The following is a 57,671-nucleotide window of genomic DNA, read 5'->3' as shown; positions in this document are numbered from 1 at the left end:
ATGCCGAGCAAAGCGCCATCAATCATGCCTGGCTGCGCGGTGAAAAACGCCTGCGCGGCATCAGCGTCAACTACACCCCATGCGGTCATTGCCGGCAGTTTATGAACGAGCTGAACAGCGGCACCGACCTGATGATTTTCCTGCCCGACCGTTCGCCCGCCACGCTGGGTCATTATCTGCCCGACGCGTTCGGCCCGCGCGATCTGGCCATTCATACCCTGCTGATGGACGGCGTGGATCATCAGTACGGCATGATGGCGCCCAACGGGCGCGGCGCCAGGGCGGGGAAATCGCCGGGCGCGCGCGCGGATAGACTTTACGCCGCGGCGCAGGGCGCGGACCCGGTCCAGGCGGCGTCCGGACGGCCCGCAGCCGGCAGCCCGGGGAAAGGCGCCGAGGGCGTCAACGATCCCCTGGCACAGCAGGCGTTGCAGGCCGCCAACCAGAGCCACGCGCCTTATAGTCAGGCGCATAGCGCGGTGGCGCTGCAAACGGCGGATGGGCGCATTTTTGCCGGCCGCTATGCGGAAAACGCAGCGTTTAATCCCAGCCTGCCGCCGCTGCAGTCGGCGCTGATATTACTGAATATGGCCGGCGCCGACTGCGCGACCCTGCAGCGCGCGGTACTGCTGGAACGTGAAGGCGCGCCTTTTTCGCAGTGGGACGCGACGCGATCGACGCTGACGGCGCTGGGCTGCGGCGAGATCTCCAGGTATTGGCTGACATAAGCCCCTTTCCCGCCGATAACGTCTTCGACGGCGGCGCTGCGTTGCCGCCGGGCGGCGCCGATCGGGGCCGGCTGGAGTATCCAATTATTTATAAGTTAATCATTAAATAACAAATTACCAATGAAAACATGCATCCTTCGCCACAATCTTTTATCCTTTTGGAATCTTTTGCGAAGCGATGGGAAAAGTCATGGAATTGGAACACGAAAGCAAGCGTCCCCTCTATATCCCCCATGCGGGTCCGGTACTGCTGGAATTTCCGCTACTGAATAAAGGCAGCGCGTTTACCATTGAGGAGCGCGATAACTTTAACCTGCATGGCCTGCTGCCGGAAGCGGTGGAGAGCATTGAGGAGCAAACCGAACGCGCCTGGCGGCAGTATCAGGACTTTACCAGCGATATCGATAAGCATATCTACCTGCGCAATATTCAGGATACCAATGAAACGCTGTTCTACCGTCTGCTGGACGGTCATCTGAGCGAGATGCTGCCGATTATCTACACGCCGACCGTGGGCGAGGCCTGCGAGCATTTTTCCGATATCTACCGTCGCGCCCGGGGGTTGTTCATCTCCTACGGTAACCGCGACAAAATCGATGATATGCTGCAAAACGCCACCAAACAGAATGTAAAAGTGATTGTGGTCACCGACGGCGAACGCATCCTGGGCCTGGGCGATCAGGGTATCGGCGGCATGGGCATTCCCATCGGCAAGCTGTCGCTGTACACCGCCTGCGGCGGCATCAGCCCGGCCTATACCCTGCCGGTGGTGCTGGATGCCGGCACCAACAATCCCCAGCGTCTTAACGATCCCCTATATATGGGCTGGCGCCATCCGCGCATTACCGGCGAGGAGTATGATCAGTTCGTCGACGCCTTTATCCAGGCGGTGAAGCGCCGCTGGCCCGATGTGCTGTTGCAGTTCGAGGATTTTGCCCAGAAAAACGCCACCCCCCTGCTTAACCGCTATCGCGACGAACTGTGCTGCTTTAACGATGATATCCAGGGCACCGCCGCGGTAACCCTGGGCTGCCTGCTGGCCGCCAGCCACGCCGCCGGCAGCCGTCTGCGCGATCAGACCGTGGTGTTCCTGGGCGCCGGCTCCGCCGGCTGCGGTATCGCCGAACAGATCGTCGCGGAGATGCGCACCGAGGGCCTGAGCGAGGACCAGGCGCGCGCGCGGGTGCTGATGGTCGACCGTTTCGGCTTGTTAACCGATAAGCTGGCCAACCTGCTGGATTTCCAGAGCCGCCTGGTGCAGCACAGCGACCAGATTGCCGATTGGCGGCTGGACAGCGACACGATTTCGCTGATGGATGTGGTGCGCAACGCCAGGCCGACGGTGCTGATCGGCGTTTCCGGCCAGCCTGGCCTGTTCAGCGAGGAGATTATCCGCGAGATGCACGCTCACTGCCCGCGTCCCATCGTCATGCCGTTGTCCAATCCCACCTCCCGGGTAGAGGCCACGCCGGAAGACGTGATTCGCTGGACCGACGGCGCGGCGCTGGTGGCCACCGGCAGTCCGTTTGCGCCGGTGCGCTATAAAGACCGGGTGTATACTATCGCCCAGTGCAACAACGCCTATATTTTTCCGGGCATCGGCCTGGGCGTCCTGGCCTCGGGCGCGACGCGGGTGACGGAAGCCATGCTTATCGCCGCCAGCCGCGCCCTGGCCGACTGTTCGCCGCTGGTTAACGGCGCCGATGGGGCGCTGTTGCCGGATATCAACGATATCCAGGGCGTGTCGAGAGTGATCGCCATGGAAGTCGGCAAGGCGGCGCAGGTGCACGGCGTGGCGATGGTGACGCCGGAGGAGGTGCTGTCCATCGCCATCGAGCACAATTTCTGGCATCCGCAGTATCGCCACTACCGGCGCACGCCGTTCTGACGCGCCTCAACAAATTGTCACATTGGGCGTATTCAGCCGCCACGCTCCTTGCTTCGGCCGGGCAGGTAAAGTAGCCTTGGGCAATGACTTTGCGGCAGGATAGGTTAAGGCTTACGGCATGTGGAAGCGCCTGATATATTCCCTGATTATTATCGCGGGCGTTTTGCTGTTAACGGCATTCGGACTGGATCGCTGGATCAGTTGGAAAACCGCGCCTTATATCTATGAAGATCTGCAACTGCTGCCCCACCGCCAGGTGGGCGTGGTGCTGGGTACCGCCAAATACTACCGCGCCGGCGTCATTAACCAGTATTATCTCTATCGCATCCAGGGCGCGCTTAACGTCTACAATAGCGGCAAGGCCAACTATCTGCTGCTAAGCGGCGACAACGCGCTGCAAAGCTATAACGAGCCGGTCACCATGCGCCGCGACCTGATTGCCCACGGCATGCCCGCCGGCGACATCGTGCTCGACTACGCCGGCTTTCGTACCCTTGATTCGATCATCCGCACGCGCAAGGTCTTCGACACCAACGATTTCACCATTATCACCCAGCGCTTTCATTGCGAAAGGGCGCTGTTTATCGCCATGCGCATGGGTATCCAGGCCCAGTGTTTCGCCGTGCCCTCGCCCAAGAATATGTTCTCGGTCCGGCTGCGGGAAATCGGCGCCCGCCTTGGCGCCCTGTCGGACTTGTACCTTATGAAACGCGAACCCCGCTTCCTGGGGCCGCAAATCCCCATTCCCGCGCCGCACGAAATTCCCGAGGGCACCCAAGGCTACCCGGCGGTATCACCGGAGCAACTGCTTGAAACCCAGCCCAAACCCGAACCGAACAACGATATCAGCGATCGCCTGCCGGATATGCGCTAACCGCACCAGACCCTACCTCTTAGTGCGAAACGCACCTGACTGAGGGGTTGCCGCCCCGATAACGACCCGGTCCCTTGTCCTACCGCCGTAAGTTCCCGCCGGTAGGCCGATGGGTGGTTTAGCATTGAAAATGAACAAATAATCGCCAATATTCCTAAAATAAAGACCAATGGCACGGATACCTCATCAACCGGCTCGTAAACAGTCAACTCTCTGCTAGATTTTAAGATGAAAAATTCACAATCTAATTAACGTTCATCAGAGGAGATTATAATGATTAAAAATATAGTGGTTTCAGTGGTTTTCAGCTGCGCTTCGCTGTTTTTACTGACCGCCTGCTCATCCAATCAGGCGATAAAAACCACCGACGGCAGGACCATCGTCACCGATGGTAAACCACAGATTGATGATGATACCGGCCTCGTTTCTTACAAAAACGCCGAGACCGGCAAAACCGAGCAGATTAATCGCGATCAGGTTAAATCCATGGGCGAATTGGATAACTAATAGCGGAGCCGGGGTTTATATCGCTTGGGGAGGGTTTCGCGCTCGCCAGCGAAACTCTCACCGAGGGCCACAACAGCCCTTTTTGACAGCAAGCCCGGGCCGCCTTTGCCTTTTTATCATAAAATTCTGGTATTTCAGAACGACAATTCAACCGTAAATGAACATTTCGGCAGGAATGTGAAAGCGCTCGGAGAGTGCTTTTATATGATGTACAGTCAATGCACGCCGTCCGTTCAGTATGTTGCTTACGTTGGATTTAGAACCTAATTCACTCTCAAGATCCGCCGCTTTGAGTCCAAGCTGATCCATAATCGTGCGCAAAACTGCAATTCCACCTGGTATCCCGTCAAGCGCTTTGTTTAATTCAGCGAACTCCGGCGCACTGCTCTCATATTCGGCGATTTTTGCCGCTAGCGGTTCAAACAACGGATTATCAAGCTCGTCGTGGTCGATCAGGTACTCAATCAACTCCAGCGCCTGGTGGTATTCCGTTTCACTTTTGTTGCCCGTCATCAGGGGGATAATTTTCACGACGTTCCCAAATGCGGAAATTATGCCTTCGGCACTGGCGGCATTGAGGTGATTTTTACCATAGAGCGTAGTCATTCTTTATGCTCCCGATAATATTTTGTCAATTTGTCATAGTCGGCATGACTGGCGATATGCTTGATGAAAACCTTTTGCAATTGAAAATCGATAAACGCGATGATCCGTAGCGTATTTCCTGATACATCAATCACCCACCACTTCTCCCGATACTTAAAATTGTCTAGAGAAGATATCGCCTTTTTCATCGACTCCGGGCTGCTGAAACTGCCTTTTTCCAATGTCATTAGCAGATCAACAAGTGCAGTAGCGCTATTGGGGAATTCCGCCCGCGCCTCGTTGAACGGCAGCCTGCTGATAACGTGCAATCGTTTTGCCTCCCAGCATGACGTTTTCAACTTGAAAACATTCTAGTCTCTTCTCTGTACGTTTTCAAGATGAAAATACGTAAGCGCGGGGCCATTGACAACCCCGCACCTACGCCTGAGGCTGCTATTTCTTCTTCGCGTATTTCAGTGAATCCAGCGCCACCGCAAAGATAATAATCGCCCCTTTAATAATGTACTGCCAATAAGGATTTACGCCGATATAGGTCAGCCCATAGTTGATAACCGTAAAGATAATTACCCCCGTCACCACCCCCGCCACCGTGCCGACCCCGCCGGCGAACGATACCCCGCCCACCACGCAGGCCGCAATGGCGTCCAGCTCGTACATAAAGCCCAGGTTATTGGTGGCGCTGCCGATACGCCCGGCTTCCAGCATACCGCCGAAGGCATAGAACACCCCGGACAGGGCATAAATCATAATCAGGTTCAGCGGCACATTGACGCCGGAAACCTTGGCCGCTTCCGGATTGCCGCCGATGGCGAAGATATTTTTACCGAAGCGGGTCTTGGTCCAGATCACCCAGACAAACAGAATGGCAAACACCGCGTAAAACGTAATATAGGAAAGCTTAAAATCGCCGAAGCGCAGGAACCCTTGGGTAAAGGTGGAAAAATGGGAATCAAAGCCGGCGATGGGCGAGGCGCCGACAATATCGTAATACAGCGAGTTGACGCCATACACGATGATCATAGTACCCAGAGTGGTAATAAAAGGCGTCACATTAAGATAAGCAATCACCACGCCGTTAATCAGGCCGATAAAAGCGCCGATCACGCATACCGTCAGGATAACCACCGGGATCGGCAGGGTTTGCATATCCGGAAAGACTTTATTGACGTTTTCCATTGATTGCAGCAGGGTCGCCGAGACCACCGCCGCCAGCCCCACCTGGCGCCCGGCCGACAGGTCGGTGCCCTGGGTAACAATCAGCCCCGCCACGCCGAGCGCGATAATAATACGCACCGATGATTGGGTCAGGATATTACTTAAGTTTATCAGGCTTAAAAAAGTCGGATCCTGAAAAATGATAATAGCCAGCAGTACCAATAACACCACATAAATGCCGCCCTCTTTTAAATAAGTGAGCATGCTTTTCTTATTCAACACATTCATAATAAGAACCCTATAAAATTAAAGATGCACGGAAGCAAGACGTAAAATTTCGTTTTGCGAAGTTTGTTTCGTTTCCACAATCCCCGCCATCAGACCGTTACTCATTACCAGTATCCGGTCGGTGATCCCCAGGAGTTCCGGCATCTCGGACGAAATAATAATAATGCCCTTACCGCGTTTCGCCAGCTCGGTAATTAATTGATAAATTTCAAATTTAGCCCCGACATCAATCCCGCGCGTCGGTTCGTCCAGCAGCAGGATTTCCGGTTGGGTCAATAACCAGCGGCCGATAATCACTTTTTGCTGGTTGCCGCCCGACAACGAACCGATATTGGTCTGATGGCCCGGCGTTTTTACCCGCATGGAATCGATAACCCATTGGATATCGCTTTTCATGCGCGAATTATCCAGCAGCCCGATTTTGTTTTTATAATTGCGGATATTGGAAATCAGCGAATTAAAGCCGACATCCAGATAGGCGTAGATACCGGTGGCCCGCCGCTCCTCGGTCACCAGGGCAAAACCGTTGTTGATCGCCTCGTTGGCGCTGTTGTTTTTGATGGTCTTGCCATGCAGGATGATGGTGCCGGTCACTTTTTCGCGAATGCCGAACAGGGTTTCGACAATATCGGTGCGCCGGGCGCCCACCAGGCCCGCGATGCCGAGAATCTCCCCTTTGCGCAAGTCGAAGGAGATATTGCGGATCGACGGCTGGCGCAGCGAGGTCAGGTTTTTCACCTCCAGGATCACCTCGCCCGGTTCGCCTTCGCGCGTGGGGAAGCGCTGGCTGAGCGAACGCCCCACCATCATGGAGATAATCTTGTCCATGGTCAGGCCTTCCACCTGTTGGGTGGCAATCCACTGGCCGTCGCGCAGGATGGTGATTTCATCGCACAGCTGGAAAATTTCCTCCAGCTTATGGGAAATATAAACAATGCCGCACCCGCGCGCCTTGAGCTTGCGGATAATACTGAACAGATGATTGACCTCGCGTTCGGTCAACGACGAGGTCGGTTCATCCATGATGACGATTTTGGCATTATAGGAAAACGCCTTGGCAATCTCGATCATCTGCATTTGCGACACTGACAGGGTGGCCACTTTATCATAGGGATCGATATTAATGTCCAACTCGTCAAATATGGCCTTGGTGTCGGCGTACATCTTTTTGTGATCGACAAACAGGCCTTTGCGCGGATAACGCCCAAGCCACATATTGTCCATGACGGTACGCTGTAATACCAGGTTCAGTTCCTGATGCACCATGGAAACGCCATGTTCCAGCGCCTCTTTGGAACTTTTGAAATCGATTTCCTTTCCCTGGAAAATAATACTACCGGAATCTTTTTTATAAATGCCGAACAGGCACTTCAATAACGTGGATTTACCCGCGCCGTTTTCGCCCATCAAGGCATGGACGGAGTGGGAGTGCACCTTGAGGTTCACATTATCCAATGCTTTGACGCCAGGAAATGATTTACTGATGTTGTTCATTTCCAGCAGCCATTCGCCTGGCTGTTCGGTCGTAATATCGGCCATAGTTATACCCGGCTAGGATAAGACAGAAAAATCCCCCCTCGGGCGTCAGGCCCAATGGGGGGAGTGGGGATTATTTCTTAATAAACTGCGTTAAATTATCTTTATCGACGCCGACATAGGGGATGCGGACGACTTTATTATCCAGTTTCCAGTTGGTGCCTTCCGCCGCCGGTTTGCCGTCGGCCAGGTTTTTCGCCAGGTCGAAGGTGGCCTTGGCCTGGTTGTCGGCATCGTTCAGCACGGTGCCGGCCATAGCGCCGGATTTAACCATCGCCAGCGCTTCAGGCAGGGCATCGACGCCGAATACCGGAATGGCCGATTTATTGTGGGCTTTCAGCGCTTCCACCGCGCCCATGGCCATGGCGTCGTTATTGGCGATCACCACTTCAATCTTGTTGGCGTTCGGACCCGACATCCAGGCATCGGTTTTATCCTTGGCCTGGGCGGTATCCCACATGGCGGTATCCAGCTGCAGCTGCTGTACCTTGATCTTTTCCTGGTCGGTCAGGGTCTTGACCACATAGGCGGTGCGCGCTTCGGCATCGGGATGTCCCGGCTCGCCTTTAAGCAGTACATATTGGATCACGCCGTCTTTATTCAAATCCCATTCCGGATGCGCCTTCCAGTGCTTGGCGATAAGCTCGCCCTGGATAATGCCCGACTGCTTGGATTCGGTACCGACGTAATAGGCCTTGTCATAGCTGTCCAGGTCTTTACGGCTGGGTTCTTTGTTGTAAAACACCACGGGAATATTGGCGCCGCGCGCTTTTTCGATAATCACCGGCGCGGCGGCGGGGTCGACCAGGTTAATCGCCAGGGCCTTGACGCCCTTGGCAATCAATACGTCCACCTGGTCGTTTTGTTTTGACTGGTCATTTTGCGAGTCATTCATCAGCAGTTGCACGCCTTTGGCTTCTTTGGCGTCTTTTTCTATTGCCTTGCGCACCACCGACATGAAGTTATCGTCATATTTATAAATAGTTACCCCAATGCGGGTATCGGCGGCATGAGCGGCGACGGACAGCAACAGGCCGGTTGCCAGAGCGGTAAGGGTTAATGCCTTCTTATTCATTAGTTTCTCCGGAAATAGGTAGGTTTACTCAAAGGCAGACAAATTCCTTCCGTGGTTTTACCGACATCCCTGTACGAAAAGCCCTCGCGATGTTGACCTGATAGCATCGTGAGGGAATAACACCATTAGCATAGAGGGATCAATGTTAAGAAACTGTGAATATTCTCACAGTTTGGAAGCGGTTACATCTCATCTTCTGATGACGACGCGATCGCCGCCACGTTTTTCCAGGGCGCCACGGAATGGCGGCGCACCAGCGTCGGCATAAACAGGTGCGTTTGCTTCTCGTCGATGCGCCCCGCCGTGCCCAGCAGCGCCAGCTCGGTGGCGGCGACCGCCATGGCGAAGATGGGGTAGCGCACCGTGGTAAGATTGGGGCTGGTATAGCGGGAGATGGGAATATCGTCGAACCCCACCACCGAAAATTGCGTCGGCACCGCGATACCGTTTTCTTTCAGCGTCGCCAGGGCCCCCACCGCCATGCCGTCGTTATAGACAAACACCGCCGTCAGCTGCTGGTTGCGCCCCAGCAGCTCCACCATCGCCTCCTCGCCGCCCTGCAGGTCCGGCGAGCTGAACGCCTGCCAGCTTTGCGGCGGCGCGATCCCCTCCTCCGCCATGGCCTGCAGGTAGCCCTGGCGCCGCTGCCGCTCATCCTCGATGGGATGGTTGGAACCGATATAGCCAATCTGCCGGTGCCCCTGCTTGAGCAGGGTACGGGTGGCCATCAAGGCGCCGCTGACGTTGTCCAGCCCCACGCAGCGGTGCTCGAAGCCCGGCAGGATGCGGTTAATCAACACCATGCCCGGCTCGCGCACCATAAAGGGGATCATCTCTTCGTCGGACAGGATCTTGGCGTGGACCACCAGCGCGCTGCAGCGCTGGCGGATCAGGACTTCAATGGCATGGCGCTCTTTATCCGCCTGGTGGTAGCTGTTGTTGATCAGGACGTTTTTTTTATGCCGCTGCGCCACGGTGTCCACCGCTTTCACCAGCGCGCCGAAAAACGGATCGGATACGTCCATAACCACCACGCCGATGGTGTCGCTGATTTGCGTGGCCAGCGCCTGCGCATTGGCGTTAGGCCGGTAACCCAGTTCCTTGACCGCTTTCATCACCTTGTCGCGCGCTTCCTTGCTGGCGATAGCGCTATCGTTTAATACCCGTGACACCGTTGCCACCGATACCCCGGCCAACCGCGCCACATCACGAATAGTGATCATCTCATCCCCTGTTAATGGTGCTTTTCGCCCAGGTATTCTCGGCCAAACCGGCGGACATTGATGGTTTATGCCCTCCTGACGCTCCTGATTGTCATAACACTTATGAAACATAAAGCGCTATCCTAACCGGTTTAATCGCAACACAGCGTGAATCAGGTCACAGGACCGGAACCGTTTACATACATTATTGGCATTTTATCTGCCAGGCGCTTTCGCACGCATTGGCCGGAGGGGAAGGTTCGGTGGGGGCATACTTGATGGATGTTGTAACTATCGAGGGGCTTTTTTTTGTTATTTCACCCTATCCTATCACGAAATACTTAATCATCGCGGCGGCGGCGGTGTTTTTTCGCCCGGGAGTAAAATGACAGCGACCAGGCGCTGACCACCGAAACCAGCACAAAGGAGGCATTGATAAGCAGCACTATGTAGCAGGCGGCGGCCGGGCTGGATGCGTCGATGCGGCTGAAAACCGTCGCCGCGGCGGCAAGCGTGCCCGCCAGGCTGAGGATGATATACAAAAACGCCTTATTCCACGCCAGGTGCGCGTAACCGCTGGCCAGCAACGCCAGGATAAACAGGTTATACAGCCAGGGGGCGGACGCGTCGGATAGCATGGCGGTCTCCTAGGCCGGTTCGGTTAGGAACAGGCGGGCGATGGTGCCGGAGTGGTCGTCGCGGTTGACCAGCTCGAAGCGGCCGTTGTGCAGCTGCGCAATGCGGGTGACAATACTTAATCCCAGGCCGATGCCGTTATAGCGCTGATCCATGCGCACGAATTCCTTCGTCAGTTCCACCGCTTTCGCCGGGTCGACGCCCGGCCCTTCGTCAATCACCTGAAGCTGGATGCCGTCAGCGCCGTCATGCGTGAGCCGCACGACGATAATACTGTCCGCCGGGCTGTAGCGGTGGGCGTTTTCCACCAGGTTGCGCAGCAGCAGCCGCATCAGGATGGCATTGCCCTGGAAAATGATTTCCGTTTCCGGCAGCAGCCAGCGTATCCGCTGTCCGCGCTGTTCCACCATCTCGTCCAGTTCGCTTTGCTGCGGGATGATAACGTCGTCCCTGAACCTGACCGTTTGGTAATGGCCGGAGGAAAAATCGTGGCGAATGCGCGCCAGCAGCAGCAGCTGTTCCACGGTATAGGACATATTGTCCACCCGCTCGATAAGCGGCTGGCAGTCGATACCGTACTGCTTTTCCTGTACCTCCAGGTGCAGCCGGATGCCGGAAAGCGGCGTGCGTAATTCATGGGCCACGTCGGAGGTAAACTGCCGGTCCTGCTGCAAGGTGGTATTCAGCCGGAACAACAGCTGGTTAAGGCTGCGGGTGACGGCGATCACCTCGCGGATATTGCCGAGCTCCGGCAGCGGCTCAAAGTTTTCCGCGCCGCGCGATCCCAGCGCGTCCTGCAGGCGCGAGAGCGGCTGGGTTATCCAGTTCACCGCCTGGAAGCAGAAGAACAGCGTGAACATAATCATCATCAGCGACGGCACGCTGAGCGCGGCGATGGCCTCGCGTATTTCCTGGTTAACGTGCTCGTTACGCACGCTCTCCGCCAGGGTACGGTTGACCAGCAGGTCGATTTGTTCTTTGCTTTCGTGCCATAACCAGATAACGGTAATCAGCTGGCAACACAGCAGGATAATGCCCAGCACCACGATAAGCCGCCAGCGCATGCTGGTCATCGGACCGTCGGCGGCTTTCATGACGGCTCCCCTGCCGCGGTTTTGGTCAGCAGGTAACCGAATCCGCGCAGGGTGCGGATACGATCCTTGCCGATTTTCGCCCGCAGATTATGAATATGGACCTCGAGCGAGTTGGACGAGGGGTCGTCATCCCAGTTATACAGATCCTGATGGAGGATTTCGCGGTGGATGCGATGCCCCGCCCGCAGCATCAGCCGGGAAAGAATGGCGAATTCCTTCGGCGTCAGTTCGATAATCTTGCCGTCCAGGGTCACTTCGTGGCTGTTCAGGTCGAGTGAAATATTATCCACCCACAGCTGATTGTTACTTTTGCCCTGATGGCGGCGGATAATGGCGCGCACCCGGGCCAGCAGCTCGCTGAGGGCAAAAGGCTTGACCAGGTAATCGTCCGCCCCCAGGTTTAGACCGTGCACCCGTTCATCGATGCCATCGCGCGCGGTCAGGATCAGCACCGGCACGTCGTTTCCCGCCTTGCGCCACAGATTCAGCAGCGACATGCCGTCACCGTCCGGCAGGCCCAGGTCGAGTATTGCCAGGCTGTAGGCGGTGCTGTCCATCAGATGTTCCGCGTCGCGCAGATTACCCGCGCAGTCGCTGGCGTAGCCTTCCTGCTGCAGGGCCATTCGCAGGCCGTCCTGCAATAACTTATCGTCTTCGATGATCAGAATTTTCATTGCTGCGCATCCCGGCAAGGTTGTAAAACATCAAGATCCGGCTGATAGAGTTGCGTTTTGACATCGGTCAGTCCAAGCAACGTAGAGAAGAGATTATCGTGTGAGTAGGCCTGTCGTTTTGCCCGGTCTCGCAGGCAGTCTTCCCGGACGGCATGCGCCTGGACATAGTCGGGCGACAGCCAAATCAGCATCGGGATATGGGTTTGCTGGGCCGGCGCCACGGCGTAAGGCATGCCGTGCAGATAGATACCGTTCTCGCCCAGGGATTCGCCGTGATCTGACAGATAGACCAGGGCGGTATTGAACCTATCGCCATGAGCTTGCAGCAATTTTATGGTCTTATCAAGCATGTCGTCTATATAGACAATAGTATTGTCATAAGTGTTAACCAGCGCCTGGTTCGAACAGGTTTGAATCTCGTTGGTGTCGCAGGTGGGGGCAAAGGCGGCGGCGGTTTTCGGGTAGCGCTGGTAATAAGTCGGGCCGTGGCTGCCCATGGTATGCAGCACGATAACCGTATCCTTGGTGCGCGCGTTGATGTAGCCGTCCAGGTTGCGCAGCAGGGCTTCGTCCAGGCAGACGCCTTCGGCGCAGAGTTCGGGTAGATGCCAGGTGCTGAGCTGTTCGGTGGGCACCCGCAGGCAGACATCCTTGCAGCCGCCGTCGTTTTCCCGCCACAGCACATCCACCTGCGCCCGCTGGATGATATCCAGCGCGTTGCTTTGGCTGTCGGCTTTTTCGCCGTCATACTGCCTGCGCGTCATGCCGGAAAACATGCAGGGTACCGATACCGCCGTGGCGGTGCCGCAGGACGAGGTGTCTGGAAAATAGATGACGTTGTCCGCCGCCAGCTTGGGGTTGGTCAGCTGGCCGTAGCCGCCCAGCGAAAAATCCTGCGCGCGGGAGGTCTCGCCCACCACCACGATGATCAGGTTCTTTTTATGATTGTCATGAATCGCGGGGACAATATGCGCGTCCTGGCCGCGCTCGGTGAAGGGCATTTTCTTGACGTAATCATGCTTGTAATAGGAATAGCCGCCGAGCGCCATATCGCTGGGGACCAGGTTTTTCACCAGCTGCTGGTTATTGCGCATCAGCGAAGCGTAGTCTTTATAAAAGAAAGAGGCCACCAGCGCGATAACACAGAGCGATACCAGGACATTCAGGAAATGCAGACCGATATTCGACCAGGAAAACGCCACCGGCCTGACCTTGATCCACAACACCAGCAGCGAGGGCAAAATACCGAAGACGATAAGATACAGCGCCAGGCGCGGCGTCAGCAGGGCGACGCTTTCCACAAGCGTAGTGTCAAGGGTGTTCTGGACCATGCCCCGGTCGATAATAATGCCGTACGCCTGCATAAAATACTGCGCCAGGGCGTCGCTGAAAAACAATAGGATGACGATGGGCTTGCGGATATAAGGCAGCAGGATCACGCTGAATAATACATTGAGCGCGAACAACAGGGTAACGGGCATGCTGATAAAAAACAGTAAGTTGTAGCCTACTGATATATCGACGAGCTGCAGGACTTTTCTAAAATAAACGATATTCTGGAAAAAAGTAATGACCAGCGCCACGATAATATTAAAAAACCACGGGCTGACCGTGGGGCGCGGCGCCGCTTTCGCAATATTAAACCACATATTCAGGTTAGCTCAGGGAAATATTAGCGCCAGTTAACCATGAAAAAATTAACCTAACCTTAAGCGGGCACATGCTTTGATGAATGATTAAAGTAATGGCGCACTCTCCCGGCAATCCCGCCTCCGCCAGGGATAATGGATGGCGATGCCCTGCCCCGGGGAAGGACCTTAGTCCGCCGCGCGCGCCGGGGCGCCGGCGGTCAGCCGGGTGAGGCGGCGCCATGCCCATTCCATCGGCCCCTGGGGGAAAAACCGCAGCCACAGGGTGGAAAACAGGATATTGGCCAGCCAGACGGGGGGCACCAGCAGCAGCAGGCCGGTGCGGCCGAGGGACATAAACAGGCCGAACTGGTTAAACACCAGGGTGCACAGCAGTGTTTGCAGCAGGTAGTTGCTCAACGCCATGCGTCCGACGTTACTCACCCAGCGCACGACGCGCAGGCCGCCGATGGCCGGCCAGAAGCCGTAGCACAGCGCCACGTAGCCGAGCGCCTGGAACGGGGCGCCCAGCTCGCGGGGAATTTGCAGCAGGAACGCGCACCAGTGATAAGCCCAGCCCGATTGCCACTGCGCCACCACCGACGGCAGGTTTATCGCCAGCCCCAGGGGAATAAGCCAGGACGCCATGGCGCGGTAGTGGGCGGGACTTCTGTTGCCCGCCAGCCAGCCGCTGCGCATCAGCCCGGCGCCAATCAGCATGGCGCCGGCCAGCAGCCAGCCGTACTGGGCCGCCAGCGACATCAGGCTCGATTGCAATAACGCCAGGCGCACGCTCCAGGCTTCGGGACCGCCGGTGGTTTGCCAGTAGTATTCGTAAATGCGATCGGCCACGCCGGGCAGCCAGAACCGCCCCGGCGCGGCGCCGGCCAGCATCGCCTGCATCAGAACCAGGATGCCGAGGCCGATGGCGTACAGGGCGATGCCGGCGCCGATCAGGCGTCCGGACGATATATCGTGGCGAATGGCGCCCAGGCACAGCAGCCCCACCAGGCCGTAATCCAGCAGGATATCGCCGTCCCAGAAAAAGATGGCGTGGATCAGGCCAAAGGCCATTAGCCAAAACAGCCGCGAGCGTATCCAGCGGCCGCCGCGCGGCAGCAGCATTTGCAGGCCGGCGCCGAACAGCAGGGCGAACAGGGTCAGGAACTTGACCTGCGCCACCATGTCCATCACGGCCCAGGTCCAGGCATCGGCCAGGGAAGGCGCGCCCATAAACGCCGGATTGAGATAGGCCGCCTTCGGCAGGCCGAAGGCGGTAATATTCATCAGCAGGATGCCGAGAATCGCCATCCCCCGCGCGCAGTCCAGCATGGCGATGCGCTCGCGCATGGGCAACCTCTTTTATCAGGCGGCGCGCACCGCGCCGTAACACATATCAGCGCCGCATCAGCCGTTGTGGTGGCGTACGGCCCGTAAAAATTCCTGGCGCGTATTCTGGCTGGATTTAAACAATCCGCCCAGGGACGTGGTGGTGGTGGCGCTGGTGGCGTCGCGGATGCCGCGCGCTTTCACGCAGTAATGCACCGCGTCGATGGACACCGCCACGTTCAGGGTGCCGAGCAGGGTTTGCAGCGCCACCAGGATTTGCTGCGTCAGACGCTCCTGCACCTGCGGGCGCTGGGCGAAAAACTGCACGATGCGGTTGATTTTGGATAAGCCAATCACGCTGTCCTTCGGGATATAGGCCACGGTGGCCTTGCCGTCGATAATCACGAAGTGGTGTTCGCAGGTGCTGGTCAGGGTGATATCCCGTACCGTGACCATTTCATCCACCTTCATCTTGTTTTGAATCAGGGTGATTTTGGGGAAATTGGCGTAATCCAGGCCGGAAAAAATTTCATCAACGTACATCTTGGCAATCCGGTGCGGCGTTTCCGCCAGGCTGTCGTCGGATAAATCCAGGTTAAGCAGGTTCATTATGGCGGTCATGTGCTCGGCAATCTGCCGTTTGCGGGTTTCCCCGTCCAGCACTTCCCCGCGCAGGGGCGTTTCGAGGCCGCGCGTCATTAAGGCTTCATGCACCAATGCGGCTTCTGTTGTCAGCGATAGCATACTTTTTCTTCTCCGGCAGGCCTGGCTGCTCTTGATCTCATCACGTCAAGATGCGCCCCCACTCTAGTAGAGAGCGCCGCGTTTATCCAGTGAATGTGTTGCATGCGCCATGAAATTTTTACCGGCTTTACCGCATCGCCGCCTGTGACTAACCGTTCAGGGCTGACGCCATGCCAGCGCGCCCGCGAGCGCCAGGGCGGCCACCGCCGTCATCAGCGCCGGCTCCAGCCGGCCGGTCAGGCTGCTGGCCAGCGCGGAGAGCATGGGGCCGATAAGCTGCCCGACCGCGTAGCCGCAGGTGAGCAGGCCGGTCATGAAGCGCATATGATCCGGCGCCTGGCGGCGGGAGCAGACCAGCGTCAATTGCACCACGCTCAAAAAGCCGCCGCCGGTGAGCACCGCGCCCGCCATCAGGCCGGCGACGCCGGGCATGGCGATCATCAGGCCGACGCCGAGCGTTTGCGCCCAGAGGGTCAGCGCCAGCCGCTGGCCGGCGCGCAGGCGATGGCGCGTCAGAATGCCGACCCCAATGCCCGCCATGCTGGCGGCGCCGAACACCGGCCAGATCCAGTGGCCGGTCTCGCTGCCGGGAAACCGCGCGGCCGCCATCTGCGCCAGAAAGGTGGCCGGCAGGATATAACCGAAACCCGCCAGGGAGTAGCTCCAGACCAGGCTTTTCAGCCGTGGCGTCAGCGCCGGCCTGGCGGCGTCCGGGCCCTGGCGCGTCAGCGCGCCGCCTCTGGGCAGATGCGCGCTGATAAGCGCCACCAGCAGCAGCGCCGTAACGCCATAGACCAGCCAGGCGCCCGCGGCGTGGATATCCAGGCGATGCATGACCAGCGCCAGCAGGCCGCTGACCATGATGCCGGCGCCGGGACCGGCGAACACCGCGGCACTGAGCGCCGGGCGACGTAGTTGTACCAGCCGGTCGCCGGTCCAGGCCGCCACCAGCACCATTGCCCATCCGCTGGCCGCGCCCGCCAGCAAACGCAGCAGGCAGTGCGCAAGCAGGCTGTGGGTAACGGCGCAGAGCAGCGTGATGGCCACCGTCCCCCACAGCCCAAGCCACAGCCGTATTTCCAGCCCCCTGCCCGCGCGCATGGCGTCATAAGCGCCCACCAGGTAGCCCAGGTAATTACAGGCCGCCACCACCCCCGCCCCGGTAAGGGTTAACTGCCCCGCGCTTATCATCAGCGGTACCTGCGGCGTAAAGGCGAAACGGCCGATACCCATCGCCACCAACAGTGCCAGAAAGCCGCTCAGGGCCACTTTTATCGCCATACCTTCTCCACAAGAAATATTCATCTTGCCAATAGCATGCACGATCACTAAACTCACGAAAAATGAATAATCAAGACCAACTTACTGACAAATAGAGAACACATGGATCTGACCCAGCTGAAAATGTTCTGCGCCGCCGCCGATACCGGTTCGCTGGCGCGCGCCGCCGAGCAGTTGCATCGCGTGCCGTCCAACCTGACTACCCGGCTGCGGCAGCTGGAGCGGGAATTGGGAACCGATCTGTTTATCCGCGAAAAACAGCGCCTGCGGCTCTCGCCCATGGGGCATAATTTCCTGGGCTACGCCACGCGGATCCTGGCGCTGAGCGAAGAGGCCATCAGCATGACCCACGCCGGGGAACCGACGGGCAATTTTGCCCTCGGCTCCATGGAAAGCACGGCAGCCATCCGCCTGCCCGCGCTGTTGGCCACCTATCATCAGCGTTTTCCCCGGGTGTCGTTGTCGCTGGCGACCGGATCCTCGGGGGAGCTGGTGGACGGCGTGCGCGCCGGCACCCTGGCCGCCGCCCTGGTGGACGGTCCGGTGAACTATGCTGAAATAGAAGGTTGCTACAGCTTCGCCGAGACGCTGGTATTGATTGCCGCGCTCGATCAGCCGCCGATCGACAGCCCGGCGGAGATTGCCGGCAAGACGTTGTTCGCCTTTCGCCCCAGCTGTTCTTACCGCCGGCGCTTTGAAGCGTGGTTTGCACAGCAGGGCGTGGCGCCCGGTCCGATCCTGGAAATTCAGTCGTATCATACCATGCTGGCCTGCGTCGCCAGCGGCGCCGGCGTGGCCATGCTGCCGCTGACGGTGCTGCGTCAATTACCGGATCGGCGGCGGGTGTCGGTGCATGAATTGCCGGCGCCCACCGCCGATGTGGCGACGTGGCTTATCTGGCGCGCCGATGCGTTCAGCCCCAACGTGGCGGCGCTGAAAAAACTGATTATCGAGCAATACCCGCCCGCGCCCGGGAACGGGTGTGCGGTTAACGATATGGTCCTGGAGAATATGTGATGGATGCGATGCCTGAGTGTATTGATGAGCACCGGCTGTTCGGCGGCCGGCAATGCCGTTTTCGCCATCGTGCGGCGAGTACCGGCGGCCTGATGACCTATAGCCTGTTCGTGCCGCCCGCCGATCGGCACGCGGCGCCGCCGCATATGGTGTTCTGGCTGTCGGGACTGACCTGCAGCGATGAGAATTTTTCGCAGAAAAGCGGCGCCCAGCGGGTGGCCGCCGAGCTGAACCTGTTGCTGGTGATGCCGGATACCAGCCCCCGAGGCGCGGATGTGCCGGATGACGAGGCGTATGATCTGGGCCAGGGCGCGGGGTTTTACGTTAACGCCACGCGGCAACCCTGGGCCGGGCAATTCCGGATGTTTGATTATGTGGCCGAAGAGTTGCCGGCGCTGGTGCGACGGCAGTTTGCGGTGAGCGGCCGGCAGGCGATCATGGGGCATTCCATGGGCGGCCACGGCGCGCTGATGCTGGCGTTGCGTTTCCCGGGGCGGTTTAGTTCAGTATCGGCGTTTGCGCCTATTGTCAATCCGGCGGAGGTGCCCTGGGGGCGTAAGGCGTTTAGCCACTACCTGGGGGATAACGCGCAGGCGTGGCGGGAATACGATAGCTGTGTCCTGCTGGCGGGGGATGCGGCCAGGCCATTGCCGATACTGATAGATCAGGGCGATGCCGATCAGTTTCTGGCGACGCAGCTGCAGCCCGAGAAGTTTGCGGATCTGGCGCGGCGGCGGGACTGGCCGTTAACGTTGCGCATCCAGCCGGGTTATGATCACAGCTATTTTTTCATCGCCAGCTTTATCGAGGATCATCTGCGCTTTCACGCGCTGCATCTTAACCGTTAACGCCCGTCCACTGTGAATCCGCCGACAGCGAGCCTGGCGAAACGGGGGCGTCCGGTGCCCCGAAACGCCGTGGCTGCTTCGGCCTCATAGGCACGCTTTCCCTTTTATCCGCCATGCTTACGCTGCCGCACCGGCGGCGACAGCCTCGACGTCGCGCAGCGCCTGCAGCACAATAGCCTCGTTTAAAGCGATCGGCACCAGATGGATGGATTCTCCCGGCTGGAGCGTGCGGGCAATGAGCTGGCCGACGGCGTCGCGGTCGTTGATATCCACACGCATGGCCGCCAGCGACGTCGGCAGGCCGAAGCGGCTCCAGGCGGCGCTGAGCGCGCGCAGGACGTCATGTTGTCCCAGCAGGGCGCACTGGACCAGGATGCCGTAGGCGACTTTGGTGCCATGCAAAAAGGACGCGGTGGCGGGCAGCGCCGTTAAGCCGTTATGGACCGCGTGCGCGGCCGCCACCCGCGTGTAGCGTTCGCCCAGGCCGCCCACCATGCCGCCGGCGGCGATAATGGCGTCCACCACATCAAGAAAATCCTGGCTTAGCTCGCCCCGGTCCAGCGCCGTCAGCGCCGCGGCGCTTTGGTTGAGCAGCACATCGCGCGCCGCCAGCGCGGTCTGGAGCCCCAGGCGTACGGTAAGCGGCAGTTTTTCCGGTTCGGGACTGAGCACCACCGCCTCATACCATTTCGCCAGCGTATCGCCGATGCCCGCCAGCAGGTAAGCTTTCGGCGCCGCCAGGATAATGCGCGGCTCCACCAGTACCAGGTGGTTGGCATCGGCGAAGATTTCAAAGCGCAGGGCTTGCCCGGCGTCGTCGTACCAGACCGAGAGCGGCGTCCAGGCGGCGCAGGTGGCGGCGATGGTGGGGATAGCCACCAGCGGGATGCCCAGGCGACGGGCCACCACCTTGGCGGTATCCAGCACCGCCCCGCCGCCGACGCCTATCACCACGCGGCGGTCGCCGCCGGCCCGGCGCGCCAGATCCGCAACGTCGCGCTCGCTGCAATGGCCGGCAAAACCGATGCGCACCGCGCCGGGGGCGTCAAAGGACGCCGGCAGGTAGGCGCGCGCCGCCGCCAGCGCCCGTTCGCCGTAAATCCAGACCGCGTTCGCCAGCACGTCCGCAGGATAGAAATGGACCAGCTGTTCGATGGCGCCGGAGTAGGAATAGTAATTATCGGGAGATACCTGTACACGGATTGCGTATGACATGCCTTGGCCTGTATAAAACCGCGCGCCGTGCGAACTGACCTAGCCGACCCGGCCCGCGCTGGAATGGGAAGAATATCTTATTGGGTATCCGGGCAATGGGTAAGCATTTTTTCGGCATATAAAAAGCCAATCGCGCTATAAACCCGGGCCGGCGCGCCGCCCGGGATCACCCGAGGGGACGGCGCGCGCGACGGGCCGGGCGGACGGCGGGCGCATCATCCGCCGTCCCGCGGTTCAGCTCTCCGAGCGCAGGGGCGCGGGCGGCGCGGCGACGGCGCGGGGTTCAGCGGCATCGGGCCGGGCGGGGAAAATCATCTCCCGATAAGGCACCAGGCGCGAGCCGTGGCTCCATTTGTAACCCAGCCAGATAACCAGGAACAGCGGGATGCCGATATAGGTGGCGGTGACGCTGTACCAGTCGATGCGATCCTGTAAAAACGCCTGGTAGTTTTGCCCGAGCGTGATAAGCAGGCACAGCACAAAGGCGAAAATCGGCCCGAGGGGAAAAAAGCCCGAGATATACGGCAGGTCGCTGAGCCGGCGGCCCTGGATGATATACCCTTTACGAAAGCGGTAATGGCTGATGGCGATGCCCAGCCAGGCGATAAAGCCGGTCATGCCGGAGGTATTAAGCAGCCACAGGTAGACCGTCTGGTTGCCGTACATCGAGGTCAGAAAGCACAGGCCGGCCATGATGGTGGTCAGGTAGAGCGCGTTGCGCGGCACCCCGCCCCGGGATAACTTGGCGAAGATTTTCGGCGCCTTGCCTTCGCAGGCCAGCATATACAGCATGCGGGTGGAGGCATACATGCCGGAGTTGCCGGCCGAAAGCACGGCGGTCAGGATCACCGCGTTCATTACGGCGGCGGCGGAGAGCAAACCGGCGTTGCGGAACACCAGCGTAAACGGACTGACGGTAATATCCTTGACGTCGTTGCGCAGCAGGTTCGGGTCGGTATAGGGGATGATCAGGCTGATGATCAGGATGGCCAGCACGTAGAACAGCAGGATACGCCAGAACACCTGGCGCACCGCGCGCGGAATATTCTTGCCCGGATCGGCGGACTCGCCGGCGGCGACGCCGATAAGCTCGGTGCCCTGGAAAGAGAAACCGACAATCATCGCCACCCCGATCATCGCCGGGAACCCGCCGGCGAAAGGCGCGTCCCCCACCTGCCAGTTATGCCAGCCCGCACCCTCGCCGCCGCGCAGGATACCGGCAATCATCAGTACGCCCACGGCGATAAATATCACCACCGTGACCACTTTGATCAGTGAAAACCAGTATTCCGCCTCGCCGAAGCCCTTGACCGAAATGGCGTTAAGCAAAAACATAATGGCAAGGAATATGGCGCTCCAGATCCAGCCGGGCACCGTGGGGAACCAGTAGTTCATTACCAACTGCGAGGCCACCAGATCGACGGCGATGGTCACCGCCCAGTTGTACCAGTAGTTCCAGCCCAGCGCAAAACCGAACCCTTCCTCGACGTAGCGCGCGCCGTAGGTGGCGAACGAGCCGGATACCGGCATGTAGGCCGCCAGTTCGCCCAGGCTGGTCATCAGGAAATAAACCATCAGGCCTATCAGGATATAGGAGAGCAGCGCGCCGCCGGGACCCGCCTGGGAGATGGTCGCCCCGGAGGCGACAAACAGCCCGGTGCCGATGGAGCCGCCGATGGCGATCATGGTCAGGTGGCGTGCCTTAAGTTCACGCCGCAGGCCCGGCGCGGCCTGGGGTTCGATGCGGTTTTGCAACATGGTTGTTCAGTCTGTCCGTACAAAAATCGAGGGCGGATTGTAACAAATCAGGCGGCGGGGGATAGCGCAACGCGCCGGTTATAAGAGACCTTCATGATCGGCAGGGAATTATAAGCAATACGGCGGAAGATTGCCGCTTTTTGCCGCGGCCGCCGGTCCGGGACGGTGGCGCGACATCGCCGGACGCTCAGCGCGGGAGTATGTCGAACTGGCGGCAGTAGTCCTGGAAACGGGCCAGCGCCTGGGAAAGGTGTTTTTGCCGATGATGCACCAGGTAAAGCGTGCGCATCAGCGGCGGCAGCGGCAGATCCAGCGTGACCAGGGTGCCGAGCGCCAGCGCCTCCGCCACCACCCGCCGCGACAGGCAACTGATGCCCAGGCCGTGGCGCACCGCGTGCTTGATGGCTTCCGAATTGCCGAGTTCCATGACCGGCAGAAAGCTTGGCAGCCGGGCCAGCAGCAGGTAATCGACGATTTCCCGGGTGCCCGATCCCTGCTCGCGCAGGATCCAGGGCGCACCGGCCAGTTCGGCCAGCGCCAGCCGGCGTCCCGCCAGCGGATTATCCGGCGCGGCAAACGCCACCAGCTCATCCTGCAGCCAGGGCTGGGTAACCAGATCCGGATTGTGGCTCGGCCCTTCAATCAAGCCCAGGTCGACGCGAAAATCAATGACGGCATTTACCACGTCCTGGCTGTTGCCCACCTGCAGCTCCAGCGAGGTGTCGGGATAATCGCGGCGATAGCCGGCAATCAATTCCGGCAGGATATAGTTGCCGATGGTGCTGCTGGCGAACAGGCGCAGCGCGCCGTTGCCGCCATGGAACAATTGCTCGATTTCCATCACCCGCTCCAGCAGCGCCATCGCCTTGGGATACAGCAGGCGGCCGTGCTCGTTAATCGCCAGCCGTTTGCCCACCCGATCGAACAGCTGCAGGTTCAGCTGGCTTTCCAGCTCGGTCAGCGCCGCGCTGACGGCGGACTGGGACAACGCCAGCGCCAGAGCGGCCTGGATGGTGGAGCCGCTTTTAACCACTTCGGTAAAGACTTCAAGCTGGCGCAGGGTGATATGCATCAGATACGGGTTCCTTGGCGTGACGCTTAACCACTAATAACGATAGGTTATAAACATATAATCAATTTCTCTTTTATGCCAGCGCCCATTACCCTGTTTTTATCCGGGAATAGAGGAGCGAAACGATGTTATCCCTGCGCCATGAAAAGTTATTACCCCCGATCCGCCTGGCCGGGCGCCGCCTGTCCGGGCTGTTGCTGGCGGCGGCCATTACCCTGGCGGCCGTACGCGCCGGCGACCTGCCCGCCGTTGCCGGCCTGGGGCTTGGCGCACTGACGCTGGCGATACTGGCGGGCATGGTGCTGGGCAATATCATCACGCCGGCCTGGCTTCATCAGTGTGACCCCGGCGTGCAGTTCGCCCGGCAGCGGCTGCTGCGCCTGGGCATTATCCTGTATGGTTTTCGCCTGACTTTCCAGCAAATCGGCGCTGTCGGCGCCACCGGGGTGGTGATTGATGTGCTGATGCTGTCCTCGACCTTTTTGCTGGCCTGCCGGCTGGGATGCCGGGGGCTGGGGCTGGACCGGCAGACCGCCATGCTTATCGGCGCCGGCAGCAGCATCTGCGGCGCGGCGGCGGTGCTGGCCACCGCGCCGGTGCTGAAAGCGGATGCGGATAAAACCGCCGTGGCGGTGGCGACGGTGGTGCTGTTCGGCACCGCCGCCCTCTTTCTCTATCCGGCGCTGTTTGCGCTGAATGCGCATTATCACTGGCTGAGCGTCAGCGCCACCGCCTTCGGTATTTATACCGGTTCCACCCTGCACGAGGTGGCGCAGGTGGTGGCGGCGGGCCATGCCGTCGGTCCGGAGGCGGAAAACGCGGCGGTGATCAGCAAAATGATCCGGGTGATGCTGCTGGCCCCGTTCCTGCTGCTGCTGTCGGCCTGGCTGCGGCAGCGCACGCCAGGGGCCTATGGCCCGGCCGGCGCCCCCCTCGCGTTTCCCTGGTTTGCCCTGGGATTTATCGCGGTGGCCGGCGTGAACTCGTTGCCGCTGTTGCCGCCACGGCTTATCGCGGCCATCACCACCCTGGATACCTGGCTGCTGGCCATGGCAATGGCCGCCCTGGGGCTGACCACGCATATCGGGGCGCTTAAACGCGCCGGGCTGCGGCCGCTGCTGCTGGCGCTGGCGTTGTTTCTCTGGCTGATGGCGGGCGGCGCCCTGGTGAACGCCGCCGTACAGCGCCTGCTGGGCTAAAAGGGATGTTTTTTTCCCTTTCGGGCGTTTTAGCGGCATTATCAGTGCGATAATAACGTCAAAAAGGAGAAGACATGAAGTATATAGGTGCCCATGTAAGCGCGGCGGGCGGCGCGGACCAGGCGGTTATCCGCGCCCACGAACTGGACGCGACGGCGTTTGCGTTATTTACCAAAAACCAGCGGCAATGGAAAGCGGCGGAACTGAGCGACGAGGATTGCGAAAAATTCCGCGCCGCCTGCGCGGAATATAATTTTTCTCCCGATCAGATCCTGCCCCACGACAGTTACCTGATTAACCTGGGACACCCGGTGGCGGACGCGCTGGAAAAATCCCGCGACGCCTTTATCGACGAACTGACCCGCTGCCAGCAGTTGGGGCTGACGCGGCTGAATTTCCATCCCGGCAGCCATTTACAGCAAATTGACGAGGAAACCTGCCTGGCGCGCATCGCCGAGTCGATTAACATCGCGCTGGAACGCACCCAGGGCGTGACGGCGGTGATCGAGAACACCGCCGGCCAGGGCAGTAACCTGGGGTTTCGCTTTGAACACCTGGCGGCGATTATCGACGGGGTAGAGGATAAAAGCCGCGTGGGCGTGTGCATCGATACCTGCCACGCCTTTGCCGCCGGCTACGATTTACGTACCGAGGATGCCTGCAGCCATACCTTTAGCCAGTTTGAGCATATCGTCGGCTTTTCCTACCTGCGCGGCATGCATCTGAACGACGCCAAAAGCGCGTTCAACAGCCGGGTGGATCGCCATCACAGCCTGGGGGAAGGCAATATCGGCAAAACCGCGTTCGAGTGGATCATGGCCGATCAGCGCTTTAACGCTATCCCGATGATCCTGGAGACCGTTGAGCCGGCGATCTGGGCGCAGGAAATCGCCTGGCTGAAATCCCTGGACCCGGACCGGCGCGAAGCCTAACGGTCCCGGCCGGCGATCGGCAATGCGCGGCGCCGGACCGCACAAGCCCGGGCGCCGGCACCGGCGAAGTTGCGTTAGCGCCGGTTGCGCACCACCTGGTAGCGCCGCGTCAGGTATTCCACCGGCGCGCTCCAGATATGCACCAGCCGGCAGAAAGGAAACAGCACGAACAGCGTCATGCCGAGGATCATATGCAGCCGGTAGATAACCGCCACGCCCTCAAGGTGCGCCGACGCGCCGGGGTGGAAAGTGACCACCGCCTGCGCCCAGCCCACCAGCTTCATCATCTCCGCGCCGTCCATATGCCTGCCGGATACCGGAATGGTGAGCAGCCCGAGGATCACCTGGACCACCAGCAGGGTCAGGATCAGGATATCCCCGACGCTCGAGGTGGCGCGGATGCGCGGATTAAGCAACCGGCGTTTTAATAGCAGGCCCCCGCCCACCAGGGTCAGGATGCCGCAAACGCCCCCCGCCCCCATCGCCATTTTCTGCTTTAGCGCTACGGACAAAAACGGCTCATAGACCCAGTGCGGCGTCAGCAGGCCGAACAGATGACCGAAAAAAATACCCAGGATGCCGATATGGAACAGATTGGACGCCAGGCGCATCCCTTTTTTATCCAGCATCTGGCTGGAGCCGGCGCGCCAGCTGTACTGGCCATAATCGTAGCGCAGCCAGCTGCCGGCCAGGAAGATGGTGCCGGCTACATAGGGATAGATATCAAAAAAGAACAGATTGAGAAACGACATGGCTAGTCTCCTTTCTTATCGGTGGCGCGCCGGGGCGCGTCAACCGCGGCGCCGCTGTGCGCGCGGCCGCGGGCCGGGCCGGGAGCGGCGCTGAAATCACTGCTCAGGTACTGCGGGATCACCGCGCCGGCAAACCGGCGCTGATGGCGGACTTGTTCGCCGGAGGCGCAGTCCGGCGGGGCGAGGAATTTGACCTGTTCCTCCTCCCAGACCGCGTCCAGCGCCGCCGGGGTATCGTCCCGCGCCTCAAGGGCGACGTTGTTATCCAGGCTGGCGCCGCGCAGCTCGCTGCCGGAGATCGCCAGCAGCATGTCGAACAGCAGGGCATAATGGTTAGACCGCGCCCGCAGCCGGGCGCCGAGCAGCGCCAGGATGGGCGCGATATCCGCCAGACCCTCGCGGCCCGCCACCTGGTCGCGGCTGGAGAGATATTCCAGATAGAGCGGCAGGAAATCAGGCAGTTCGCGGCTGTCCAGCGCCAGGCCGGCCGCCCGGTACTGCGCCAGCAAATCCACCATCGCCTGGCCGCGATCGCGCGATTCGCCGTGCACATGCTCGAAGAGCAGCAGCGAGGTGGCGCGGCCGCGATCGAACAGGCCGCAGTAAGCCTCCTGCGCGTCGAGCAGCGGTTGGGCGCAAAAATCGCCGATAAACCCGATCAGGCGGGCCGCCTGCCGCAGGGTTAATTCCCCGGCGCCGCCCAGCGCCGCGATCAGCTCCTCCCGCGCGGCCCAAAGGGGCTCGTCCGGATAATCCAATAAACGTCCGATAATCTTCAGGCTAATCATGGGGGGTGCCGCCGGTTTTTACGCTGACGTCAATGGCGTCGATGCGCTTGCTGTTAAACAGATTAAAACGGGTATCGCTGCCGTGGCAGCCGTCGCCGAAGCTGAAACCGCAGCCCTTGCTTTCCGGGAACGCGTCGCGGGCCAGCTCGCGGTGGCTGGAGGGGATGACAAAGCGGTCCTCATAGTTGGCGATGGCCAGGTAGCGGTACATTTCCCGCGCCTGGGCCTCGGACAGGCCGACCTGCTCCAGCGCGCTGGTGTCCACCCGGCCCTCTACCGTTTCGGCGCGCTTATAGTGGCGCATCGCCAGCAGGCGACGCAGCGCCAGCAGCACCGGAGCGGTATCGCCGGCGGTGAGCAGGTTGGCCAGGTACTGCACCGGGATGCGCAGGCTTTCCACGTCCGGCAGCACGCCGCTGTGCGGTAAGGCGCCCGCGTCGTCGGCGGACTGGATGGGCGACAGCGGCGGCACGTACCAGACCATCGGCAGCGTGCGGTATTCCGGATGCAGCGGCAGCGCCAGCTTCCAGTCTATGGCCAGCTTATAGACCGGTGATTTCTGCGCCGCCTCGATCACCCCCTGGGGAATACCGTCCGCCAACGCCTGCGCCACCACCGCCTGATCCTGCGGGTCGAGGAAGATATCCAGCTGGCTTTGGTAGAGATCCCGCTCCTGCTCGGCGGCGGCGGCCTGTTCTATCCGATCGGCGTCGTACAGCAGCACGCCCAGGTAGCGGATGCGCCCGACGCAGGTCTCCGAGCAGACGGTCGGCTGGCCGGCCTCGATGCGCGGATAGCAGAAAATGCATTTTTCCGACTTGCCGCTTTTCCAGTTGAAGTAGATTTTTTTATAGGGACAGCCGGTCAGGCACATGCGCCAGCCCCGGCAGCGCTCCTGGTCGATAAGCACGATACCGTCCTCTTCGCGCTTGTAGATGGCCCCGCTCGGGCAGGTGGCCACGCAGGCCGGGTTCAGGCAATGCTCGCACAGGCGCGGCAGGTACATCATAAAGGTGTGTTCAAACTGGCCGTACATGGCCGTTTGCATATGCTCGAAGTTTTTGTCCCTGGCGCGATGCTCGAATTCGCCGCCGAGGATCTCCTCCCAATTGGGGCCGCCGGTGATTTTTTTCATCCGCCGCCCGGTAATCAGCGAACGGGGACGGGCGACGGGCTGGTGCTTGCCCGCCGCCGCGGTGTGCAGATGCTGGTAGTCGTAATCAAAGGGTTCATAATAATCGTCGATTTCCGGCGCGTGGGGATTGGCGAAAATGTTCGCCAATATGCCCACCCTGCCGCCCATGCGCGGCTGCAGCCTGCCGTTGATCTTACGGATCCAGCCGCCCCGCCATTTATCCTGGTCCTCCCAGGCGTGGGGGTAACCTATGCCCGGTTTGCTTTCGACGTTATTGAACCAGGCGTATTCCATGCCTTCGCGGCTGGTCCAGACGTTTTTGCAGGTCACTGAGCAGGTGTGGCAGCCGATACACTTGTCGAGGTTCAGCACCATGCCGACCTGGGAACGGATTTTCATTGTGCTTTCTCCTGCGGGCGGTGGGTGCCGGCGAGCGCATTGCCCTGCGCGTCATCGTTATGTTCGTCGTCCAGCCAGTCGATACGGTCCATTTTGCGCACCACCACGAACTCGTCGCGGTTGGAGCCGACGGTGCCGTAATAATTAAAGCCGTAGGCCAGCTGGGCATAGCCGCCAATCATATGGGTGGGCTTGGGACAGACCCGGGTAACGGAGTTATGGATACCGCCGCGCTGGCCGGTGATTTCCGAGCCGGGAATATTCACGATGCGCTCCTGGGCGTGGTACATCATGGTCATGCCCGCCGGCACGCGCTGGCTGACCACCGCGCGGGCAATCAGCGCCCCGTTGGCGTTGAACGCCTCGATCCAGTCGTTATCGATGATGCCCAGCTCGCGGGCGTCGTCTTCGCTCAGCCAGACAATCGGCCCGCCGCGCGACAGGGTCAGCATCAGCAGGTTGTCGCTGAAGGTGGAGTGAATGCCCCATTTCTGGTGCGGCGTGAGGAAGTTCAGCGCTTTTTCCGGGTTGCCGTTGGGCTTGGCGTTAAGCAGCGGCGCCGCGGCGCGGGTATCAATGGGCGGGCGGTACACCAGCAGGCTTTCGCCAAAGGCGCGCATCCATTCATGATCCTGGTACAGCTGCTGGCGGCCGGAGAGCGTGCGCCAGGGGATAAGCTCATGCACATTGGTATAACCGGCGCTGTAGGAGACATGCTCATCCTCCAGCCCGGACCAGGTGGGGCTGCTGATAATCTTGCGCGGCTGGGCCTGCACGTCGCGAAAACGGATTTTCTCGTCTTCCTTGTTCAGCGCCAGATGACGGTGATCGCGCCCGGTCATGACGCCCAGCGCCGCCCAGGCTTTTACCGCCACCTGGCCGTTGGTCTCCGGCGCCAGCGATAAAATCACCTCGGCGGCGTCGATGGCGGTATTGATATTGGGACGGCCGGCGGCGGCCCCCGTGGTTTTGGTCAGGTTGAGTTTTTTCAGGAAATCAATTTCCACCTGGGTGTTCCAGCCGATGCCTTTACCGCCGTTGCCAAGCTTGTCCAGCAACGGTCCAAGGGAGGTAAAACGCTCATAGGTATTCGGGTAATCCCGTTCCACCACCATGATATGCGGCGCGGTTTTACCGGGGATCAGCTCGCATTCCCCTTTTTTCCAGTCCTCCACGCCCAGCGGCTGGGCCAGTTCGGCGGCGGAATCGTGCTGGATAGGCAGGGTCACCACGTCGGTCTCCAGGCCCAGGTGCCCCTGGCAGACGCGCGAAAACGCCGCGGCGATGCCTTTATAGATCTCCCAGTCGCTTTTCGAATCCCAGGCCGGGTCCACCGCCGCCGACAGCGGATGGATAAAGGGATGCATATCGGACGTATTCAGATCGTCTTTTTCATACCAGGTGGCGGTGGGCAGCACGATATCGGAATACAGGCAGGTGCTGGACATGCGGAAATCCAGGGTCACCACCAGATCCAGTTTGCCTTCGCCGCCCTGCTCCCGCCATTCCACTTCTTCCGGCATAACGCCGCCCTGGCGCCCCAGATCCTCGCCCTGGATGCCGTTTTCGGTGCCCAGCAGGTATTTGAGCATATATTCATGGCCCTTGCCCGACGAGCCGAGCAGGTTGGAGCGCCAGACGAACAGGTTGCGCGGGAAATTCTGCGGCGCGTCGGGCTGCTCGGCGGCAAAACGCAGCGCCCCGCTTTTCAGGCCGGCCACGGTATAGTCCACCGGCGACAGGCCGGCATCCCGCGCTTTGGCGGCGATATGCAGCGGATTGACGTTCAGCTGCGGCGCGGAAGGCAGCCAGCCCATGCGCTCGGCGCGCACGTTAAAGTCGATCAGGCTGCCGGTAAAGCGCGCGGGGTCCGCCAGCGGCGACAGCAGTTCCTGCGGCGCCAGGGTTTCATAGCGCCATTGGCTGGAGTGATTATAGAAAAACGAGGTGCTGTTCATATGGCGCGGCGGACGCTGCCAGTCCAGGCCGAACGCCAGCGGCAGCCAGCCGGTCTGCGGCCGCAGCTTTTCCTGGCCGACGTAGTGCGCCCAGCCGCCGCCGCTCTGGCCCACGCAGCCGCAAAACACCAGCATATTGATCAGGCCCCGGTAGCTCATGTCCATGTGATACCAGTGATTCAGCCCGGCGCCGACGATAATCATCGAGCGGCCGTGGGTTTTATCGGCGTTATCGGCGAACTCGCGCGCGATGCGGGCGATATTGTGCCGCGACACGCCGGTGATCTTCTCCGCCCAGGCCGGGGTATAGGCTTTGATATCGTCGTAATCGCGCGCGCAGTTGTCGTCGTCCAGTCCGCGATCGAGGCCGTAGTTGGCCAGCATTAAATCGTAGATGCTGGTCACCAGCGCCTCGCCGCCGCCGGCAAGCGTAAGGCGCTTGACCGGCAGTTTATGCAACAGGATATCGTTGAGCGGCACCGGGCTGAAATGCTCGCTGGGCGTGCCGCCAAAGTACGGGAACCCCACCTCCACCACCTGGTCGTGGCGGCCCAGCAGGCTGAGCTGTAATTTCACCTCCTGCCCGCTGCCGCCGTCGCGCTGCTCCAGGTTCCATTTGCCCTGCTCGCCCCAGCGAAAGCCGATCGCCCCCTGCGGCGCCGTCAGCCCGCCGGTGTTTTCATCAATGGCCACGGTCTTCCACTGCGGGTTATTGTCCTGCCCCAGGCCGTCCACCAAATCGGCGGCGCGCAGCAGGCGGCCGGCGGCGTAAAATCCCTGGGGCCGGGGTTCGAGCAGCACCAGCATCGGCAGGTCGCTGTAGCGCCTGACATAATCGAGGAAATAGCTGCTTTGCCGCTGCAGGTAAAACTCGCGCAAAATCACATGGCCCATCGCCAGCGCCATGGCGCTGTCGGTGCCCTGTTTCGGGCTGAGCCATTGGTCGCACAGCTTGGCGATTTCGGCGTAATCGGGCGTCACCGCCACGGTCTTGGTGCCTTTATAGCGGGCCTCAGTAAAAAAGTGGGCGTCCGGGGTGCGTGTTTGCGGCACGTTGGAGCCCCAGGCGATGATATACGATGAGTTATACCAGTCGGCGGATTCCGGCACGTCGGTTTGCTCGCCCCAGGTCATCGGCGAGGCCGGCGGCAGATCGCAATACCAGTCGTAGAAACTCAGGCAGACGCCGCCTATCAGGGAAAGATAGCGCGCGCCGGCGGCATAGGAAATCATCGACATGGCCGGGATCGGCGAAAAACCGATAATGCGATCCGGGCCATAGGTCTTGGCGGTATAGACATTGGCGGCGGCGATCAGCTCATTCACCTCGGCCCAGCTGGAGCGGATAAAGCCGCCGCGTCCGCGCGCCTGCTTATAGGCCCGGGTGGCCGCCGCGTCGCTCATGATGGCGGCCCAGGCGTCCACGGGATCGGCGTGCCGCGCGCGGGCTTCGCGCCAAAGGGTGAGCAGCAGCTTGCGCATCAGCGGATACTTCAGCCGGTTGGCGCTGTAGAGGTACCAGGAATAGCTTGCTCCCCGGGGACAGCCGCGCGGCTCATGGTTCGGCAGATCCGGGCGGGTGCGCGGATAATCGGTCTGCTGGGTTTCCCAGGTGACCAGCCCGCTTTTGACATAAATTTTCCAGCTGCATGAACCGGTGCAGTTTACCCCATGGGTGGAGCGCACGATCTTGTCATGCTGCCAGCGGCTGCGGTAGCCTTCCTCCCAGTCGCGATTGGTGTTCATCGCCTGGCCGTGCCCGTCGGCAAAGGTCTGGTCCAGCTGTTTGAAATAACGGAACCGGTCGAGAAAATGGCTCATCGGATGTTCTCCTGCAAGACAGGTCCCGTGGACCTGCGGTCAAAATACGAGCCCGGACGCCGCGCAATCGCCGGCGCCCAGGTCCTCAACGTGGTTTTTTGGTCGCCATGCCGCGATGGAGGTTGCGGCCGTAAACCAGCCACGTGACCAGCACGCACACCACATAAAACGCCAGGAATACTTTCATCGCGCCGGCCGGCGAACCGGTCAGGGCCAGCGAGGTGCCGAAAGCCTGGGGAATAAAAAATCCCCCCGCCGCGCCGATGGCGGAGATAAAGCCCAGCGAGGCGGCGGATTCCGTGGCCGCTTCGCGCTGCGCCTCGTCGTCGCTGCCGCCCCGCGCCTTGACCCGGTCCAGGGTAAGCTTGCGCAGGATCACCGCGATCATCTGGAAGGTGGAGCCGCTGCCGAGCCCCGCCGTCAGAAACAGCAGCATAAATACGGTGAAAAAAGCGGCGAACGAGCCGTCCTGTCCATTGGACGGCAGGGTCAGGAACAGCAGAGCGGCAAACAGGGCCATCAGCACAAAGTTGACCAGAGTCACGCGGATGCCGCCCAGCCGATCGGACAGCGCTCCGCCGGCCGAACGCGCCAGCGCGCCGATCAGCGGACCAAAAAAGGCGTAATGCAGGATCTGCACCGCGGGAAATTGAGTCTTCGACAGCATGGCGAAACCGGCGGAAAAGCCGATAAACGAACCGAAGGTCGCCAGGTAGAGAAAGCTCAGGACCCACATATGGCCGCGCTTGAGCACCACCATTTGCTTACTCAGGGACGCCTTGGCGGTAGCCAGATCATTCATGCCAAACCAGGCCGCCACGGCGGCAATCAGCAGCAGCGGCACCCACATCCAGGCGGCGTTTTCCAGAAATAGCCGGCTGCCGTCCGCCAGCACCCGCCCGGTGCCGCCAAAGACGGCGAACAGCGACGTGGAGATGACCAGCGGCGCGACCAGTTGCATCACGCTGACGCCCAGGTTGCCCATGCCGCCGTTCAACCCCAGCGCCCCGCCCTGGCGGGCCTTGGGGAAAAAGAAGCTGATATTGGCCATGCTGGAGGCGAAGTTGGCGCCGGCAAAGCCGCACAGCAGGGCGATGGCGATAAATACGCCGTAGGGCGTCAGCGGGTCCTGTACCGCCACGCCCAGCCACAGGCAGGGGATCACCAGGAACAACGTGCTGATGGCCGTCCAGCGCCGCCCGCCCGCCAAAGGCACCATAAAGGAGTAGGGCACCCGCAGAATGGCGCCCGACACCGCCGGCAGCGCGGTAAGCAGAAACAGCCGATCGGTGGAAAAATTAAATCCCACTTTATTCAGGTTGACCGCCACGGCGCTGAACAGCATCCAGACGCAAAACGACAGCAGCAGGCAATAAATGGAGATCCAGAGATTGCGGCGGGCCACCGGCTGGCCGCGGGTGCGCCAGAACTCGGGCTGTTCCGGCTGCCAATCCTCGATTACGGCGCCCCGGCGGCGTGGTGCGGCGTCTGAACGGGAAAGTAGAGTCATAAAGTCCTCGGGCATGTAGGGGGATTCGTTGTGATATCCGCCACCCTAGGCAAGGCGGGGACGGGCGAACTTGATGCAAATCAAGGGATAACCCGTTAGCCGGCGCGGCGTCCGGCCGGTCCTATCATTTGTAAGTAGTGCTTTTTTTCCGGCAAGGCCCTATGATTCATCAGGTTATGGCCCGGCCACGAAGAGAGGGGTAACCCCCGCCCCGCTCACGGCTATTTGTGGGTACTCCTAAAGGGGTATAGGGTTAACGCCGGGGATCAGGAACAATGGCCCCATCCGCCGCTCGCCTGCGCTTGACCTGGGAACGCTGCCTTATGATCAAAGCTCTTTTCGCGCCGTTATCCATCGTCCAGCAGGTGGCGCTGCTGATGCTGCTGTCGGGCATATTGGGCATCGGCGGCATGAGCCTGTCGTTATGGATGGCGCAAAGCATGCAAGGCAACGCCCATGCCATCAATAAGGCCGGCTCGCTGCGCATGCAAAGCTACCGGCTGTTGTCGCGCGTGCCGCTGGATCAAAGCAGCGACCCCTTGCTCGCCGAACTGGAACGGGACCAGTTAAGCGACGATCTGCGCCAGCCGGTGAAGCGCGAAGGCCTGACCCCGCAGTACCTGGATTTGCGCGACCATTGGCACGGCACGCTTAAGCCGCTGCTGCTGCGGGCGCAGCGCCCCGCGGACGCCGCCCGGGGCGTTGCGGAGTTCGTGCGCCGGCTGGATGCGCTGGTGTCGGATCTCGATCGCAATACCGAGCGCCGGCTGGCGCTGGTGGCCCTGGTGCAGAAAATCATCATCGCCCTGACCCTGCTGGTGCTGACCGGCACCATCCTTTACCTGCGCCGCCGGCTGCTGCGTCCCTGGCGGCACCTGCTCAACCAGGCCAGAGCGGTAAGCCGCGGCGATTTTAGCCAGCGCTATCCGCTACCGCCCGGCGCTGAACCGGGCGGATATCATGAAATGGATCAGCTGGGCTTTACCCTGAACAGTATGTCGCAGTCGCTGTCGCAGATGTATACCGAGCTGGAGCAGCGGATCGCGGACAGCACCGCCGATTTGCGGCAAAAAAACCGCGTGCTGGATTTTCTCTATCGCGCCAGCCGGCAATTGCATACCGGCGCGCCTTTGCCCGGCCGCCTGCGACCGGTGCTGGAGGAATTGCAGACCCTGATCCCCTTGCGGGAAATCCAGATCCGGCTCTATGAAAACGATCGCGATCCCGGACTGGATGGCGTCCAGGCAGACGGCGAGGCGGCGGCGAACGATGCCGCACAACCGGTAAACGACGGGGCGGCACCGCCGGATGCCGGGGCGACAGCGATACAGGGCGGGATGGCCGACACCGCGGGCGGACCCGCGCCTGTCGATACGGCGCGGATTGCCGCCCGTCCGCCGGCGCCCGACTTAAGTGAAGCCGGGACGGAGCAGCTCAGCTGGCGCCTGCACGATAAATTAGGTCAATACGGCGTGATGCTGGCTGCGTATCCGCCGCGCCACAGGCTGGATGATACGCAGCGCCGGCTGGTGGCCACGCTTGTCGAACAGCTGACCAGCACCCTGGCGCTGGAACGCCAGGCCGAGCATCAGCAGCAGCTGATGCTGATGGCCGAGCGCACGGCCATTGCCGGCGAACTGCACGACAGCATCGCCCAGTCGCTCTCCTGCCTGAAGCTGCAAATAGGCGTCCTGCAAATGCAAAATACGCACGCCGCGCCTGAAAATCAGCTGCTGATGCAGCAAATGCGCGACGAGCTTAATACCGCCTACCGCCAGCTGCGCGAGCTGCTGACCACCTTTCGCCTGCGCCAGACGGAGCCGGGCCTGCGCGCGGCGCTGCAAACCACGGTGGAGGAATTTTCGGCGCGGCTGGGGTTCGCCGTCGAGTTCATCTATCGGCTGCCGGCGCAAGCCGTCTCGTCCCATCAGGCCATCCACCTGACGCAGATCGCGCGCGAAGCGTTAACCAATATCGTCAAACACGCCGGCGCCAGCCGGGTGACGCTTACCGCCGACCTGGAGGCGGATGCGCTGGTGCTCAGCATCCGTGACAACGGCCGCGGCCTGCCGGAGGAACATCAGCGCCAGCATCATTACGGCGTGGTTATCATGCAGGATCGCGCCAGGAACCTGCACGGCGACTGCCGGGTGGCGAATCTCCCCGGCGGCGGCGCCGAAGTACGGGTAACCGTGCCGCGGCAACCGGCATCATCCTATTAACAGGAACAGACCATGAGCGAATCCGACGTCGCCACGATTTTATTGATTGACGATCACCCGATGCTGCGCAGCGGCGTGCGGGCGCTTATCGGCATGGACCCCGGCCTGAAAGTGGTTGCCGAAGCCGCCAACGGCGAGCAGGGGGTGCTGTTGGCCGAAACGCTGGATCCGGATTTGATCCTGCTCGATTTAAAGATGCCGGGCATGAGCGGGCTGGATACGCTGGACTGCCTGCGCCGGCTGCCCCTTTCCGGGCGCATCGTCGTATTCAGCGTCTCGAACCATCAGGACGATGTGATTACCGCCCTGAAACGCGGCGCCGATGGTTACCTGCTGAAAGATATGGAGCCGGAAGATCTGCTGGCGGCCATCCGCCAGGCCGCGGCGGGCAGGATGGTATTAAGCGAGGCGCTGATGCCGGTGCTGGCGGCCGGCCTGCGCGATGACCGTCCCGGCGGCGCGCGGGATAGCGGGCAGTTGACGCCGCGCGAGCGCGATATCCTGAAGCTTATCGCCCACGGCCTGCCGAATAAAACCATCGCCCGCAGGCTCGATATCAGTGAAAGTACCGTGAAGGTACATGTGAAACATCTGCTGAAAAAAATGGGGTTGAAGTCACGGGTGGAGGCGGCGGTATGGGCGCTGCAAAGCAAGGTGTTCTGACGTGGCATTATAAAAAACGCCCCGCGCGGGGCGTAAAAGAAGCATCGGCGCCCCGGAGCATTGAGCCCCGGGATGCCGGGCCGGCTTAGGCCAGCGCTTTCGCCAGTTCGGCGTCCGGACGTTTCAGTACCGAGTACATCACGCCCAGCAACAGGGTGCCCGCCGCGATGGCGACCAGGTAACTGAGCACCGGCGTAATGGCGCCCGGGATCAGCAGCACAAACATACCGCCGTGCGGCGCCATCAGCTTGGCGCCGAAGAACATCGACAGCGCGCCGGTGACGGCGCCGGAGATCATGGCAAGCGGGATCACCCGGAACGGATCGCGCGCGGCGAAGGGTATCGCGCCTTCGGAGATAAAGCACAGCCCGAGCACAAACGCGGCCTTGCCGGCCTCCCGTTCCGGTTTATCGAACTTATTGCGCGCCAGCAGGGTGGCGACCGCGATGCCCAGCGGCGGCACCATGCCGGCGGCCATAATCGCCGCCATCGGCGCATAGGTTTGCGTACTGAGCAAGGCGACGCCAAAGGCATAGGCGGCTTTGTTGATCGGCCCGCCCATATCGCTGCACATCATGGCGCCGAGGATGGCGCCCAGCAGTACGGCGTTGGCGGTGCCCATCGACTGCAGCCAGTTGGTCAGGCCGGTCAGGATCCTGGCCACCGGCGTGCCCACCACATAGATCATCACCAGACCGGTCACCAGGCTGGCGATTAACGGTATGATCAGTATCGGTTTCAGCGCCGCCATGCTTTGTGGCAAAGGCAATTTGGTGCTGATAAGCCTGGCCACGTAGCCGGCCAGAAAACCGGCGATAATACCGCCGATAAATCCGGCGCCGGTGCTGACCGCCAGCATACCGCCCACCAGGCCCGGCGTCAGGCCCGGACGGTCGGCGATGGAGAAGGCGATAAAGCCCGCCAGCACCGGTACCATCAGGGCGAACGCCGATTTGCCGCCGATGGTCATCAGCGCCGAAGCCAGGGTTCCCGGCTGTTCAAAGGCATGGATGCCGAAAACAAAGGATAACGCGATGCACAGGCCGCCGGCCACCACCATCGGCAGCATATAGGAAACACCGGTCAGCAGATGGCGATACGGACCGGGAGAGGCTTTTTTGGTCTCGCCGGATTCAGTATTGCCGCCCTGCGCGGACGGCTGGTACACCTTGGCCTCCACCACCGCCTTATCCAGTTCCTGGGCGGTTTTTTTCAGCGCCAGGCCGGTACTGGTGCGATACATCGGTTTGCCGGCGAACTTGCTCAGATCCACCTCTATATCGGCGGCCACGATCACCAGGTCCGCCTGCTGCACTTCCTCGGCGGTGATGGCATTACCCGCCCCCACCGAGCCGCGGGTCTCCACCTTCACCCACCAACCGCGTTTTTTGGCTTCGCCATCGATGGCTTCCGCCGCCATATAGGTGTGCGCCACGCCGGTCGGGCAGGCGGTGATGGCCACCAGCCGTTTGGGTCCGGTGGCGGCAAGCGCCGCCGCGGGCGTGGTTTCCGCCGGCGCCTGGTACAGGCTGGCCTCGGTCTTGGCGCGGGCGAGGAAAGCTTCCGGCTGGCTGGCCGCCTGGGACGGTTCGCCGGTAAACACCCGCTTGCCGTTCAGGGCGGCATCGGGGGTAAGGCCGCCCACCGCCACCACCAGTTCGGCGTCGGCGGCGGAGTCAACCAGGGTCAAACCCGCTTTCGGCGCGGCATCGACCAATATTTTTTTCACCAGGTGGCATCGTGCCTGCCCCAGCGAGCTGTCTATTTTCAGCAGCGTTTTCATTGTGCCTCCAACTGGTCATTAAACGGTTTTAAATCCACTCGGGCCATCATGGCGGCCAGCTGCGGCCGATCGGTGATGCCGACATTGCTTTGACTGACCGCCAAAGCCGCCACGGCGGTCGCCAGGCGTAACGTATGTTCACTGGACTCGCGCATCAGCAGGCCATAGATCAGGCCGCCCACCATGGAATCGCCGGCGCCGACGGTGCTGACCACTTCACAGGCCGGCGGCTTGGCCAGCCAGGCGCCCGAGGCGTTGACCCACAGCGCGCCTTCGGCGCCCAGTGAAATCACCACATGGGCGATGCCCTGCTCGCGCAGCGCATGGGCGGCCACCACCACGTCGGCCAGGGTGGGCAGCTTGCGGCCGGCCCAGATTTCCAACTCGCGCCGGTTGGGCTTGACCAGCCAGGGCGCGGCTTTCAGCCCGGCCACCAGCGCTTCGCGGCTGCTGTCGAAAATAATGCAGGGGCAGTGGCTGCGCAGCTTGATCATCCATTCGGTAAAGGCTTCCGGCGGCACGCCCGCCGGCAGGCTGCCGCTGACCGCCACCATATCGAACTGGCCCAGCCAGGTCAGCGAATCGTTGACAAAGCGTTCCCAGTCCTGCGGCGTGACGTTAAATCCGGAAAAATTGAAATCGGTCACGTCTCCCTGCTTCTCGGTCAGCTTGACGTTGATGCGGGTACGCCCCTGCACGACCTGGAAACGGTTGGCAATGCCCAGATCGCTGAACAGCAGTTGGAAACCGTCCTGGTTTTCCTTGCCGAGAAAGCCGCCGACGGTGACGTCGATGCCAAGATCCTTCAACACCTTGGCGACGTTTATCCCTTTTCCCGCCGCGTGCAGTCCGGTCGTTTGCACCAGGTTAACCTCCCCGCGTTCAATTTCGGGGCAATAGCCGACCAGGTCGTAAGCCGGGTTCAGCGTAATGGTGGCGACGCGTCTGCTCATGCCGCGCCCTCCCCGAGTCCCGCGGCAATCGCCGCGCCGATGGCTTGCAGCGCCTGTTCGGCGTCGGCGCCTTCAGCGGTGAAACGCAGGCGATGGCCGCTCTTCACGCCCAGGGCCACCACTTTCATCAGGCTGCGTCCATTGGCCGGTTTGCCGGACCCGTCCAGGTTGGTGACGGTAATGACGCTGTCGAACTGTTTGATCACGTTCACCAGGGCGGTGCCGGGGCGGGCGTGCAGGCCATGCTCGTTACGCACCACGAATTCCGCGCTTAATACCCCATCCGTCGCCGCGGCTTCGCCGCTGAGCAGGGCCAGCAGGGCGGGAGCGTCGGCGGTCAGCAGGCGGCTCGCCTCGCCGGCCAGCAGCAGGTCGCCGATGACGTTCAGCACGTCAAGCGGCCGATCGTCTGCCATGGCGACGGTAATCAGCAGCGCCACGCTTTCACCGTCCTCGACAAACGCCGTCGCCGGGCGACTGATCGCCACGGCGCTGGCCAGGTTGCCGCGCGTGCTGTCGTTCAGCCAGACGCCCTGCCCCAGGTTCAGCGGGCGGCCGCTGATGATATCGCTGACGAACGCGACGTCCACCGCGGCCGCCAGTTGCAGGCGGCCGGCATTGAGCGCCTTAAGGGTGACCATGTCGCCGGCGGGGACGTCCAGGGCCATCAGGGAGATATCGAACAGGAACGGCGCCGGCTGCTTTTCACCCGTCAGCGCGGCGCGCAGTTCTTCGGCCGACGTGGTGCTCGCCAGGCGCGCCGCCACGGCATCGTCGCTTAAGACATGGGTCAGCTGGCGCAGCAGCGCGAGATGCTCGTCGGAGCGCGCGGCGATGCCGATCACCACATAAGCCGTCTGGCCCTCGCCCCAGTCAATCCCCTGCGGAAACTGAAATACTTGCACGCCGGTGTTCAGCACCAGGTCGCGGGTATCCGTGGTACCGTGCGGGATGGCGATGCCATTGCCTAAAAAAGTGGACGTCTGCTGCTCGCGCTTCATCATGCCGTCCACATACCCGGCGTCGACATAACCTGCCTGCGTCATGGCCGCGGCGATCTGGGCGATGGCCTCCGTCTTGCTCTGCGCCTGGGCGCCGAGATGAATATCTTTTAATGACAAATCAAACATATCTCTCCTCGCTTGCTGATATTGCTAATATTGAATCGATTCAGCTTCGATACACACCAACAGCGGGATGGTCCGGGGCATCGCCTGTCTAATCACGCTGAAACGTTTCAATAAAGTCTCCGACGTTGGCGGCATGATTGCAAGCGCCCGTCGACTATTCCTGTCGGATCTTTGAAGCGCCGCACAGTTTATCGTTATTCAGGCACGTCCCGGCCCGCCGGGACGGCTTTTGCTGACGCGCTGCTGAAGACCCCATCCCCCATGCCCGTCGCGGCCTGACCGGGGCCGCCCGCGCAGCGATCCGGCGGCGCGCCTTGCCGCCGGCCGACGTCATGCTGAAGTGGATTTATTTTCGCCGCCGGCTGTTGTTTTTCGCCAACAGGCGTATTATTCGGGCGTCCATTTGTCCTGATCCCGATGCCATTATCATGCACACGCCTATCGCCCTCCCGCGGCGCCTTCCGGATATGACCGCCCCGGCCTTTCTGGTTATCGCTTTTCTCTCCGGCATCGCCGGCGCACTGCAGTTGCCGACCCTGAGCCTGTTCCTGTCCACGGAAGTGGCGGCCCGGCCCTTTATGGTGGGCCTGTTCTATACCGGCAGCGCGGTGATAGGCATCGCGGTCAGCCAGTTCCTGGCCGGCCGGTCGGATAAAAAAGGCGATCGTAAACGGCTGATCCTGCAATGCTGCCTGCTGGGCGCGGCGGGCTGCGTGCTGTTTGCCTTTAACCGCAGTTATTTTGTCCTGCTGGCCTGCGGCGTGTTATTGACCAGCTTCGGTTCCACCGCCAACCCGCAGATGTTCGCCCTGGCGCGCGAACATGCCGAGCAGACGGGGCGCGAGGCGGTCATGTTCAGTTCGGTAATGCGCGCGCAGGTGTCCCTGGCCTGGGTCATCGGACCGCCGCTGGCCTTTGCCCTGGCGCTGGGCTTTGGTTTCAAAGTGATGTATATGATGGCCGCCGTCACCTTCGTGGCCTGCGGCGCGCTGGTCTGGCTGGCGCTGCCGTCGATGCGCAAATCGGCGCTGAAAACCGCCGCGGTGCTGGAGGCGCCCCGCCGCAACCGCCGCGACGCGATGCTGCTGTTCGCCGCCTGCACGCTGATGTGGACCTGCAACTGCATGTACCTGATCAATATGCCGCTCTATCTCATCCACGAGCTGCAGCTGCCTGAAAAACTGGCCGGAATGCTGATGGGCACCGCCGCGGGCCTGGAGATCCCGACCATGCTGGTGGCCGGCTATGTGTCCAGGCGCTTTGGCAACCGGCTGCTGATGCGCATCGCCGTCGGCGCCGGGCTGCTGTTTTACCTGGGGTTGCTGGTGTTTACCGCCCCTATGGCGCTGCTGGCGCTGCAGTCGCTGAACGCGGTGTTTATCGGCATTCTGGCCGGCATCGGCATGATCTATTTTCAGGATCTGATGCCGGGCCAGGCCGGCGCCGCCACCACGCTGTTTACCAATACCGGACGGGTGGGCTGGATTATCGCCGGTTCGGCCGCCGGGCTTATCGCGGAAATCTGGCAGTACCATACGGTGTTTTTTGTGGCGCTGCTAATGATTGCCGGCGCCGGTTATTGCATGTGGCGCATTCGTGATGTAGATTCGCCGCTGCCCCGCGACACGCACTTTTCCCCCTTGCCTGAAGGCCCGGGCAACGGTAACGTGTCGCCATAGACTCCGATACAATTATACAGGTCCACTTTGATGGCTAGAGCAAACGAAATTAAGCGCGGCATGGCGGTAAATTACAACGGCAAACTCCTGCTGGTAAAAGACATTGATATCCAGAGCCCAAGCGCGCGCGGGGCCAGTACGCTGTATAAGATGCGGTTTTCCGACGTCCGCACCGGCCTGAAGGTGGAGGAGCGCTTTAAGGGCGACGATATCCTCGAGACCATCAACCTGGTGCGCCGCTCGGTGACGTTTTCCTATATCGACGGCGAAGAATATGTCTTTATGGACGACGAGGACTATACCCCGTACCTGTTCAAGAAAGACCAGATAGAAGACGAACTGCTGTTTATCCCCGAAGGCGGCATCCCCGGCATGCAGGTGCTGACCCTGGAAGGCCAGGTGCTGGCGCTGGAATTGCCGCAAACGGTGGATCTGGAGATTATCGAAACCACGCCCGGCATCAAAGGCGCGTCGGCCAGCGCCCGCACCAAGCCGGCGCTGATGAGCACCGGCCTGACCGTCTCGGTGCCGGAATACCTGAACAGCGGCGAAAAGATCCGTATTCACGTGGCGGAACGTCGCTATATGAGCCGCGCCGACTAACTATTTCCAGGCCAACGGCCAGACGGGGTGCATCATCATGGCGACCCTTGCCTCGCATCACCTTCCCGCCGGGGTGCAACAGCCCGGCTACGATCGCGCCCTGCTTAAGAGCCGCATCGTACATATCGGTTTCGGCGCGTTCCACCGCGCCCATCAGGCGGTAATGACCGATCGGGCGCTTAACGCCGTTGGCGGCGATTGGGGCATCTGCGAGGTCAGCCTGCACAGCGCCGGTTTACTGCAGGCGCTGCGCGCCCAGGATCATCTGTTTACCGTGCTGGAAAAAGACGGCGCCGGCGAGCAGGCGCACGTTATCGGCGCGGTCCGCGAGTCGGTTATCGCGGCAGAGGTCGGCATCGCGGCGGTGCTGGAAAAGCTGGCCGAGCCGCAGGTGGCCGTCGTCTCGCTGACCATTACCGAAAAAGGCTATTGCATCGAGCCTGACAGCGGCGAGCTGGACCGCGCCAATCCGCGCGTCCAGGCGGATATCCTGCATCCCGGGGCGCCTGGCACCGTGCCGGGTATTCTGGTGGAGGCGCTGCGCCTGCGCTATGCGCGCGGTCTCGCGCCGCTGACCCTGCTGTCGTGCGACAATATTCCCGGCAACGGCCAGGTGCTCAGGCGGGCGGTGCTGGGCCTGGCCCAGGCCAGGGATCCGCTGCTGGCGGCATGGATCGGGGAACAGGTGTCGTTTCCGGCCACCATGGTCGACCGTATCGTGCCCGCCGCCACGGAAGAAACGCTGGCTGAGATTGCCGCCCTTATCGGCGTGGCGGATCCCTGCGCCATCGCCTGCGAACCCTTTATCCAATGGGTTATCGAGGATAATTTTGTTGCCGGCCGGCCGGACTGGCAGGCGGCGGGCGCGCAGTTTGTCCCCGACGTCGCGCCGTATGAAGAAATGAAGCTGCGCATGTTGAACGGCAGCCATTCCTTTCTGGCCTGGCTCGGCTATCTGGCCGGCTACCAGCATATCAGCGACTGCATGGCGGACCCGGGCTACCACGCCGCCGTGGCCGCGATGATGGCGCGGGAACAGGCGCCCACCCTGCGCCTGGGCGCCGGGGAAGTGGACCTCGCCGCCTACGCCGCGCAGCTGCTGGCGCGCTTCGCCAATCCGGCGCTGAAACACCGCACCTGGCAGATTGCCATGGACGGCACGCAAAAGCTGCCGCAGCGCATGCTGGACCCGGTGCGCTGGCATATCGCCCACGGCGACGGCTATCCCCTGCTGGCGCTGGGCATCGCAGGCTGGATGCGTTATGTGGGCGGCCGCGACGATCTCGGCGCGCCTATTGATATCCGCGATCCGCTGAGCGACGAGCTGCGGCGCATCGTCGACCACAGCCCCGACGGCGAGCCGCGGGTGCTGGCGCTGTTGGCGCTGCGTTCGGTATTCGGCGCGGATCTGTCCGCCAGCCCCGCCTTTGCCGCCGCCGTCACCGCGGCGTATCTCGCGCTGGCGCGGGACGGCGCCAAAGCGACGGTGGCCGCCGTCCTCTCCCCGGCCGCCCGGGGACGACCATGACCGCCCGCACCACCCTGATTACCGGTTTTCTCGGCAGCGGTAAAACCACTACCCTCTTGCATCTGCTGGCGCAAAAACCGGCCGGCGAACGCTGGGCGGTCCTGGTGAATGAATTTGGCGAGATTGGCGTCGACGGCGCGCTCCTGGCCGACAGCGGCGCAGTGCTCAAGGAAATTCCCGGCGGCTGCATGTGCTGCGTCAACGGCCTGCCCATGCAGGTGGGATTAAATACCCTGTTGCAGCGCAACACCCCCGATCGGCTGCTGATCGAGCCGACCGGGCTTGGCCATCCCAAACAAATCCTCTCTTTGCTCACCTCGCCGGTATATGAAAACTGGCTGACCCTGCGCGCCACCCTGTGCCTGCTGGACGCGCGCCAGCTCGGCGACGCACGTTACCGCGACAATGAAAACTTCCGCGACCAGCTGGCCGCCGCCGATGTCATTATCGCCAACAAGCAGGACAGCTACCAGCCGCAGGATCGCGTGCTGCTGGCCGAGTGGGCCGCCGGGCACGGCGATGGACGCCAAATAGTCGACGCCGTCCAGGGCCGGGTGCCGCTGTCATTGCTGGACCTGCCGCGCCTGAACGCGCGCGAACTGCCCGACGGCGCCCACCATCACGCCCCCCCGGCGCCCAAGGCGGGACTCGCGGCGCTGCGGCTGCCGGGCAATACCGGCTGGCGGCGTGCGCTGAACCAGGGCCAGGGCTACCAGTCCTGCGGCTGGATTTTTGACGGCGCCACCACTTTCGATACCATCGGCCTGCTGGAGTGGGCGCGGCTGGCGCCGGTGGAACGGGTCAAGGCCGTGGTACGCATCCCCGAAGGCACCCTGCAGGTCAACCGCCAGGGCCAGGACTTGCGCATCGAGACTCTGCCCGCACCGCCGCCCGACAGCCGGATTGAATTGATCAATCCCGCCCCGGCGGATTGGAACGCGCTGCAAACGGCTTTGTTGAAGATTCGTTTAAATTAGCAGGAATACTATAATCACCTTAATTTAGTCACTTGTTTTATAGGTGCTGAGTCATGCGTCGCTTACCTGCCGTTATTTTGCTCAATATCCTGGGCATCGCGCTTTTTGTCTCATGGTACCTGCCTTCGCACCACGGATTCTGGTCGCGACTGGATACGGCGATCTTCCTGTTTTTTAATCATATCGCCGCCAGTAGCCATAGTTATGCCGTATTCCTGGCCGTCACCAACTATCGCGCGTTCGATATCACCTCCCTGCTGGCGATGGGCCTGCTTTACCTCCACTACCTGTTGCGCACCCCGCCGGATCGGCGCTATCAATTGATAAGCCTCGGCATCGTCATGCTGCTTTCGGCGCTGGTGCTTAACCAGCTGGGGCACCTGCTGCCGGTCAGCCGCCCCAGCCCGACGCTGTTTTTCCAAAATGAGGACGGCGTGGTGCGCGTGTCGCAATTTAGCCGCATTCCCACCAAGGACGCTTCCATGGATAGCTTTCCGGGCGACCACGGCATGATGCTGATGATTTTTGCCGCCTATATGCTGCGCTATTTCGGCGGCCGGGCGTTTGCCTGCGGCATGGCTATCGTGGTGCTGTTCTCCCTGCCCCGGGTGATGATTGGCGCGCACTGGTTCAGCGATATCGCGGTGGGATCGCTGTCGGTGGTGCTGGTCGGCCTGAGTTGGTGGCTGATGACGGATGCCAGCGATAAGGCGGTGAGCTGGTTTAACCAGCGCTTGCCGGGCGTGCGCGACCGGCGATATCAATAGGAATTAATTATAGCGGGGGCGGCCTGTGACGGCGTCCGGCGGTCGCCACGTTACGGGAAGGTTGCGGGATCGCCGGCCCCCGGGCGGCGACAATGCCCGCCCGCCGCCATTCCCGGCAAACGGCGGGGCTTTTTGATCCAATTCTTAACGTTTAATTTAATACTATTTCACATCACCAAAAGTTATAAAATAGTCGATAAAAATCCTCGCTTTCCCTTATTCATTACGGTACCCTCGAATTCGCTGTACTTATACACTGATATTTTCCCGCTAATAAAAATGTGTGAGTAATACCACACAATGCAGGAATAACGGTTGGTCAATCAGTATTTGCGCATTATTCTCGATTCGCTCGGTATTTTATAGCGGCACCGTCGCTAAGGACTTTAAGGGATAACACTTATAATGGTCAAATCTCAACCTATTTTGAGATATGTGCTGCGGTTAATCCCCGCAGTGGCGGCGGCAGTTATGCTTTCCGCCTGTAGTTCTCATGGCAGTCAACAAACAGCTGAGATGCATGCAGTCAACGATAAAAGTGATTTTTTACTGCAAGCCTCTCAGGATCAATTCGAAGATATGGTCCGTAATGTCGATGTGAAGACGAAAATTATGGATCAATATGCCGTATGGAAAGGCGTTCGGTATCGCCTGGGCGGCAGCTCTAAACGTGGTATAGATTGTTCGGCTTTTGTACAGCAAACGTTCCATGAACAGTTTGGCCTGGAATTGCCGCGCTCAAGCAGCGAGCAGCAGGGTATTGGCGCTAAAATCCAGCGCACCAAGCTGCGTCCAGGAGATCTGGTCGTGTTCCATGCCGGTTCCACCGGGCGCCATATGGGGATTTACCTGGGCAACGATCAGTTTGTCCACGCATCCACCACCAGCGGCGTCACCATTTCCAGCCTATCGGAAACCTACTGGAACAAGCGTTATCGGGAAGCACGGCGGGTATTAACCGGCGGCGCCAAGGGGCAGATGACCACGGCAATGCGCGGCAACAGCAACTCCTGATAATTAACGGTTATTATTTAAATGTCCTGAATGCCGAACGAGATAAAAGCCGCCTGCCCGGGCGGTTTTTTTTTGACCATTATTAAAGATTTGTATATCTGTTTTTTTGCTTAATACATATTCTTCGAAGCTCATCACTATTCTCGCCGCTATATTCCCAGCTCCTTAACATATTTGCCTGCATGTTATCAACATATTAATTATTATAATCCGCGTCATTTGTCCGTTTGCCGTTATGCTACCGGCGGCCAGCCCGCCCGCGATTGCGCCATATCGGCTAATTATTAAGCACGATAATATATCAGTTAAGGCAATATATGGGCGCAACATCCCATGCCCGCGGGCACGCTAATTATGGCCGGCGCGCCGTTATCTCCCGTTCCAGCCACGCCAGCGAGGCAAACCCCTCGGCGGCGATGCGCTGCGGCGTTTCCCGCTGATACCGGTCGCTGAAAATTTCCAGCGACCAGATGCCCCGGTACCCTGCCGCCGCCACTTGGCGCGCAAAACCGGCGACATCCAGGATGCCCTGGCCCGGAAAACAGCGATGATGCCGGCTCCAGGCGTCTACCGGCTGCGACGGCCGCGGGCGCGGCGCGGCATCGGCCATCTGCACGTAAAAGATTTTTTCCGTCGGGATGTGCGCCAGGCCGTCGAGGTTATCCGCCAGGGCCAGGATATGAAAGCTGTCCAGCGCCAGGCCCAGGTTGGGCATGGCGACGGTGCTGACCCGCTCCCAGGCCTGGCGGTAATGATGCACATGGCGCCCCCAGGCCAGGGCCTCATAACAGATGGCGCAGCCATAACGCTGCGCCAACTCGGCCAGGCGCAGCAGATCGCCGTTTTGCGCCTCTTCGTCCGCCAGGGCATCCTGGTCCACCGAACTGCATACCAGCAATTGCCGGCATCCCAGTTCTGCCATGGCGTCAAACATGCGCCCGGCCTCGGCCAGCACGCCGGCGCGGCCGGCCGCGGGCGCCCCGTCGGCGTTGCGCAGCGGCTGCAGCAGCACCGCCTCAAGATCGAGCGCGTCGAGCAGCCGTTTAACGTCGCGCGCGGTACCGGGGAAGCGTTGCACATCGTCGTCAAACAGCTCCACGGCGTCAAACCCCGCCCGGGCGATGGCCTCAAGCTTTTCCGGCAGGCTGCCGGCCATGGATAGGGTAGCAATGGACTTGCGCACCGTCGTCCTCCTGATTAAAGGGTGTATGGCTTAATAATCTGATTGATAATTTTGACATTAATGGCAAAAAAACCGTTAATGGCATTGTTTTAGGCATTAGTATAATAGACAGCCTTCAGCGGCTTGCCCTTTCAATACTATTTGGTGTTATCCCAGGAGCGTAACCTGATGTTTCCACGTGTTTGGATTGCGCTGATTCTCAGCGTCGTCTGCCTCGGCCCGCGCGCCGACACTATTGACACTATTAATGAAAGCTACGCTTTTGCGCTATTGGGCCAGCCGAAATACCCCAGCGACTTCAGCCATTTTGATTACGTCAACCCCGCCGCGCCCAAGGGCGGCGCCATAACCCTGGCGGCCATCGGCACCTTTGACAATTTTAACCGTTTTGCCCTGCGCGGCTCGGCGGCGATGCGCACCGACCAGCTCTATGACGGTTTATTTATCACCTCGGACGATGAGATGGGCAGCTATTATCCCCTGGTGGCGGAATCGGCGCGCTATCCCAGCGATTTTTCCTGGATGGAGGTGTCCATCAATCCCCAGGCGCAGTATCACAACCATCAGCCCATCACCGCCCGGGACGTGGCCTTCACCTTCGGCAAATTCATGACCGAAGGGGTGCCGCAATTTCGTATTTATTACAAAGGCGTCACGGTAAAAGCCATCGCGCCGCTCACGGTACGCTACGAGTTTCCCAAACCCGATAAAGAGATGCTGCTGGGCCTGCTGACCTTGCCGATTATGCCGGAAAGCTATTGGCAGCATCACAAACTCGGCGACCCGCTGACCTCGCCGCCGCCGGCCAGCGGGCCTTACCGCATTACGTCCTGGCGTACCGGGCAGTATGTCACCTACTCGCGTGTCCGCGATTATTGGGCGGCCAACCTGCCGGTCAACCGCGGCCGTAATAATTTTGACAGCATCCGTTATGATTATTACCTGGACGACAACGTGGCGCTGGAAGCGTTTAAAGCCGGCGCGTTTGATTTGCGCATCGAAAGCTCGCCCAAGCTGTGGGCCACGCAGTACCACGGCGGCAACGTGGAACGCGGCTATATCATCAAGCAGGAAATACCCAACGATGCGCCGGTCGCAACGCCCTGGCTGGCATTTAATATCCAGCGCCCGCTGTTCGCCGACCGGCGGGTGCGCGAGGCGCTGACGCTGGCGTTTGATTTTGAATGGATGAACAAGGCGCTGTTTTACCAGGGGTACCAGCGGGTCGACAGCTATTTCATCAATACCGACTATGCGGCGCGGGACTATCCCGGCGTGGACGAACTGGCGGTGCTGGCGCCGCTGAAAGGCCAGGTGCCGCCGGAGGTGTTTACCGAACGCTATCAGCCGCCGGTATCGGACGGCAGCGGTTATGACCGCAAAAACCTGCTTAAGGCGCTTGGGCTGTTAAAGCAGGCCGGCTGGGAATTAAAGGACCAGCAATTGGTCAACGTCAAAACCGGCAAGCCGTTTGCCTTTGAAATGATGCTGATGAGCGGCAGCAATAGCAGCAATTACATCCTGCCCTTCCAGCACAACCTGCAGCGCCTGGGCATACAGATGACGTTGCGTCAGGTGGACAGCGCGCAGTTTACCAACCGCCTGCGCAAACGTGATTTTGATATGATGCCGTCAAACTATGCCGCCTTCCCCTACCCCAGCGGCGATTTGCAAATCCTGTGGGGCAGCGCCTATGTGGAATCCAGCTATAACCGCCCCGGCGTCAAGGATCCGGCGGTTGATCGCCTGATCAACGAAATCGTGCGCCACCAGGGCGACGAAAAAGCGCTGCTGCCGCTGGGGCGGGCGCTGGACCGGGTGCTGACCTGGAATTATTTTATGATCCCCCAGTGGTTTTCCCACCAGACCCGTCTGGCCTATTGGGATAAATTCGCCATGCCGGCCGTTAAACCCACCTATGCGCTGGGTTTCGATACCTGGTGGTATGATGTCAACCGGGCGGCCAGGCTGCCCGCGGAACGACGCTGACGCCGGCCGCGGCCGCTCGGTGCGTCCTGCGTCTGACTATCGACAAAGCTCTAAGGGAGGAGCCGCTTGCTAACCTATTTGTTACGCCGTTTATTGCTGGTGATCCCGACGCTTTGGGCCATCATTACCCTGAACTTCTTTATCGTGCAGATCGCCCCCGGCGGACCGGTGGATCAGGCCATCGCCGCCATTGAGATGGGCCAGCAAAGCGGCTTCAGCGCCGGGCACAGCGACCCCGCCGCCCGCGTGCAAACGCTGCACGGCGGCCAGATTGGCGACAGCCAGTACCGCGGCGCCCGGGGCCTGGATCCGGAGGTGATTGCGGAGATTACCCGGCGCTACGGCTTCGATAAACCGCTGCATGAGCGCTATTTCACCATGCTGTGGAACTATGTGCGCTTTGATTTTGGCGACAGCCTGTTTCGCGGCGCCACGGTAATGCATTTGATCAGGGAAAGCATGCCGGTCTCCATTACCCTCGGCTTGTGGAGCACGCTTATCATCTATCTGGTGTCGATCCCGCTCGGCATCAAAAAAGCGGTGCGCAGCGGCAGCGCCTTCGACGTCTGGAGCAGCACGCTTATCATCATCGGCTACGCGATCCCGGCCTTCTTGTTCGCCATCCTGCTGATTGTGCTGTTCGCCGGCGGCAGCTATCTGGACTGGTTCCCGTTGCGCGGTCTGGTCTCGAGCCATTTCGATAGCCTGCCGTGGTATAAAAAAATCACCGATTATCTTTGGCATATCACGCTGCCGGTGCTGGCCACGGTGATTGGCGGATTCGCCACCCTGACCATGTTGACTAAAAACGCGTTCCTGGACGAGATCCGCAAGCAATACGTCACCACCGCGCGCGCCAAGGGGCTGACGGAAAACCAGATCCTCTACCGCCATGTGTTTCGCAACGCCATGCTGCTGGTGATAGCCGGTTTCCCCGCCACCTTTATCAGCATGTTTTTTACCGGTTCGCTGCTGATTGAGGTGATGTTTTCCCTTAACGGCCTGGGGCTGCTGGGGTACGACGCCACCCTGCAACGGGATTACCCGGTCATGTTCGGCACGTTATATATCTTTACCCTGATCGGCCTGCTGCTCAATATCCTCAGCGATATGACCTATACGCTGGTCGACCCGCGCATTGATTTCGAGGGCCGCCAATGAGACTGAGTTCCGTCAACCAGGCGCGCTGGGCGCGTTTTCGCCGCAACCGCCGGGGCTACTGGTCGTTATGGCTATTTCTGCTGCTGTTTATCCTGAGCCTCGCCTCGGAGCTGGTGGCTAACGACAAGCCCCTGCTGGTGCGCTACCAGGGACAATTTTATTCGCCGCTGCTGTTTAACTACAGCGAGACCACCTTCGGCGGCGAGCTGGCGACCAGGACCGATTACCGCGATCCCTATATCGCCGGGCGGTTGGCCGCGCACGGCTGGGCGATATGGGCGCCGGTACGCTATGACTACCGCACCATTAACTTCGCCACCGCCCGGCCCTTCCCGTCGCCGCCAAGCCGGCAGAACTGGCTGGGCACCGACAGCACCGGCAAGGATGTGCTGGCCAACTTATTGTATGGCTTCCGGCTGTCGATGCTGTTCGGCCTGGCGCTGACCCTGCTTTCAAGCGTTATCGGCATTATCGTCGGCGCCAGCCAGGGCTATTATGGCGGCCGGCTGGACCTGTGGGGACAGCGCTTTATTGAAGTCTGGTCCGGCATGCCGACGCTGTTTTTGATTATTTTATTATCAAGCGTCGTGCCGCCGGACTTCGGGTGGCTGCTGGCCATCACCGTGCTGTTCGGCTGGATGGGCCTGGTGGGCGTGGTGCGCGCCGAATTCCTGCGCGCCCGTAATTTCGACTATATCCGCGCCGCCCAGGCCATGGGGGTTAGCGATCGGATGATCATGCTGCGCCATATGCTGCCCAACGCCATGGTGGCGACGCTGACCTTTTTGCCCTTTATCCTGTGCGGGTCCATTACCACCCTGACCTCGCTGGATTTTCTCGGTTTCGGCCTGCCCATCGGCTCGCCGTCCCTGGGCAATCTGTTGCTGGAAGGCAAAAACAACCTCCAGGCGCCGTGGCTCGGCATTACCGCTTTTGTTACGCTGGCCCTGGTGCTGTCATTACTGATTTTTATCGGCGAAGCGGTGCGCGACGCCTTTGACCCCAGCAAGGCGCATTAACCTATGACCACGCCATTGTTAGAAATCAAGGAACTGAGCGTCGCCTTTCGCCAGGGCAATCAAACCCGGCAGGTGGTGGATAAGGTGACGCTGGCGCTTAACGCCGGCGAAACGCTGGCGCTGGTAGGCGAATCCGGTTCGGGCAAAAGCGTTACCGCCCTGTCGGTCCTGCGCCTGCTGCCCCAGCCGCAGGTGTGCTACCCCCATGGCGATATCCTGTTCGCCGGCAAGAGCCTGCTGCATGCCCCAGACGCAACGCTCAGGCGCGTGCGCGGCAATGACATCGCCATGATCTTCCAGGAACCGATGTCGTCGCTCAACCCGCTGCACAGCGTGGAAAAACAGCTGCTGGAGGTGCTGGCGCTGCATCGGGACATGCGCGGCGCCGAAGCCCGCGCCGAAGTGCTGGCCAGCCTCGATCGGGTGGGCATCCGCCAGGCCAAATCCCGGCTGCGGGATTTCCCGCACCAGCTCTCCGGCGGCGAACGCCAGCGGGTGATGATCGCCATGGCCCTGCTCACCCGGCCCAAACTGCTGATTGCCGACGAGCCGACCACCGCGCTGGACGTAACGGTACAGGCGCAGATCCTGACATTGCTGACCGACCTGCGCCGGGAGATGGGCATGGCGCTGCTGTTTATCACCCATAACCTGAATATCGTGCGCCGTCTGGCGGACAACGTGGCGGTGATGCAGGAAGGGAAATGCGTGGAGATCGGCGGGCGCGACGCCCTGTTCAGCGCGCCGCAACACCCTTATACCCGCCGTCTGCTGGCGGCGGAGCCGGGAGGCGAACCGCTGCCGGTGCCGCCGGGAGCGCCGGCGCTGCTGCGGGTCGCTAATCTGGGCGTGACCTTTTCCGGGCGCCAGGGGCTGTTTCGCCGCCAGGCGGCGCAAAAAAGCGCCGTGCGCGGGGTGTCATTTAGCCTGCGGCGCGGCGAAAGCCTGGGCTTGGTGGGCGAATCCGGCTCAGGCAAAAGCACCACGGCGCTGGCGGTGCTGCGGTTGCTGAAATCCGACGGCGAGATCTGGTTTGACGGCCAGCCGCTGCATCAGTTTAACCGGCGCGGCATGCTGCCGCTGCGCCGCCGTATCCAGGTGGTGTTCCAGGACCCGAACTCGGCGCTGAATCCCCGGCTGACGGTGGCGCAAATCGTGGTGGAGGGGCTGCGCGTGCATCATCATTTTTCGGCGCAGGAACAGGACCGGCGGGTGATTGCCGCGCTAAGCGAAGTGGGGCTCGATCCCGACACCCGCCATCGTTACCCCGACGAATTTTCCGGCGGGCAGCGCCAGCGCATCGCCATCGCCCGGGCGCTGATTTTGCAGCCGGACGTGGTAATCCTCGATGAACCCACCTCGTCGCTGGACAGATCGGTGCAGGCGCAGATCCTGCAGTTGCTGAAATCACTGCAGGAAAAACACCAGCTGACCTACCTGTTTATCAGCCACGATCTGCAGGTGGTGCGGGCAATGTGTCATCAGGTGATGGTACTGCGGGAAGGTGAAGTCGTGGAACAGGGCGCCTGCCGGCAGGTGTTCGACGCGCCCTCGGCGGAGTATACTCGCCAGTTGCTGCTGGCGGCCGGGTAAGCGCGCGCCCGGGTACTGGTCTTAAGAATAGTACGGCGCCGACGCGGGCTCGGCGATGGCCACGCCCATGTTTTTCAGCCGGCACAGGCCGGTGCATTCATCGTCACGGTGCAAAAATAGGCAAGGCTGCCCTTCGCATTCCAGCACCGAGCAGGTGACCTGGATTTCCACCAGGGAACGCGCCAGTTCCCGCATCACTTCCCACGCCGTATCGCCTTCATGGCTTAACAGCGTCAGGCCAATCAGGTCGTTATCGTCGCAATCACCGGCGGATATCGGTTCGACTTTGATGCCGCTAAACCCATTCAGCCAGCGGTAATATTGTGGCAAGCGATGCACCACGGATAACTGTAGATTTGTCACTCCACGTCCCCAGACGATTAAACTACTTAGTAACAATTTTATCACAATACTATAATCTTAGCGTGACATTAGCAGTCAATTTGTTCATAAAAACAGCATAGACACCTTTGAAATGAGAGACAGATCTCTTTTCGGCCTATATGTACCGCGTTAAACGCCGCAGCACAACTGTTTTTTATGCATTTGCATAACTTTAACTGAGCTTATTATTTACATTTTACGAACAAAATAATGCCACGGGAGGAAGGATAGGATGCGCTCCCGCCGTCGCGGCGGGTAAAGGGGACGGCGGTTCACGGGAAAATCGACATGCTCGCCGGCGCAGGGCAGCCGCGCCGGCAAAGCGGCAGAAGGGAAAACCGCCGGCGTTATGCCAGCAGCGACTGCGCCAGATAGCCGTCCTGGCGCTCTACCCCCGGCAGGGCAAAAAAGTAGCCCCCGCCGATGGGCTGGATATATTCTTCCAGCGCCTCGCCGTTAAGCCTGCGCTGCACGGCGAGAAACCCCTGCTCCAGATCCTGCTGGAAGCAGACGAACAACAATCCCATATCCAGCTGGCCGGAGCGGGAAACGCCCAGGGAATAGCTATAGCCCCGGCGCAGCATCAGGTTGCCTTGGGTGGCGGGCGTACGGGGATTGGCCAGACGCATATGGGCATCGAGCGGGATGACCTTGCCCTGCGGATCGCGGCTGTAGTCGGGCACGTCATGTTCATTGGCCATGCCCAGCGGCGCGCCGGTGCGCTTATCACGGCCGAAGATGGTCTGCTGCTCGTGCAGCGGCGTACGATCCCAGGACTCGACGTGAAAGCGGATAATGCGCACCGCCTGGTAACTGCCGTTTACCGCCCAGGCGGGTTCATCCGTACCGGCGCCGACCCAGATCACCCGATCCATCAGGCCGGGGTCGCGGGTATCCGGATTGCCGGTGCCGTCCTTGAAGCCCAGCAAATTAATCGGTGTCTCCTTGCCCCGGCTGCGCGCCGCGCTGGCGGAAATAAAGCCTTCGCGCTTCCAGCGCACGCTCAGCAGATCCGGGGTATGTTTAATGATATCCCGCAGCGCATGAATCACCGTGTCGCTGCCGTTGGCGCAAATTTGCAACAGCAGATCGCCATGGCATAAATCAGCGTCCAGCGCATCGTTGGCAAAACGCGTCATCTTTTGCAGCCGCCGGGGTTTCAGCGCGGCGAGGCCGAAACGATCGTCAAACAACGAGTCGCCCACCGCCACCGTGATGGTCAGGTTATCCGGGGCGATATGTTCGCCCAGAATGCCGGAGTCCATCGGCGGCAATTTATCATCCACCGCCGGCGCCTGCCCGCCGGTGGTTAAAAATGCAATCCTCTCGGTCAGCACGCGAAACAACCGCCGCAGATCGTCCTTATCCCCGGCCAGCACGTCAAACGCCACCAGCATCATGGCCGCCTGCTGCGGCGTGGTGATGCCGGCCTGCCGGGGTCCGTAAAACGGCTGGCGCTGCCAGCGCTCGTCGGGTGACAAGGTGCCGGGGGAATGCTCATCGGGAGCAGGAGCCGGCGCCGCCGCCGCGCTGCGCAACGCCAGGGCGCCGCCGAGGGCGCCAAGCCCCTTCAGCCAGCGGCGCCGTGATGGCGACGCCGCCTTACCGCTGTTTTTATCTTTATCAGCACTCATAAGGCGCTCAACCCTACTCCAGCCCCAGCACGCCGCGCAGCAGCGCCAGATCTTCCGCCAGGGCGGTGATCGGGCCTTTGAGCGCGGTGCGATCGGCATCGGTCAGCTTGTCATAAGACGCAAAGCCGTCTTTATTACGGTATTTCATCAGGACGTTATCCACCTTGGCAAAGTTACCGTCAATTTTCGCCAGCAGCGGCGCATCGGCTTTTTGCAGCAGCGGGCGCAGCAGGTTGACGATTTTTTGCGATCCGTCGATATTGGCCTGGAAATCGGAAAGATCGGTACGGCTGTAACGGTCTTCCTCGCCGCTGATCTTACTGGAGGCCACTTCCTCAATCAGTCCGGCGGCGCCGCCGACCACTTTACTCGGCGGGAAGGTCAGGTCGCCGATGCGTTTTTGCAGATCCTGGGTATCTTTATACAATTGATCGGCAAACGGGGCGGTGCCGGCCGTGGTTTTATCGCTGAAGAGGATTTTTTCCAGCCGGTGGAAACCGGTGAATTTCGGGTCGGCGGATTTCTGCTCGAAATCATCTTCGCGGGCATCAATACTGCCGTCCAGATCCGAGAACAGTTCGGCGATAGGCTCGATACGCTCGTAATACACGCGGGTGGGGGCAAACAGCTTCTGCGCGGTGGCCAGATCGCCTTTCTTCACCGCATCGGTAAAGGTCTTGGTATGGGAGACAAGCTCGCCGACCTGTTGCAGCACATAGACTTTATAATCGGCAATCGGCCCCACCAGCGCCATGGCATCCGGTTTCGCCGCGCCCGCGCCGCCGTCCGCCGAAACCGTCAGCTTGCCCTTCGGATTGCTCAGCAGGCCGCAGGTCATATCGTATTCCCCCGGCTCCAGGGTGGCGGTCATCTTCTGGGTAAAGCCCGGCGCCACGTTCTCGCGCTCCTCGACCACCATCACGCCCTTGAGGATTTCCCACTCCAGCCCTTTCTGGCTGGCGTTATGAATAATAAACTGCGTTTTGCCCGGTTTAACGGTCAGCGCCATCGGATCGCACTGCTTATCGTTAACGGTAATCTTGACCTGGGGAATATCGGCCGCCAGCGCGGGCCAGCCCCATGCCGACAGCACCGGCGCCACCAGTAAGGCGGCAGGAAGAATGCGGCGACGGAAGCGTTGCATATTGGACATTTTTTTTACCCTGAATAGTGGAACAATTTAATGGATTTTATCCGGCGACACGTGTCGTCCGGTTGCCCCGCGCAGGCAGGAAAAACATCACCAGGGCCGGCACCAGGTATAACAAATACACGGCCACTTCACTGACGGTGGGCGCTTCCTGATAACCCAGCAGCCCCTCAAGCAAGGTGCCGAACAACGATTGGGTGGACAGGGTGGCGCTGAAATCAAATGCGATTGCCTGGAAACCATTCCATAATCCCGCTTCGTGGAAAGCGCGAATTGCCCCGGCCGCCAGCCCCGCGGCCACAAACAGAATAAACAGGCTGGTCCATTTGAAAAACTTCTCCATGCGCAGGCGGATGCCGCCGTAATACATCAGCATCCCCAAGACGATGGCGCAGGCCAATCCCAACACCGCGCCGATGGGAGCCTCGATGCCCACGTCCTGCTGAAACGCCGCCAGCAAAAAAAACACCGATTCCAACCCCTCGCGGGCCACGGCAAAAAACACCATGCCCACCAGCGCCCAGCCCTGCCCGCGGGCATTGCTGAGCGCCTGATCGACGGCGCTTTCCAGCTGGGCTTTAATCGAACGG

Annotated in this window: 49 protein-coding genes (2 of these 49 only partly in view); 20 read left to right on the top strand and 29 right to left on the bottom strand. The window is 60.6% G+C overall.

What is annotated here, in order from left to right:
• From cdd to ACL2XG_RS24690, 4 genes are all read left to right on the top strand, one after another.
• Positions 1–728, top strand: the 3' portion of a protein-coding gene (gene cdd / locus ACL2XG_RS24705; protein ID WP_413723265.1) for a cytidine deaminase. Its footprint begins 304 nt before the window's first position; the window shows 728 of its 1,032 coding nt (coding positions 305–1,032); the start codon falls outside the window, past its left edge; it ends in the stop codon at positions 726–728.
• A gap of 190 nt (positions 729–918) precedes the next feature.
• Positions 919–2,616 (top strand): NAD-dependent malic enzyme, encoded by a 1,698-nt coding sequence (locus ACL2XG_RS24700; RefSeq protein WP_413723266.1) that lies wholly within the window; start codon positions 919–921, stop codon positions 2,614–2,616.
• 118 nt (positions 2,617–2,734) lie between these two features.
• Positions 2,735–3,490 carry an outer membrane permeability protein SanA gene (sanA, locus tag ACL2XG_RS24695; protein WP_410014331.1) on the top strand — a complete coding sequence of 252 codons (756 nt, stop codon included), beginning with the start codon at positions 2,735–2,737 and terminating at the stop codon, positions 3,488–3,490.
• 273 nt (positions 3,491–3,763) lie between these two features.
• Positions 3,764–3,997 carry a YgdI/YgdR family lipoprotein gene (locus tag ACL2XG_RS24690; protein WP_410014330.1) on the top strand — a complete coding sequence of 78 codons (234 nt, stop codon included), beginning with the start codon at positions 3,764–3,766 and terminating at the stop codon, positions 3,995–3,997.
• Positions 3,998–4,144: 147 nt separating this feature from the next.
• Here ACL2XG_RS24690 and ACL2XG_RS24685 read toward each other — a convergent pair whose 3' ends face one another.
• From ACL2XG_RS24685 to ACL2XG_RS24625, 13 genes are all read right to left on the bottom strand, one after another.
• On the bottom strand, positions 4,145–4,603 hold the full coding sequence (locus tag ACL2XG_RS24685; RefSeq protein WP_413723267.1) for a helix-turn-helix domain-containing protein: 459 nt from the start codon (positions 4,601–4,603) through the stop codon (positions 4,145–4,147).
• Entirely contained in the window at positions 4,600–4,911 is a 312-nt protein-coding gene (locus ACL2XG_RS24680) for a type II toxin-antitoxin system HigB family toxin (RefSeq protein ID WP_410014328.1), read from the bottom strand. The genes ACL2XG_RS24685 and ACL2XG_RS24680 overlap by 4 nt, the downstream gene beginning before the upstream one ends.
• Before the next feature lie 124 nt (positions 4,912–5,035).
• Positions 5,036–6,046 (bottom strand): galactose/methyl galactoside ABC transporter permease MglC, encoded by a 1,011-nt coding sequence (mglC, locus tag ACL2XG_RS24675; RefSeq protein WP_410014327.1) that lies wholly within the window; start codon positions 6,044–6,046, stop codon positions 5,036–5,038.
• 18 nt (positions 6,047–6,064) lie between these two features.
• A complete protein-coding gene (mglA, locus tag ACL2XG_RS24670) occupies positions 6,065–7,585 on the bottom strand; it encodes a galactose/methyl galactoside ABC transporter ATP-binding protein MglA (RefSeq protein ID WP_410014326.1) in 1,521 nt (506 codons plus the stop codon).
• A 70-nt stretch (positions 7,586–7,655) separates the two neighbouring features.
• Positions 7,656–8,657: a galactose/glucose ABC transporter substrate-binding protein MglB gene (gene mglB / locus ACL2XG_RS24665; protein WP_410014325.1), complete on the bottom strand. Its 1,002-nt coding sequence runs from the start codon at positions 8,655–8,657 to the stop codon at positions 7,656–7,658.
• 182 nt (positions 8,658–8,839) lie between these two features.
• On the bottom strand, positions 8,840–9,880 hold the full coding sequence (gene galS / locus ACL2XG_RS24660) for an HTH-type transcriptional regulator GalS (protein WP_410014324.1): 1,041 nt from the start codon (positions 9,878–9,880) through the stop codon (positions 8,840–8,842).
• A gap of 320 nt (positions 9,881–10,200) precedes the next feature.
• Positions 10,201–10,497 (bottom strand): hypothetical protein, encoded by a 297-nt coding sequence (locus ACL2XG_RS24655; RefSeq protein WP_410014323.1) that lies wholly within the window; start codon positions 10,495–10,497, stop codon positions 10,201–10,203.
• Positions 10,498–10,506: 9 nt separating this feature from the next.
• Positions 10,507–11,589 carry a two-component system sensor histidine kinase PmrB gene (gene pmrB, locus ACL2XG_RS24650; RefSeq protein ID WP_410014322.1) on the bottom strand — a complete coding sequence of 361 codons (1,083 nt, stop codon included), beginning with the start codon at positions 11,587–11,589 and terminating at the stop codon, positions 10,507–10,509.
• On the bottom strand, positions 11,586–12,263 hold the full coding sequence (gene pmrA, locus ACL2XG_RS24645; RefSeq protein ID WP_410014321.1) for a two-component system response regulator PmrA: 678 nt from the start codon (positions 12,261–12,263) through the stop codon (positions 11,586–11,588). The genes pmrB and pmrA overlap by 4 nt, the downstream gene beginning before the upstream one ends.
• A complete protein-coding gene (gene eptA / locus ACL2XG_RS24640; RefSeq protein ID WP_413723268.1) occupies positions 12,260–13,912 on the bottom strand; it encodes a phosphoethanolamine transferase EptA in 1,653 nt (550 codons plus the stop codon). The genes pmrA and eptA overlap by 4 nt, the downstream gene beginning before the upstream one ends.
• Positions 13,913–14,080: 168 nt before the next feature.
• A complete protein-coding gene (gene yeiB / locus ACL2XG_RS24635) occupies positions 14,081–15,241 on the bottom strand; it encodes a DUF418 domain-containing protein YeiB (protein ID WP_413723269.1) in 1,161 nt (386 codons plus the stop codon).
• Between the two features lie 57 nt (positions 15,242–15,298).
• Positions 15,299–15,964: a GTP cyclohydrolase I FolE gene (gene folE, locus ACL2XG_RS24630; protein WP_162368522.1), complete on the bottom strand. Its 666-nt coding sequence runs from the start codon at positions 15,962–15,964 to the stop codon at positions 15,299–15,301.
• 156 nt (positions 15,965–16,120) lie between these two features.
• The gene (locus ACL2XG_RS24625; protein WP_410014318.1) at positions 16,121–17,245 is read right to left on the bottom strand and encodes a YbfB/YjiJ family MFS transporter; all 1,125 of its coding nucleotides are present in this window, start codon (positions 17,243–17,245) and stop codon (positions 16,121–16,123) included.
• 102 nt (positions 17,246–17,347) lie between these two features.
• Between ACL2XG_RS24625 and ptrR the strand changes: the two genes are divergently transcribed.
• A complete protein-coding gene (gene ptrR, locus ACL2XG_RS24620) occupies positions 17,348–18,262 on the top strand; it encodes a putrescine utilization regulator PtrR (RefSeq protein ID WP_413723270.1) in 915 nt (304 codons plus the stop codon).
• Complete coding sequence (gene fghA, locus ACL2XG_RS24615; RefSeq protein WP_413723271.1) at positions 18,262–19,110, top strand: S-formylglutathione hydrolase; 849 nt, start codon at positions 18,262–18,264, stop codon at positions 19,108–19,110. The genes ptrR and fghA overlap by 1 nt, the downstream gene beginning before the upstream one ends.
• Positions 19,111–19,227: 117 nt before the next feature.
• Here the strand turns inward: fghA and ACL2XG_RS24610 are convergent, their stop codons facing one another.
• The 3 genes from ACL2XG_RS24610 to yieE form a co-directional block, all read right to left on the bottom strand.
• Positions 19,228–20,325, bottom strand: a complete 1,098-nt coding sequence (locus tag ACL2XG_RS24610; RefSeq protein WP_413723272.1) for an oxidoreductase — start codon at positions 20,323–20,325, stop codon at positions 19,228–19,230.
• A gap of 234 nt (positions 20,326–20,559) precedes the next feature.
• Positions 20,560–22,083, bottom strand: coding sequence for an amino acid permease (locus ACL2XG_RS24605; protein ID WP_413723273.1), 1,524 nt, complete (start codon positions 22,081–22,083; stop codon positions 20,560–20,562).
• A gap of 187 nt (positions 22,084–22,270) precedes the next feature.
• On the bottom strand, positions 22,271–23,155 hold the full coding sequence (gene yieE / locus ACL2XG_RS24600) for a DNA-binding transcriptional regulator YeiE (RefSeq protein WP_413723274.1): 885 nt from the start codon (positions 23,153–23,155) through the stop codon (positions 22,271–22,273).
• A gap of 125 nt (positions 23,156–23,280) precedes the next feature.
• Between yieE and ACL2XG_RS24595 the strand changes: the two genes are divergently transcribed.
• Complete coding sequence (locus tag ACL2XG_RS24595) at positions 23,281–24,354, top strand: YeiH family protein (protein WP_413723275.1); 1,074 nt, start codon at positions 23,281–23,283, stop codon at positions 24,352–24,354.
• A 74-nt stretch (positions 24,355–24,428) separates the two neighbouring features.
• Positions 24,429–25,286, top strand: coding sequence for a deoxyribonuclease IV (gene nfo / locus ACL2XG_RS24590; protein ID WP_413723276.1), 858 nt, complete (start codon positions 24,429–24,431; stop codon positions 25,284–25,286).
• Between the two features lie 74 nt (positions 25,287–25,360).
• On the opposite strand, the gene narI is transcribed toward nfo, so the two are convergent.
• The 5 genes from narI to ACL2XG_RS24565 all read right to left on the bottom strand — a co-directional run bounded on the left by narI (position 25,361) and on the right by ACL2XG_RS24565 (position 33,649).
• Positions 25,361–26,038 (bottom strand): respiratory nitrate reductase subunit gamma, encoded by a 678-nt coding sequence (narI, locus tag ACL2XG_RS24585; RefSeq protein WP_410014310.1) that lies wholly within the window; start codon positions 26,036–26,038, stop codon positions 25,361–25,363.
• A 2-nt stretch (positions 26,039–26,040) separates the two neighbouring features.
• Positions 26,041–26,826, bottom strand: a complete 786-nt coding sequence (narJ, locus tag ACL2XG_RS24580; RefSeq protein WP_413723277.1) for a nitrate reductase molybdenum cofactor assembly chaperone — start codon at positions 26,824–26,826, stop codon at positions 26,041–26,043.
• Positions 26,819–28,360 carry a nitrate reductase subunit beta gene (gene narH / locus ACL2XG_RS24575; protein WP_413723278.1) on the bottom strand — a complete coding sequence of 514 codons (1,542 nt, stop codon included), beginning with the start codon at positions 28,358–28,360 and terminating at the stop codon, positions 26,819–26,821. The genes narJ and narH overlap by 8 nt, the downstream gene beginning before the upstream one ends.
• Positions 28,357–32,139, bottom strand: a complete 3,783-nt coding sequence (locus ACL2XG_RS24570) for a nitrate reductase subunit alpha (protein ID WP_413723279.1) — start codon at positions 32,137–32,139, stop codon at positions 28,357–28,359. The genes narH and ACL2XG_RS24570 overlap by 4 nt, the downstream gene beginning before the upstream one ends.
• A gap of 85 nt (positions 32,140–32,224) precedes the next feature.
• Positions 32,225–33,649 carry a NarK family nitrate/nitrite MFS transporter gene (locus ACL2XG_RS24565; RefSeq protein ID WP_410014306.1) on the bottom strand — a complete coding sequence of 475 codons (1,425 nt, stop codon included), beginning with the start codon at positions 33,647–33,649 and terminating at the stop codon, positions 32,225–32,227.
• Between the two features lie 326 nt (positions 33,650–33,975).
• On the opposite strand from ACL2XG_RS24565, the gene ACL2XG_RS24560 reads away from it, so the two are divergent.
• On the top strand, positions 33,976–35,871 hold the full coding sequence (locus ACL2XG_RS24560; protein ID WP_413723471.1) for an ATP-binding protein: 1,896 nt from the start codon (positions 33,976–33,978) through the stop codon (positions 35,869–35,871).
• A gap of 12 nt (positions 35,872–35,883) precedes the next feature.
• Positions 35,884–36,534: a two-component system response regulator NarL gene (narL, locus tag ACL2XG_RS24555; RefSeq protein WP_413723280.1), complete on the top strand. Its 651-nt coding sequence runs from the start codon at positions 35,884–35,886 to the stop codon at positions 36,532–36,534.
• 85 nt (positions 36,535–36,619) lie between these two features.
• On the opposite strand, the gene fruA is transcribed toward narL, so the two are convergent.
• The 3 genes from fruA to fruB are packed head-to-tail and all read right to left on the bottom strand — an operon-like array spanning position 36,620 to position 40,400.
• Positions 36,620–38,317 (bottom strand): PTS fructose transporter subunit IIBC, encoded by a 1,698-nt coding sequence (gene fruA / locus ACL2XG_RS24550; protein WP_413723281.1) that lies wholly within the window; start codon positions 38,315–38,317, stop codon positions 36,620–36,622.
• The gene (gene fruK, locus ACL2XG_RS24545; protein ID WP_162368505.1) at positions 38,314–39,270 is read right to left on the bottom strand and encodes a 1-phosphofructokinase; all 957 of its coding nucleotides are present in this window, start codon (positions 39,268–39,270) and stop codon (positions 38,314–38,316) included. The genes fruA and fruK overlap by 4 nt, the downstream gene beginning before the upstream one ends.
• Complete coding sequence (gene fruB / locus ACL2XG_RS24540; protein ID WP_413723282.1) at positions 39,267–40,400, bottom strand: fused PTS fructose transporter subunit IIA/HPr protein; 1,134 nt, start codon at positions 40,398–40,400, stop codon at positions 39,267–39,269. Before fruB ends, fruK begins: the two co-directional genes overlap by 4 nt.
• 428 nt (positions 40,401–40,828) lie before the next feature.
• On the opposite strand from fruB, the gene ACL2XG_RS24535 reads away from it, so the two are divergent.
• From ACL2XG_RS24535 to mepS, 6 genes are all read left to right on the top strand, one after another.
• A complete protein-coding gene (locus tag ACL2XG_RS24535) occupies positions 40,829–42,079 on the top strand; it encodes a sugar efflux transporter (RefSeq protein WP_413723472.1) in 1,251 nt (416 codons plus the stop codon).
• A 30-nt stretch (positions 42,080–42,109) separates the two neighbouring features.
• On the top strand, positions 42,110–42,682 hold the full coding sequence (gene yeiP, locus ACL2XG_RS24530; protein ID WP_410014302.1) for an elongation factor P-like protein YeiP: 573 nt from the start codon (positions 42,110–42,112) through the stop codon (positions 42,680–42,682).
• Positions 42,683–42,719: 37 nt separating this feature from the next.
• Positions 42,720–44,210 carry a mannitol dehydrogenase family protein gene (locus tag ACL2XG_RS24525; RefSeq protein WP_413723283.1) on the top strand — a complete coding sequence of 497 codons (1,491 nt, stop codon included), beginning with the start codon at positions 42,720–42,722 and terminating at the stop codon, positions 44,208–44,210.
• On the top strand, positions 44,207–45,187 hold the full coding sequence (locus ACL2XG_RS24520) for a CobW family GTP-binding protein (RefSeq protein WP_413723284.1): 981 nt from the start codon (positions 44,207–44,209) through the stop codon (positions 45,185–45,187). Before ACL2XG_RS24525 ends, ACL2XG_RS24520 begins: the two co-directional genes overlap by 4 nt.
• 53 nt (positions 45,188–45,240) lie before the next feature.
• Complete coding sequence (locus tag ACL2XG_RS24515) at positions 45,241–45,954, top strand: phosphatase PAP2 family protein (protein ID WP_413723285.1); 714 nt, start codon at positions 45,241–45,243, stop codon at positions 45,952–45,954.
• A 405-nt stretch (positions 45,955–46,359) separates the two neighbouring features.
• Positions 46,360–46,968, top strand: a complete 609-nt coding sequence (gene mepS / locus ACL2XG_RS24510) for a bifunctional murein DD-endopeptidase/murein LD-carboxypeptidase (protein WP_413723286.1) — start codon at positions 46,360–46,362, stop codon at positions 46,966–46,968.
• A gap of 352 nt (positions 46,969–47,320) precedes the next feature.
• Here the strand turns inward: mepS and ACL2XG_RS24505 are convergent, their stop codons facing one another.
• On the bottom strand, positions 47,321–48,151 hold the full coding sequence (locus ACL2XG_RS24505; RefSeq protein WP_413723287.1) for a sugar phosphate isomerase/epimerase family protein: 831 nt from the start codon (positions 48,149–48,151) through the stop codon (positions 47,321–47,323).
• A 168-nt stretch (positions 48,152–48,319) separates the two neighbouring features.
• Between ACL2XG_RS24505 and ACL2XG_RS24500 the strand changes: the two genes are divergently transcribed.
• The 4 genes from ACL2XG_RS24500 (at position 48,320) to yejF (ending at position 53,913) form a co-directional block, all read left to right on the top strand.
• On the top strand, positions 48,320–50,140 hold the full coding sequence (locus ACL2XG_RS24500; RefSeq protein ID WP_413723288.1) for an extracellular solute-binding protein: 1,821 nt from the start codon (positions 48,320–48,322) through the stop codon (positions 50,138–50,140).
• Positions 50,141–50,206: 66 nt separating this feature from the next.
• A complete protein-coding gene (locus ACL2XG_RS24495; protein ID WP_410014295.1) occupies positions 50,207–51,301 on the top strand; it encodes a microcin C ABC transporter permease YejB in 1,095 nt (364 codons plus the stop codon).
• A complete protein-coding gene (locus ACL2XG_RS24490) occupies positions 51,298–52,320 on the top strand; it encodes an ABC transporter permease (RefSeq protein ID WP_410014294.1) in 1,023 nt (340 codons plus the stop codon). The genes ACL2XG_RS24495 and ACL2XG_RS24490 overlap by 4 nt, the downstream gene beginning before the upstream one ends.
• Positions 52,321–52,323: 3 nt before the next feature.
• Positions 52,324–53,913 carry a microcin C ABC transporter ATP-binding protein YejF gene (yejF, locus tag ACL2XG_RS24485; protein ID WP_413723289.1) on the top strand — a complete coding sequence of 530 codons (1,590 nt, stop codon included), beginning with the start codon at positions 52,324–52,326 and terminating at the stop codon, positions 53,911–53,913.
• Positions 53,914–53,934: 21 nt separating this feature from the next.
• Here the strand turns inward: yejF and ACL2XG_RS24480 are convergent, their stop codons facing one another.
• The 4 genes from ACL2XG_RS24480 to efeU all read right to left on the bottom strand — a co-directional run.
• Positions 53,935–54,276, bottom strand: a complete 342-nt coding sequence (locus tag ACL2XG_RS24480; RefSeq protein ID WP_413723290.1) for a YejG family protein — start codon at positions 54,274–54,276, stop codon at positions 53,935–53,937.
• 368 nt (positions 54,277–54,644) lie between these two features.
• Positions 54,645–55,931, bottom strand: a complete 1,287-nt coding sequence (efeB, locus tag ACL2XG_RS24475; protein ID WP_413723291.1) for an iron uptake transporter deferrochelatase/peroxidase subunit — start codon at positions 55,929–55,931, stop codon at positions 54,645–54,647.
• Between the two features lie 13 nt (positions 55,932–55,944).
• Positions 55,945–57,084, bottom strand: coding sequence for an iron uptake system protein EfeO (gene efeO / locus ACL2XG_RS24470; protein ID WP_413723292.1), 1,140 nt, complete (start codon positions 57,082–57,084; stop codon positions 55,945–55,947).
• Between the two features lie 37 nt (positions 57,085–57,121).
• Positions 57,122–57,671, bottom strand: the 3' portion of a protein-coding gene (efeU, locus tag ACL2XG_RS24465; RefSeq protein WP_410014289.1) for an iron uptake transporter permease EfeU. It continues 281 nt past the right edge of the window; only the last 550 of its 831 coding nucleotides appear in the window; the start codon falls outside the window, past its right edge — the gene reads right to left on this strand; the stop codon is at positions 57,122–57,124.

The sequence above is a fragment of the Sodalis sp. RH24 genome (assembly GCF_047324145.1).
Taxonomy (GTDB): Bacteria; Pseudomonadota; Gammaproteobacteria; order Enterobacterales; family Enterobacteriaceae; genus Acerihabitans.
This window is presented reverse-complemented; position numbering and strand designations above follow the sequence as displayed.

What these genes read in the sequence shown, in the direction of transcription:
- ACL2XG_RS24700 (WP_413723266.1), top strand. Translation starts at nt 919, where the DNA reads ATGGAATTGGAACACGAAAGCAAGCGTCCCCTCTATATCCCCCATGCG.
- sanA (WP_410014331.1), top strand. Translation starts at nt 2,735, where the DNA reads ATGTGGAAGCGCCTGATATATTCCCTGATTATTATCGCGGGCGTTTTG.
- ACL2XG_RS24690 (WP_410014330.1), top strand. Translation starts at nt 3,764, where the DNA reads ATGATTAAAAATATAGTGGTTTCAGTGGTTTTCAGCTGCGCTTCGCTG.
- ACL2XG_RS24685 (WP_413723267.1), bottom strand. Translation starts at nt 4,603, where the DNA reads ATGACTACGCTCTATGGTAAAAATCACCTCAATGCCGCCAGTGCCGAA.
- mglC (WP_410014327.1), bottom strand. Translation starts at nt 6,046, where the DNA reads ATGAATGTGTTGAATAAGAAAAGCATGCTCACTTATTTAAAAGAGGGC.
- mglA (WP_410014326.1), bottom strand. Translation starts at nt 7,585, where the DNA reads ATGGCCGATATTACGACCGAACAGCCAGGCGAATGGCTGCTGGAAATG.
- mglB (WP_410014325.1), bottom strand. Translation starts at nt 8,657, where the DNA reads ATGAATAAGAAGGCATTAACCCTTACCGCTCTGGCAACCGGCCTGTTG.
- galS (WP_410014324.1), bottom strand. Translation starts at nt 9,880, where the DNA reads ATGATCACTATTCGTGATGTGGCGCGGTTGGCCGGGGTATCGGTGGCA.
- ACL2XG_RS24655 (WP_410014323.1), bottom strand. Translation starts at nt 10,497, where the DNA reads ATGCTATCCGACGCGTCCGCCCCCTGGCTGTATAACCTGTTTATCCTG.
- pmrB (WP_410014322.1), bottom strand. Translation starts at nt 11,589, where the DNA reads ATGAAAGCCGCCGACGGTCCGATGACCAGCATGCGCTGGCGGCTTATC.
- pmrA (WP_410014321.1), bottom strand. Translation starts at nt 12,263, where the DNA reads ATGAAAATTCTGATCATCGAAGACGATAAGTTATTGCAGGACGGCCTG.
- eptA (WP_413723268.1), bottom strand. Translation starts at nt 13,912, where the DNA reads ATGTGGTTTAATATTGCGAAAGCGGCGCCGCGCCCCACGGTCAGCCCG.
- yeiB (WP_413723269.1), bottom strand. Translation starts at nt 15,241, where the DNA reads ATGCGCGAGCGCATCGCCATGCTGGACTGCGCGCGGGGGATGGCGATT.
- folE (WP_162368522.1), bottom strand. Translation starts at nt 15,964, where the DNA reads ATGCTATCGCTGACAACAGAAGCCGCATTGGTGCATGAAGCCTTAATG.
- ACL2XG_RS24625 (WP_410014318.1), bottom strand. Translation starts at nt 17,245, where the DNA reads ATGGCGATAAAAGTGGCCCTGAGCGGCTTTCTGGCACTGTTGGTGGCG.
- ptrR (WP_413723270.1), top strand. Translation starts at nt 17,348, where the DNA reads ATGGATCTGACCCAGCTGAAAATGTTCTGCGCCGCCGCCGATACCGGT.
- fghA (WP_413723271.1), top strand. Translation starts at nt 18,262, where the DNA reads ATGGATGCGATGCCTGAGTGTATTGATGAGCACCGGCTGTTCGGCGGC.
- ACL2XG_RS24610 (WP_413723272.1), bottom strand. Translation starts at nt 20,325, where the DNA reads ATGTCATACGCAATCCGTGTACAGGTATCTCCCGATAATTACTATTCC.
- ACL2XG_RS24605 (WP_413723273.1), bottom strand. Translation starts at nt 22,083, where the DNA reads ATGTTGCAAAACCGCATCGAACCCCAGGCCGCGCCGGGCCTGCGGCGT.
- yieE (WP_413723274.1), bottom strand. Translation starts at nt 23,155, where the DNA reads ATGCATATCACCCTGCGCCAGCTTGAAGTCTTTACCGAAGTGGTTAAA.
- ACL2XG_RS24595 (WP_413723275.1), top strand. Translation starts at nt 23,281, where the DNA reads ATGTTATCCCTGCGCCATGAAAAGTTATTACCCCCGATCCGCCTGGCC.
- nfo (WP_413723276.1), top strand. Translation starts at nt 24,429, where the DNA reads ATGAAGTATATAGGTGCCCATGTAAGCGCGGCGGGCGGCGCGGACCAG.
- narI (WP_410014310.1), bottom strand. Translation starts at nt 26,038, where the DNA reads ATGTCGTTTCTCAATCTGTTCTTTTTTGATATCTATCCCTATGTAGCC.
- narJ (WP_413723277.1), bottom strand. Translation starts at nt 26,826, where the DNA reads ATGATTAGCCTGAAGATTATCGGACGTTTATTGGATTATCCGGACGAG.
- narH (WP_413723278.1), bottom strand. Translation starts at nt 28,360, where the DNA reads ATGAAAATCCGTTCCCAGGTCGGCATGGTGCTGAACCTCGACAAGTGT.
- ACL2XG_RS24570 (WP_413723279.1), bottom strand. Translation starts at nt 32,139, where the DNA reads ATGAGCCATTTTCTCGACCGGTTCCGTTATTTCAAACAGCTGGACCAG.
- ACL2XG_RS24565 (WP_410014306.1), bottom strand. Translation starts at nt 33,649, where the DNA reads ATGACTCTACTTTCCCGTTCAGACGCCGCACCACGCCGCCGGGGCGCC.
- narL (WP_413723280.1), top strand. Translation starts at nt 35,884, where the DNA reads ATGAGCGAATCCGACGTCGCCACGATTTTATTGATTGACGATCACCCG.
- fruA (WP_413723281.1), bottom strand. Translation starts at nt 38,317, where the DNA reads ATGAAAACGCTGCTGAAAATAGACAGCTCGCTGGGGCAGGCACGATGC.
- fruK (WP_162368505.1), bottom strand. Translation starts at nt 39,270, where the DNA reads ATGAGCAGACGCGTCGCCACCATTACGCTGAACCCGGCTTACGACCTG.
- fruB (WP_413723282.1), bottom strand. Translation starts at nt 40,400, where the DNA reads ATGTTTGATTTGTCATTAAAAGATATTCATCTCGGCGCCCAGGCGCAG.
- ACL2XG_RS24535 (WP_413723472.1), top strand. Translation starts at nt 40,829, where the DNA reads ATGCACACGCCTATCGCCCTCCCGCGGCGCCTTCCGGATATGACCGCC.
- yeiP (WP_410014302.1), top strand. Translation starts at nt 42,110, where the DNA reads ATGGCTAGAGCAAACGAAATTAAGCGCGGCATGGCGGTAAATTACAAC.
- ACL2XG_RS24525 (WP_413723283.1), top strand. Translation starts at nt 42,720, where the DNA reads ATGGCGACCCTTGCCTCGCATCACCTTCCCGCCGGGGTGCAACAGCCC.
- ACL2XG_RS24520 (WP_413723284.1), top strand. Translation starts at nt 44,207, where the DNA reads ATGACCGCCCGCACCACCCTGATTACCGGTTTTCTCGGCAGCGGTAAA.
- ACL2XG_RS24515 (WP_413723285.1), top strand. Translation starts at nt 45,241, where the DNA reads ATGCGTCGCTTACCTGCCGTTATTTTGCTCAATATCCTGGGCATCGCG.
- mepS (WP_413723286.1), top strand. Translation starts at nt 46,360, where the DNA reads ATGGTCAAATCTCAACCTATTTTGAGATATGTGCTGCGGTTAATCCCC.
- ACL2XG_RS24500 (WP_413723288.1), top strand. Translation starts at nt 48,320, where the DNA reads ATGTTTCCACGTGTTTGGATTGCGCTGATTCTCAGCGTCGTCTGCCTC.
- ACL2XG_RS24490 (WP_410014294.1), top strand. Translation starts at nt 51,298, where the DNA reads ATGAGACTGAGTTCCGTCAACCAGGCGCGCTGGGCGCGTTTTCGCCGC.
- yejF (WP_413723289.1), top strand. Translation starts at nt 52,324, where the DNA reads ATGACCACGCCATTGTTAGAAATCAAGGAACTGAGCGTCGCCTTTCGC.
- efeB (WP_413723291.1), bottom strand. Translation starts at nt 55,931, where the DNA reads ATGAGTGCTGATAAAGATAAAAACAGCGGTAAGGCGGCGTCGCCATCA.
- efeO (WP_413723292.1), bottom strand. Translation starts at nt 57,084, where the DNA reads ATGTCCAATATGCAACGCTTCCGTCGCCGCATTCTTCCTGCCGCCTTA.